This is a genomic window from Sphingomonas yabuuchiae (assembly GCF_014199595.1).
In the GTDB taxonomy this organism is placed as follows: Bacteria; Pseudomonadota; Alphaproteobacteria; order Sphingomonadales; family Sphingomonadaceae; genus Sphingomonas; species Sphingomonas yabuuchiae.
This window is the reverse complement of sequence record NZ_JACHNX010000021.1, coordinates 1-54,089: the sequence shown is the minus strand read 5'-3', so window position 1 is coordinate 54,089 and position 54,089 is coordinate 1. Positions and strand designations below refer to the sequence as shown.

The window sequence follows — 54,089 nt, the reverse complement described above, 5'->3', positions numbered from 1 at the left end:
CCTATTATTGGGTCCGGCCCAAGTGGGCATCGCCGCCGACCGAGCGCCACGGGAAGACCTGCCCTGTCTCGTCATCGCCGCTGGGGACCGACGTCGCGAAGGCCATCACGCACGCCGAGGCGCTGAACAAGGCGTTCAAGGAATGGCGGGAGGGCGCGCTGTCGAAGGTCGTTCCCGGCTCGGTCGCATGGCTGTTCGGCTGGTACCGGAAGATGGAGCGGTTCACCGCCCTCCGTCACAACACGCGCGCCGGCTATCAAATGTGCATGAACCAGATCGAAGATATTGCGATGAAGTCGGGGACGTTCGGCCAGCGCAAGGCGAGCGCGATCGACGCGACCGCCGCCGACACGCTCTATAAAAAGCTGCGCGAGAAGCACGGTGAGCGTCAGGGCTCCTATGCGATGCAGGTCTGTCGCCTCGTCTGGAACCAGGCGGCGCGCCATGGGAAGGCCACGGGCGTGAAAGAGAACCCGTTCGCGGGCATGGGCATCAAGTCCAGCAGCGGAGCGGGCCGGGGCAACCGCGCAGCGACGCGCGCCGAGTATGACGCTTATCGCGCCGCCGCGCGCGAGATGGGCAAGCAGAGCATGGCGACCGCCGCCGCGATCTGCTTCGAAGCGTGCCAGCGCGTCTATGATGCCTTCGGGTTTGAGGACCCTGACGGCCGGGTCAGCCGAGGCGTCCGGTGGGGCGGATATGTCCCCGGCGAGCGCATCGGCCTTATCCAGTCGAAGACCGGCAACGTGGTCGACATTCCGCTGGTCGATACGATCGACGGCGAGCGGCTCGACCTATACCCCGAGCTCGAGGCCGAAATCCGCCGGATCGACCGCCGTGATGCCGCCGACCTGATTATCCTCGATGAGCGCACCGGGCAGGCCTACACCAAGGATTACATGAATAAGCTCCACCGGCGCATCCGCGATAAAGCGGGGCTGCCCGGCGACTTGAAGTTCACCAGCTTTCGCCACGGCGGCATCACGGAGATCGGCGACAGCGGCACCGACGACGTGCGCGCAGTCTCCGGCCATACGACGCTGGAGGTCACGCGCATTTACAACAAGGCGAACCAAGAGAAGGCGAAGCGGATCGCTGCACGCCGCCGCGAGCATATCACGATCGTGACCGCTGGCGCCGCCGCAAGCATTGAAGGAGAGGACTGATCATGCCGCAGCGGATTCAGCTATCGCGCAAGAAGGGCTGGCGGATGCCAGCGAACGCGGTCAGCGTTGCCCGGCCGGGACCTTTCGGCAATCCGTACCCTGTCACCGATGATCGATCCGCAGACCGGGCGGTTTCGGCGTTCGTTGCCCACTTGGCGAATAGTCCTAGCCTTCAGGAGATGGTCGCGAAAAGGTTGCCCGGCAAGGATCTGGCGTGCTGGTGCGCGATCGGCCAGCCATGCCACGCAGACATTTTGCTGGCCGCTGCCAATCCCGGCTTTGAGCCACAGGCGTTCGACACCGCCGATTCGGAAGTGCCGTTCTAGCCAGCGGAACAGACCGCGAATGTCATAACGCTTGTCATAATGTGTGTAATAATGCCGCCGGTTGCGAGCTGGTCGCTCAAGCAAGAAATGGCGGAAAACCTACAGCGCCGGTGGCTCCCTGAGTAGGATTCGAACCTACGGCCGCTCGATTAACAGTCGAGAGCTCTACCGCTGAGCTATCAGGGAATGTTCCGGCGCTGTGGAGGGGTCCTATAAAGGGCCAGGAAAAACCCGCAACCCCTTTTTTGACGCTTTTGCGTAAGTCGCCCCGCCAAAGCTGTGGATAAATGCGGGTCGGGCCTTTGTTGGCTTCCATTCCTCCCCTGCAAGGGGAGGTGGCAGGCCGAAGGCCTGACGGAGGGGTGTCCCGCTCTCGATAGGGGTGACACCCCTCCACCATCCTCCGGATGGTCCCCCTCCCCTTGCAGGGGAGGAATAAGAGGTTATGCGGTGGCCTCCGTTAGGAGACGAACTGCTCCATCGTGATGCGGTCGTCGAGCGCATGTTCGGGATCGAACATCAGCGTCAGCTCGCGCGAACGGTCCATGCAGATATCCACCTGCGCCACGTCGCGGACCTCGCGCTGGTCTGCCACGGCCGAAACCGGTCGCTTGCCGGGGTCGAGGACCTTGATCGAGATGCGGGCCTTGTCGGGCAGGATCGCGCCACGCCAGCGCCGGGGGCGGAACGGGCTGATTGGGGTCAGCGCGATCAGCGCCGAGCCGAGCGGCAGGATGGGGCCCTGCGCCGAAAAATTATAGGCGGTAGATCCGGCCGGCGTGGCGGCCAGGATGCCGTCGCAGGCCAGCTCGGGCAGGACGATGCGTTCGTTGACCATCACCTCCAGCTTGGCGGTCTGCCGGGTTTCACGAAGGAGAGAAACTTCGTTGATCGCGGGCATGGTATGGACGCGGCCATCGATGCCGGTGGCGGTCATCTTCAGAGGGGTGACGCGGAACGGCTTGGCGCGGGCCAGCCGATCCTCCAGCCCATAGCCGCGCCATTCGTTCATCAGGAAGCCGACCGTGCCCAGGTTCATGCCGAACACCGGCACGGCCCCGCGCCGCCGCTCCAGCATGCGGTGCAGCGTCTGGAGCATGAAGCCGTCACCGCCCAGCGCGATGACATAATCCGCCTCGTCGAAATCGACCCAGTCGGCGCTTTGCAGCAGGTCTGCGGCGGCCGTCTGGGCGGGCGCGGTGGGCGAGGCGACGAGCGCCCGCCGGACGGGAAGGGTCATCCGCCGGTCACGCTCATATGGCGCGACACGGCCGGGGCCGATCCCGCCTCGATACGGAAATCATGCCGGGCGGGCTTGGCCGCCAGCCCCAGATCGATCGCCGTATCCAGCGCCTCGATGCCCCCGTTCCGCAGCGCGGCCTTCAAATCCACCTGATCCTCATGACCCAGGCACATATACAGCTTGCCCTCGGTCGTCAGCCTCACGCGGTTGCAGCCATCGCAAAAATTCGCGGTGAGGGGGGAGATCAGGCCGAGCCGCGTCTCGCTGCCCTCCACCTGCCAGTAACGGGCGGGGCCGCCCGTGCGATGCCCGGCCCGGACCAGCGGGAATTCCGCCGCCAGGCGATCGAACACGGCGGTCAGCGGCAGGAACCGGTCGACCCGGTCCTCATCGATCGCACCCAGCGGCATCGTCTCGATAAGGGACAGGTCCAATCGCTCCGAAACGCACCACGATAGCATCGAAGCAATCTCGTCTTCGTTCATCCCCTTGAGCGCGACCATGTTGATCTTGATCGCAAGTCCCGCGTCGCGCGCGGAGAGGATGCCATGGATCACCTGACCGACATCGCCGTGCCGGGTGATATAGCGAAAGCGTTCGGGATCTCGGCTGTCCAGGCTGACATTGATACGCTTCACGCCCGCATCGACCAGCGCGCCCGCATGGTCGGCCAGCCGGGTGCCGTTGGTGGTCATGGTCAGCTCGTCCAAGCCATGGCCGACATAGCCACCCAGCCGCTTGACCAGATCGACGACATCGCGGCGGACCAGCGGTTCGCCCCCCGACAGGCGGATACGGGTCACGCCGCGGGCGATGAACCGCTCGGCGATGATCGCGATCTCGTCCAGGCTGAGCAGCTTGGCACGCGGCAGGAAGGTCATCTGCTCGGCCATGCAATAGCGGCAGCGCAGATCGCAGCGGTCGGTGACGGAGATACGCAGGTAGCGGATCGTGCGGCCATGGCGGTCGACCAGCGACCCGTCGGCCGGGCGCCGATCCGTCACAGCGACGGCATCCGCATTATCGGACGAATTATTGGCACGTCCCATCGTCATGACGGTAGCCCCAAGGCGGGACGCGAACAAGATCGATTGCCGTTGGTGATCCCAGTGGCGGTGGATAGGGTGCGCCCATGACGCAGGATGAATTCGGTTTTAACGCCCACCGCAGGGGAACGGCGATCTTCGCGCTTTCGTTCCGCCATCCTGCGTTGCTGGACGAAGCGATCATCCGTGGCGGCTGGGCGATCTGGTCGATGGCGCCGCGCGACGGCGAGCATCCGCCCGGCGACATGCTGGTCAGCGCCTTCCTGGCCAGCGAGGCGCGCGTCGCGCTGATCGATGCGCGGGGCGAGGGCGATGCTGGACTTCGTGCCGCGCAGGCACTGGGTGCGGTGATCGCGGCGACGGGGGCGGCCATGCTGGTTTCGGTGCCCGATTCGGGCCCCGATACGCTCGATGCGTTCCTTGCGGCGGGGGCCACGCATATCCTGGCGCCCGATGCGGGCGAACCCATGGTCCATGCCGCCTTGCGGCTCGCCGAGCGTCATGCCCGCCGGACTCTCGACGTGCGTCGACGCCGCACCCATGCGGACGGCGAGGTGGGCGAAATCCATCGCTGGGTCGCCGATACGCTGGATCGGGGCGATCCCTGCGTCGCGATCGTCGTGTCGCTGTCGCGGCTGGACCTGATCAACGCCGCACATGGCCGACCGGCGGGCAATATGCTGCTGCGCGGGGTCGAGGCGCGAATGCAGGCGGTCGCGGCCGAGGCGTTCGGCGACCGGGCGATCGTCGCGCGGTCGGGCGGTGCGGAATTCGTCATGGCGGGCGTCGCCGATGGCCGACAGGCGCGGACCATTGCCGAAACGCTGGAGACGCTGCTCGCTCAGCCCGTACAGGCGGGCGCGGTGCCGATCCGTCTGGGCGTCCGGCTCGGTCTGTCCGAGGCGCGCGCCCATGAGGATCCCGCCAGCCTGCTCGCCCGTGCGGGGGAGGCGCTGGCCCAGGCGCAGGCGAGCGACGGCGCCATGCTGCGCTTCGCCCATCCCGGCGATGTGGCGCCGTTGGACGTCCTGGCGGCCGACCTCCACCACGCCATCGAGCGCGGCGAGATCGATATCGTCTTCCAGCCGCAGGTCGCCATTCGCACCGGGCGGATCACGGGGGTCGAGGCGCTGGCGCGCTGGCGGCATCCGACCCTGGGGCCGCTGGGCGCCGATCCGCTGTTTGCTGCTGCCGAGCGCGCCGATCTGGGCCTGGCGCTGTCCGACCATATCCAGCAGGTCGCCCTGCAACGCGCGGCGCGCTGGCCCGCGCGGCTGTCGCATCTGCGCCTGTCGATCAACGTGACCGCCGCCGATATCGGGCGGGCCGGTTTCGCCCGCATCTTCCTCGACCGCGTGGCGGCCAGCGGCTTTCCGATCGAGCGGCTGACCGTCGAGATCACCGAGACGGGCCTGATCCGCGAACTGGACCGCGCCGCGCAGGTGCTCGACACGCTGCGGGCGGAAGGCGTGCGGGTGGCGATCGACGATTTCGGCACCGGCTATTCCAGCCTGGCCTATCTCACCAGCCTGCCCATCGACTATCTGAAGATCGACCGTGCACTGGTGACCGAGGTCGATGGAACGCGGCGCGACCGGGTGGTCGTGCGCGGGATCATCCGTATCGCGGCGCAACTCGGCATGGGGATCATTGCCGAGGGGGTGGAGACCGAAGGGCAGGCCCAGTTGCTTGGACGACTGGGCTGCGACACCTATCAGGGTTTCCTGTGCGCCGCGCCGCTGGACGAAAAGGCGTTGCAGGCGATGGTTGAGGGAGAAATGGAATGCGCGGCCTGACGATCGCGGCGGCCTTTGCGCTGTCGCCCATGGCGGTTCATGCCGCCGCCCCAGTCGCCGATCCGACCGAAGCCGCGATCCGGTCGGTGATGCTGGAGAGTGCGCAAGGATGGAATGGCGGCGATCTCGACCGCTTCATGGCCATCTATGCACCCGATGCGGTGTTTGTCGGCAGCAAGGGGCTGATCCAGGGAAAGCCCGCTATCGCCGACAGTTATCGCAAGAGTTTCGCTGGTGGTGGGAATAGTCGCGGCCAGCTTCGCTTCGACTTTCTCCATCTGAAGCGGATCGGCGATCGCCGTATCCTCTTCGCCCGATGGAACCTGTCGGGCGGCGCGAAGGCCGAGAGCGGGATGACCACCCTGGTCTTCGAACGCCGCGCCGATGGCTGGAAAATCGTCTCCGATCATAGCAGCTGATCCTCATTCCTCCCCAAGCTATGCGTGGGGAGGGGGAGGGCTCACCCCGCCGCCTTTGCCAATCCCTTCGACAATTGCAGCGCGCCGTGCAGCCGCGCCTTGGCGTCCGGCCAGGCGCGGTTGAGCACCAGCTTGCCGTCCGGGCGCAGCTTGGCCAGTTCGCCCAGCCGCTCGACATAGGCGAACAGCCCGTCGACATTGGGCGGGCGGTTGTCGTGGAACGCGACCAGCACACCGCGCGGGCCGACATCCATCTTGGCGATGCACGCCGTCTTGGCGTTGAGCTTGATCTTGATGACCTGGATGAGGTTGTCGGTCGCCTCGGGCAAAGGCCCGAAACGGTCGATCATCTCGGCGGCGAATTCCTCGACTTCCCGGTTCTTTTCCAGATCATTCAGGCGACGATACAGCCCCATCCGCAGGTCGAGATCGGGGACGTAATCGTCGGGGATCAGGATCGGTGCGTCGACGGTGATCTGGGGCGAGAAGTCGCGCTTCTTCTCGAACGCGCCGCCCGCCTTGGCCTCCAGGATCGCCTCTTCCAGCATCGACTGGTAGAGTTCGTAGCCGACCTCCTTGATATGTCCCGACTGTTCGTCGCCGAGCAGATTGCCCGCGCCGCGAATATCCAGGTCATGGCTGGCCAGCTGGAAGCCCGCGCCCAGTGAATCGAGGTCGGACAGCACCTTCAGGCGCTTCTCCGCCGCTTCGGTCATCATCCGCTCTGGCGGCGTGACCATATAGGCATAGGCGCGCGTCTTCGACCGGCCGACGCGGCCGCGCAACTGATAGAGCTGGGCCAGGCCGAAGCGGTCGGCGCGGTTGACGATCATCGTGTTGGCGGACGGAATGTCGATGCCGCTCTCGATGATGGTGGTCGAGACCAGCACTTCGAACTTGCGGTCGTAGAAGGCGGACATGCGCTCCTCGACCTCGGTCGCCGACATCTGGCCGTGGGCGACGACATAGCGGACCTCCGGCACCTCCTTGCGTAGATATTCCTCGATATCCGGCAAGTCGGCGACGCGCGGGGTGACGAGGAAGCTCTGTCCGCCGCGATAATGTTCGCGCAGCAAGGCCTCGCGCAGCACGACCGGATCCCAGGGCATGACATAGGTGCGCACCGCCAGGCGATCGACCGGCGGCGTCTGAATGACCGACAGCTCACGCAGGCCCGACATCGCCATTTGCAGCGTGCGCGGGATCGGCGTCGCCGTCAGCGTCAGCATATGGACGTCGGCCTTCAGCGCCTTCAGCCGTTCCTTGTGGGTGACGCCGAACCGCTGTTCCTCATCGACGATGACGAGGCCCAGCCGCTTGAACTCGACATTCTTGGCGAGCAGCGCGTGGGTGCCGACGACGATATCGATATCGCCGCTCGCCGCGCCGTCCTTGGTCCGCTTGGCCTCGGTGGCGGTGACGAGGCGGGAGAGGCGGCCGATCTTGATCGGGAAGCCCTCGAAACGGGCGACGAAATTATTGTAATGCTGGCGGGCGAGCAGCGTGGTGGGGCAGACGATCGCCACCTGCATTCCCGCCATCGCCGCGACAAAGGCGGCGCGCAGCGCCACCTCGGTCTTGCCGAAGCCGACATCGCCGACGATCAGCCGGTCCATCGGCTTGCCGGCCGTCAGGTCGCCCAGCACATCGTCGATGGCGCGGTCCTGATCGTCGGTCTCCTCGTAAGGGAAACGGTCGACAAAGGCCGGATAGCCCGCGCTGTCGGGCTCGGCCACCTCGCCGGGGCGCAGCGCGCGTTCGGCGGCCACCGCGATCAGTTCACCCGCGATTTCGCGGATGCGCTCCTTCATCCGGGCCTTGCGCCGCTGCCACGCCTCGCCGCCCAGCCGGTCGAGCGTCGCGCCGTCCTCGCCCGAGCCGTAGCGGGTCAGGACTTCGAGATTCTCGACCGGCACGTAGAGCTTGTCGCCGCCCGCATAGGAGAGCGCGACGCAGTCATGCGGGCTCTTGCCCACGGGGATCGAGGTCAGCCCCTCATAACGGCCGATACCGTGGTCGGAGTGCACGACCAGGTCGCCGGGCGAGAGCGTCGCCAGTTCGGCCAGGAAGGCGTCAGCCGACTTGCGCCGCTTTTGCCGCCGGATCAGCCGGTCGCCCAGCATGTCCTGTTCGGTGAGCACCGCGATGCCCGGTGCGGTGAAACCATGGTCGAGCGGCAGGACGACCAGAGCGACGCCGAAGCTCTTGGAGGTATCGGCGATGCCCAGCGCTTCCTGCCAGGTTTCGGCCGCCTTGGCGCCCTTCAGCCCGTGATCCTTCAGCAGGCTCCCGAGCCGCTCGCGCGCGCCGATCGAATAGCTGGCGAGGACGGGCTTGCGGCCTTCTTTGCGGAGCGCCTCGACATGATCGACCACCGCCTCATAGATATTGGCGTGGGCGGCGCGTTCGGGCGCGAAATCGCGCGCGCCGTCGACTTCAAAATCCAGGACGGTGGCGCTTTGCGGCTCATGGAAGGGCGAGACGAGATGCGCGGTCGCGGTCTCCAGCGCTTCGCCCCATTCCTCGTCCGTCAGGTACAGCGCCTTGGCGGGCAGGGGGCGGAAGCTGCCCGGCTGCGCGGCCTCGGCGCGTTTGCGGTTCTCATAATAGTCCGCCACCGCCTCGAATCGCGCGGTCGCTGCCGCGGTTACGCCGCTGTCGCGCACCACCACCGCAGCCTCGCCGAGATGGTCGAACAGCGTCGACAGCTTCTCCTCGAACAGCGGCAGCCAATGCTCCATGCCCGCCATACGCCGCCCCTCGGACACCGCCTGATACAGCGGGTCGCCGGTCGCGGTCGCGCCGAAGGTTTCGCGATAGCGGGTGCGGAAGCGTTTGATCGACTCCTCGTCGAGCAGCGCCTCGGAGGCGGGGAGCAGGGTGAAGCCCTCGACCCGGCCCGTCGTCCGCTGGTCGGCGGGGTCGAAGGTGCGAACGCTCTCGATCTCGTCGCCGAAGAAATCGAGCCGCAACGCCTGTTCCTCGCCGCTGGGGAACAGATCGACCAGGCCGCCGCGCACCGCGAACTCGCCCTGGTCGTGCACCGTCTCGGTACGGACATAGCCGTTCGCCTGGAGCAGCGCGGACAGCTTCTCCAGCCCGATCCGCTCGCCCGGCGCGAGGCGCGCGACCAGCTGGCGGATGCGGAACGGGGTCAGCACACGCTGGGTCGCGGCATTGGCCGTGGTCAGGACCAGCTGCGGCGTCTTGGGCTTGGTTTGGAGCCGGTGGAGTCCCGCGATCCGCTCCGCCATGACGCGCAAGGTGGGCGAGGCGCGATCATAAGGCAGGCAGTCCCAGGCGGGGATCTGCAGGATTTCCAGCTCGGGCGCGAAATAGGTCGCGGTCGAGGCCAGTTCGCGCATCTGCGCTTCGTCGGCACAGATGAATACCGCGCGCGTGGTCGCGGCTCGTGCCAGATCGGCGAGCAGCACCGGCAGGAACCCCGCCGGAACGCCCGACAGGGTCAGCGGGCTCTTGGCGGTCAGGATCGTCTTGATATCGGGCATGGGGTTCCGAAGCTGGGGTCGTCGGGCAGGTGAACGGCTGAACTTGAATAAGTTACCGGGCGATCGGCACGAAATTCAGCGCGCGCATCCGCTGCATCACCGGGCCGTCCCATTGCGGCGGGCAGGGCTGCGTCCCGATCGCCCAGGCCATGATATCGACATCCTGCTCCTCCAGCAGCGCCTCGAACCAGTCGAGTTCCTCAAGGCTCAACGTCTCGTGATGCGCGTCGAAAAAGCCGCCGATCATCAGGTCGGCTTCCTTGGTGCCGCGATGCCATGCGCGGAAGCGGAGGCGCTTGATACGGGTTTCGTGGTCCATGGGGTTCCGATCCAACGAGATTAACGCCCACATGCTCTGGCGGCGTGCGGGGGCTTGAGGCTATACGCACCCATCTAGTCATGCGTCCCGATATCCTCAATCCGCTGTTCGCCGAGGTCACGTCGCTGAAAGGCGTCGGGCCCGGCCTTGCCAAGCCGCTCGAACGCCTGCGCATCGCGCGCGTGGTCGATGTCGCCTTTCATCTGCCGACCGGCCATATCGACCGCTTTCCGCGTGACGAACTGATGATGTCGGATGCGGGGAGGGTGATCGCCATCGCGCTGACCGTGAAGGAGCATCGCGCTTCGTCCTCACCGCGCGGGCCGACGCGCGTGCGGGCAGAGGATGCGGCGGGCAACAGCGTCGCGCTGGTCTATTTCGGTGGCAATTCGGGTTGGGTGAAGAAGCTGCTGCCGATCGGCGAGACGAAGGTCGTGTCGGGTCGCCTCGACCTCTATGGCCAGGATTTGCAGATCGTCCATCCCGATCTGGGCGACAGCGCGGAAGGCTTCCGCGAGCGCGAGGCCATTTATCCCTTGTCGGAAGGAATCACCTCGCGGCGGCTGGGGGCGCTGGCGGCGCAGGCGGTGGAACGGTCGCCCGAACTGCCCGAATGGATCGAGTCGGGCCTGAAGGCGCAGCGCGGCTGGCCCGACTGGAAGGATGCGCTGGCCCGCATCCATGCCGATCCGGCGGACGCGAAGGCACGCGAGCGGCTGGGCTATGACGAAGTGTTCGCCAACCAGCTGGCGATGACGCTGGTCCGCGCCGATACCCGCAAGCGGCGAGGGAGGGCCTTGAACGGCGACGGGCGCTTGAGGGACATGCTCAAGCTGCCCTACACGCTGACCGGCGCGCAGAGCCGGACGGTGCGCGAGATCGAGGGTGATCTGGCGCAGGACGCGCCGATGCTGCGCCTGCTCCAGGGTGACGTGGGGGCGGGCAAGACGCTGGTGGCGGCGATGGCGATGCTGATCGCGGTGGAGGCGGGGGCCCAGGCGGCGATGCTTGCGCCGACCGAAATCCTGGCGCGCCAGCATTATGAGACGCTGCGCAAGACGCTCGCCGGGCTGCCGCTCGAGATCGCGGTGCTGACCGGCCGCGACAAGGGCAAGGCGCGGGAGGCCACGCTGATGGCGCTGGCAGCGGGCGAGATCGACATATTGGTCGGCACCCATGCGATCTTTCAGGAGACCGTGACCTATCGCGACCTGGCGTTGGTCGTGGTGGACGAACAGCATCGCTTCGGCGTGGCGCAGCGGATGATGCTGTCCGCCAAGGGCAAGGCCCCGCCGCACCTGCTGGCGATGACCGCGACGCCGATCCCGCGCACCCTGACGCTCGCCAATTACGGCGAGATGGATGTCAGCCGGTTGGACGAGATGCCGCCGGGGCGCCAGCCCATCGAGACGCGCGTGGTGTCGGAGGACCGGCTTGACGAAGTGGTCAACGCGCTCGGTCGGCATCTGTCGGACGGGGGGCAGGCTTACTGGGTCTGTCCGCTGGTCGAGGAGAGCGAAAAGTCCGACCTCGCCGCCGCCGAAATGCGCGCCGAGACCCTGCGCGCGCGGTTCGGCGAACGGGTCGGCCTGGTTCACGGCAAGATGAAGCCTGCCGAGAAAGACGCGGTGATGGAGGCTTTTGCGGGCGGACGGCTGGGCGTGCTGGTCGCGACGACGGTGATCGAGGTGGGGGTCGACGTGCCTAACGCCACGCTGATCGTGATCGAGCATGCCGACCGCTTCGGCCTGGCGCAGTTGCATCAGTTGCGCGGGCGCGTCGGGCGGGGCGGGGGGCTGTCGCGGTGTCTGCTCCTGCGGGGCTCGCATTTGTCGGAAACGTCGCGGGCGCGGCTTGCCCTGATGCGCGAGACGAATGACGGGTTCCGTATCGCCGAAGAGGATCTGCGGTTGCGCGGGGCCGGCGAACTGCTCGGCACGCGGCAATCGGGGGAGATGGCGTTCCGGCTCGCGACGCCGGAGAATATGGCCGACCTGATGCAGTGCGCGCAGGACGACGCACGGTTGCTGATCGATCGTGACGGTGGGCTGGAGGCACCGCGCGGGCAGGCGGCGCGGACGGCCCTCTATCTGTTCGAGCGGGATGCAGGCGTCGCGCTCTTGCGTTCGGGCTGAACGAAGCGGCGTTCGCGGCGTTAGGCGCGGATGGCTGCTGTCTTTCCGCTCATCCTCGTCCTGATCGCCGGTCTCGGTCTGGCGATCCAGCCGCCGACCAATGCGGCACTCGCCAAGGCGTCGGGGTCGGTGGTGCTGGCGGCGCTGACCTCGTTCCTGATCGGGACGATCGTCCTGGCGGTCGCCTGGGCGGCAATGGACCGGACGAGTCCGACGGCGCTCAAGGGCGCGCCGGGCTGGGCGTGGTTGGGCGGCTTTTACGGCGCCGGGTTCGTGGCCGTGCTGGCCTATGCCGCGCCGCGATTGGGGATTTCCGTGGCGTTGACGGCGGCGATCGCCAGCCAGCTGGTGGCGGCGCTGATCGTCGACCATTTCGGGCTGTTCGGGGTGCGGGTCGAGCCGGTGACGATCGGGAAGGTCGTGGGGGTGGCGCTGGTGATTGCGGGCGCGGTCGTGGTGAAGCGGGGGTGAGGCGCGGCTCGTACCCCGGCGAAGGCCGGGGGCCAGTTGCTTTGCGGCTGATTGGTCGGCGAAGATGCCTCCCACGCACCGCTATCCCGCTTCGTCGACTTGGCAGAAACTGGGCTCCGGCCTTCGCCGGGGAACAGCCCTTATGAAGAGGAAGTAGCCCTCAACCCCGTTCAGCCTGAGCCCTTCGGCTGGCTGGCAAGCCAGCCGCTCAGGATAAACTTCGGCACATAGCGCCGAAGTCGAAGGCCACGGGAATTACCCCGCCGTCAGCAACCCGTGGTTCTTCTTGCCCGACGAAACCTTCACCGGCTCGCCCTGAACGGCGATGACGGCATTCTCGTCCGCCACCTTCTCGCCGTCGACGCGCGCGCCGCCGCCCGCGATCAGCCGCCGTGCCTCGCCCTTGGACTTGGCAAAGCCCAGCCCGATCAGCGCGTCGACGATGGAAACCGACCCGCCCTCGACCGCAAAGCTTGGCAACGCCGCACCCGCCGCACCTTCCTCGAAAGTCCGCCGCGCCGTCTCGGCCGCTTCGTCCGCCGCCGCGCGGCCACGGCACATGGCGGTGGCTTCGTTGGCGAGGATCTTCTTGGCCTCGTTGATCTCCGCGCCTTCCAGTGCCTCCAGCCGCGCGATCTCGTCCAGCGGCAGGTCGGTGAACAGGCGCAGGAAACGGCCGACGTCACGATCGTCGGTGTTGCGCCAGAACTGCCAGTAATCGAAATGCGGCAGCTGGTCCTCGTGCAGCCAGACCGCACCCGCCATCGTCTTGCCCATCTTGCCGCCGTCCGCCGTGGTGATCAGCGGGGTGGTCACGCCGAACACTTCCGTCCCGTCCATGCGGCGGGCTAGCTCGATGCCGTTGACGATATTGCCCCACTGGTCCGATCCGCCCATCTGCAACCGGCAGCCATGACGCTGCGCCAGTTCGCGGAAGTCATAGGCCTGGAGGATCATGTAGTTGAATTCGAGGAAGCTGAGCGACTGTTCGCGGTCGAGGCGCAGCTTCACCGAATCGAAGGACAGCATCCTGTTGACCGAGAAATGCTGACCCACTTCGCGCAGGAACGGGATATATTCCAGCTTGTCGAGCCAGTCGGCATTGTCGACCATCACCGCATCGGTCGGGCCGTCACCGAAGGTCAGGAAGCGTTCGAAGATGCGCTTGATCGAGGCGACATTGGCCTTGATCCCGTCCTCGCCGAGCAGCTTGCGCGCCTCGTCCTTGAAGCTGGGGTCGCCGATCTTGCCGGTGCCGCCGCCCATCAGGACGATCGGCTTGTGGCCGGTCTGCTGCATCCGGCGAAGGAGCATGATCTGCACCAGGCTGCCGACATGCAGCGAGGGCGCAGTCGGGTCGAAGCCGATATAGCCCGGCACCACGCCGCCTGCGGCCAGACGGTCCAGTGCGGCGCCGTCGGTCATCTGGTGGACGTAACCCCGTTCATCCAGGGTGCGAAGCAGATCGGAAGTGTATGCCATGATGACTGGCCGTTACACCGCCGATCCGCGTTCGTCACCCCAAAGGCATCAGGGGGTCAGCGACAGACGGTACGTCCGTTACGCTCGACATAGTTGCAGGGGCGATAACCCGAGCCGCGGCCGGTATAGTTGGTATAGTCGCCCTGCGAGCGTGGATCGACATAGCCGGGGGTGCGGCGCGCCCGGTCATATTCGCGCGCGACGCGGGCTTCGCGGCGAGCGCGCCAGTCGTTGCTACGCCAGCCCCGGTCGTCACGCCAGCCGCGCCGTTCGCCCCGCCAGTCGCGGCGATCCTCGCGCCAGTCGCGACGATCGCGCCGGTCCCGGTCATAGCGGGGCCCATCGTCACCGCGCCAGGATTGCGCTTCGGCACTCGCCACCGGCAGGACCGTCGTCGCCGCGACGCCCGTCACGGACAGGCCGATCGCCGCCAGAACATGGAACATCTTCTTCATACGCCAACTCCCAAGGGCAACGGCCCCGTGTTCGTTTTCAACCTATGACAGGTCGTGGCGTTCCGAATCCTGAACCACCCGTTAGGCAGCGTTCATAAAGCAGGCATGGGTCATGGCCTGGGCAGCTGGCTGAGCGGATCGACGGGGGTGCGGCCCCGGCGCAGCTCGAAATGCAGTTCGGGCCGGTCGGCAAAACCCGTTTGTCCGGACAGCGCCAGCGTCTGGCCACGCTTCACGCTCTGGCCGCGCTGGACTATCAGCTTCGAGGCATGGCCATAGACGCTGGTCCAGCCGTCGCCATGCTTGACGATGACCAGCCCGCCCAGCGCCGCGATCCCGTCACCGACATAGGCGACCACGCCGTCCGCCGTCGCCTTGATCGGCGTGCCCACCGGCGCCGCGATCTTGATGCCGTCGTTGCGCTCGCCGCTGGAGCCCGCGCCGAACCGCTTCACGACGCGGCCGTCGACCGGCCAGGCAAAGCCCGAGCGCAGCCGCGCGGGGGCCGCGACCACGGCGGTCGGGGGCAGGACGCGGCGCGGCGTCGCGCTGGGCTTGGCCGGTTCCTGGTTGCTGGCGAGCGCGGGCTCGCCGCCGGTCAGGATGTCGTCCACGTCGAGCTTGAAGGCGGCGGCGCGCTCGGCGGCGCTGCTGAGCGGCGTGGCGCCGGGAGCCGTGCCGGGGATTAGGATCCGCTGTCCGGCGCGCAGGACATAGGGTTCGCTGAGCGCATTGGCATCGACGATCCGCGACCATGAAACGCCATAGGCCCGAGCGATGGCGATGCCGCTCTCGCCCGAGCGGACCAGGTGATAGCGGCCGCCGGGAATGGTCAGGCGCTGGCCCGCGCGGATCATGAAGGGCGGGGTCAGCCCGTTGGCACGCGCGATGACTTCCGAACCGGCCCCTGCGCGATCCGCCACGGCGCGCAGCGTGTCGCCGGGCTTCACGACATAGACGCTCTCCGCGATTTCGCGCGCGTCGGGCGCGACGGGGCGCACTTCCCAGGAAGGGCGCGGGGCGGGCAGCGAGGATACGGGCGCGGTCGGTGTCGAAACGGGAACCGACCGCTGGGCGACCGGCGCCGCAACCGGCGGGCGCTGGGCAGGGCGCGCAGTGGTGACGGGCACCGAGCGACGGATGGTCGGCCGCGTCGAACTTGGCCGGGAGACAGGGTTGACGGGGGCAGGCCGCGTCACCGGGCTGGCCTGTGGCGGCGCGGTGACGACTGGAGCAGGAGGTGCGACCGGTTCGGCGGCGCGCATGGGAGGCTCCATATTGGGAATGCAGCCCGATACGAGCAGCCCCAGCCCCAAGATCCGCCCGATGGCAACCGATGTCCGACCCAACCCCACGTCCCCCAGAAAGCCGTTTCGTGATCCGCTTAGCGATAGGCTTCGTTAAGCATAACGAATGAGGGGTCATGCGTCAGGTCGAGTTGCAAAGGCGTTACCGCGATGTGATCGGCGGCGATGGCGTCGAGATCGCTGTCCACGCCCGGCCGATGCGGCAGGCGGCCCAGCGCCAGCCAGTAATAGTCATATCCGCGCGGATCGGCCCGCTTCTCGAACCGTGCCCGGCCATAGTCGCGCAGGCCCTGGCGCGCGATACGGATGCCCTTGACCGCGTCCGGCGCGACCGGCGGGAAGTTGACGTTGATCAGCGTGCGGGCTGCGAAGTCCAGGTCGAGCAACGGGCGCAGCACCCGCTCCCCCCAGGCTTCGGCGGTGGCGAAGGAGACCTGGTCGCCGACCCCTTGCGTCGGATAACGCTGGCTGAGCGCGATCGAGCGGATGCCCGCCATCGCCCCTTCCATCGCGGCCGATACCGTACCCGAATAGAAGACATCCTCGCCCAGATTGGCACCGCGATTGACGCCCGACAGGATCAGGTCGGGCTTGGCGTCCTTCATCACCTCGCCCAGCGCCATCAGCACCGAGTCGGTCGGCGTGCCCGTCACCGCAAAGCGCCGCTCACCAAATTGCCGCAGCCGCATCGGCCGGGTCAGGGTCAGCGAACGGCTGGTCCCCGACTGATCCTCGGCGGGCGCCACGATCCAGACATCGTCCGACAGCGTCGCCGCGATCCGCTCCAGGGCGGCTAGCCCCGGCGCATGATAGCCATCGTCATTGGTGAGCAGGATGCGCATCAGCGCGGCTCCAGCACCGCTTGCCCGCCCAGATAGGGGCGCAGGACCTCGGGCACGACGACCGAGCCGTCGGCCTGCTGGTAATTCTCGATGACGGCGACCAGCGTACGGCCGACCGCCAGCCCCGAGCCGTTGAGCGTATGGACGAAGCGGGTGCCCTTGCCTTCGGTGGGGCGATAGCGTGCCATCATCCGCCGCGCCTGGAAATCGGTGCAGGTCGAACAGGACGAAATCTCGCGATAGCGCGCCTGTCCGGGCAACCAGACCTCCAGATCATAGGTGCGCGCCGCCGAGAAGCCCATGTCGCCGGTGCACAACAGCATCCGGCGATAGGGCAGGCCCAGCGCCTCCAGCACGCCCTCGGCACAGGCGGTCATCCGCTCATGCTCGGCATCCGACTGGTCGGGGGTGGTGATCGACACCATCTCGACCTTGTCGAACTGGTGCTGGCGGATCAGGCCGCGCGTGTCGCGCCCGGCCGCACCCGCTTCCGAACGGAAACAGGGGGTCAGCGCGGTGAAGCGCAGCGGCAGTTCCGCCTCGCTCAGGATCGCCTCGCGCACGATGTTGGTCAGCGAGACTTCCGCCGTCGGGATCAGCCAGCGGCCATCGGTGGTGCGGAACAGGTCCTCGGCGAATTTGGGCAACTGGCCGGTCCCGAAGGCGGCCTCGTCGCGGACCAGCAACGGCGGCTGGACCAGCTCGAAGCCGTTTTCCTCGGTCATCCGGTCGAGCATGAACTGGCCGAGTGCGCGCGACAGCCGCGCCATGGGGCCGCGCAGCAGCGTGAAGCGCGCGCCCGACAGCGCCACGCCGGTCTCGAAATCCATGCCCAGCGCAGGCGCGATCGCGTCATGCTCGCGCGCTTCGAAGGCGAAGGTCGCGGGGCTCCCTTTCTGATGGACGAGCGCATTGTCATTCTCGTCCGCTCCTTCCGGCACATCGGCGGCGGGCAGGTTGGGAATGGCGGCGAGCGCGGTGTTCAGCTCGGCCTCGACGCTGCGCTCCTGCTCCTCCAGCTCCGGGAGCTTGGCCTTCAGCGCGGCGACCTCGTCCATCAAGGCTTGGGCGCGCGCCTCGTCCTTGGCCGCCTTGGCCTGGCCGATCTGCTTGGACAGGTCGTTGCGGCGGGTCTGCGCGTCTTGCGCCTCGGCGATGACGGCGCGGCGGCGCTCGTCGATCGCGATCAGCGTATCGGCCTGGGGTTCCGCACCCCGCTTGGCGAGGGCGGCGTCGAAGGCGGCGGGGTCGTCCCGGATCAGGCGAATGTCGTGCATGGGGCGGAGGCTATGGCGTTCGCTCCGCCGTCACGCAACCCGTGGCGAAGCGTCCGCGTTATCCCTGGGCTCATAGAAGGAGAAACGCGATGCAGGTGCCGCATAACAGCTTCGTGCTGGTCGTCGATGGCCGCAAGAGCCTGTTCTTTCGAAACGAGGGGGATGCCGACTATCCCAATCTGATCGTAGAGCACGCGGTCGAACACCCCAATCCGGCGGATCGCGACCAGAAGACGGACAGTGCCGGGGCGGCGTCCTCCACCCAAAGCGGCGCGGGTGCGCCGCCGATCGCACAGGGCGGATCGAACCAGGCGGGTGGCGGCGGCCAGGGTGCGCAGTTCGCCGCGTCGCGCGGCACGATGGGCGAGACCGACTTCCATCAGCAGGAGGAGGATCGCTTCGCGGCCGAGACCGCCGAGATGCTCAAGCGCCGTGCACTCGCCAACGAGTTCGAGTCGCTGATCGTCGTTGCCCCGCCCAAGACGCTGGGTGAGTTGCGCAAACATTATCACAAGGCGGTCGAGGACCGGCTGGTCGGCGAACTGGCCAAGGATCTGACCGGGCATCCAGTGCCCGAGATCGAGGCCGCGCTGCAAAAGGCGTAACCGCCACCGGGCGGCGGCGGGTCAGGCCGTTTTCGGCTTGGCCAGTCGCCGCCGGATGACCAGCGCCGCCGCCGCGCTGCCGAACAGCAGGACCATCGGCGGGGCGGGCACTGGCGTCGGGGGCGGCGTGTCACCGCCCGAGGATGAGGCACTGCTGGCCGAAGAAGCGCTCGACGCCGACGACGCGCTGGAGGCCGAGCTGGCCGACGAGCCGTTGGACGACCAGCCGCTGCTGCTCGACGCATAGCCGCTCGACGAAGCCGAGGAGGCGGACGATGCCGACGACGCCGAAGAGGTGCTGGACGCACTCGACGAGCTGACATTGCCCGAGGACGAACTCGTCGACGAAACATTGCCCGACGAAGTGGAGGAGCCGCCGGTCGAAGAGGTGGACGAGACGTTGCCCGAGGAGGTCGACGAACCGCCGGTCGAGGATGTCGACGATACGTTACCCGAAGAGGTAGAGGAGCCGCCGGTCGAGGAGGTGCTCGACACATTGCCCGACGATGATGTGCTGGACACGTTGCCGCTGGACGAGGTGCTGCTGACGCCGCCGGTGGAGGTGGACGATCCGCCCGAACCCCCGGAGGCCGACGAGGTGGACGAACCACCCGATCCGCCGGACCCGCCCGATGCCGACGAGGTCGATCCGCCGCTGCTGGTCGACGAAATCACGATGCTTCCGCTCGATCCGCCGCCGCCGCCGAAGCCGCCGCCGAACCCGAAACCGCCGCCAAGGCCACCGCCCCAGCCGCCGCCGAAACCGCCACCCCAGCCGCCGATGACCGCAGGGACATAGCCGCCGCCCGGCGCGACCGACGGTGCGGTGGCGGGCAGGGGGACGGGAACCGGCGGTTCCTGCGTCATGACGGTCACGACCGTCGGAGATGGCGTCGTGGTGGTCGTGGTCGTGCGTGTGACGGCATGCCGCCGCGCGGGCAGCCGGCGATGATGCACGATGCGCTTCTTGACCTTGGTCTGCTTGACCAGCGCCGGGCGCTCGGGACGATCGACCATGTGGACGGCTCCGCCGCCGATCACGGCGCCGCCAGCGACACAGGCCGTCAGTTTTGCCAAGGCCATTCGCACAGACATCGTCACATCCTCAAACGGTTCAGGCCCGCAAACGACACGGGACCGGACCAAGGCTTCAAACCGGGTGATGGTTCCGGCATCGCCACCCGATCGCCCCAAAGGCAAGTTTTTCCAGCGTTTCTGTCATCACAGTGACCAACAATGGCTTCAGGTCAAACCCATTATTGGCCGTCCGCGTCTAGCTTTGGGATTCGCGAACCGTCGCGGACCATATTTTAGGGACATGGACGGCCCGGCGACAGTCAAGATTCGATGATCGGGTCTGTAAACTGACCATAATGGCACCAATTCGTCCATGCCCGGTTAACATCGCAACTTTATTATAGAAATTGGCAAGACGATGAAACGCCGGTCGCTTGCGGCAGACGGTGGCACCGATTATAGGCCCTCTCGACCATCAGGGGGCGGCCCCGAGGACACGGTGCCGAACGTCGCACCGACGGGCCCTTTGGGAGAGTGGTATGGCGACGGTGTTTAATCGCGTGACGGAATCCACCGGCCCGGATGCGGCCAACGATATCGACGAGAATTATCGTCCCTCGGCGGACGAACCTTTCATGAACCTGAAGCAGCAGGCCTATTTCCGCCGCAAGCTGATCGCCTGGAAGGAAGCGATCCAGCGCGAGGCGCAGGGTACGCTGTCCCAGCTTCAGATCGACTCGTTGCGCGAACCCGATCTGACCGATCGCGCGTCGAGCGAAACCGACTGGTCGATCGAGCTTCGCACCCGCGACCGCCAGCGCAAGCTGATCTCCAAGATCGACGCCGCGCTGCGTCGGATCGAGGAGGGCGAATATGGCTATTGCGAAGTCACCGGCGAACCGATCAGCCTCGGTCGGCTGGAGGCGCGGCCGATCGCGACCATGACGGTCGAGGCGCAGGAGCGTCACGAGCGGAACGAGAAGGTCTCGCGCGACGATTGATGCACCGGCCCGGTGCTCCGGTCAAAGCGGATCGGGGCGCCGGTACGGGGTTCGGCTTGCGAAATGCGGGCGCGAACGTCAAAGACCTGTCCTGTTCGTCAACAGATGTCTGGAACCGCTTTCATTAAGGGGTTGGCAACGTGATGATGCGTATCGCATGGTCGCGCGAGTGGTAACGGGAAAGCGGGGACGATCATCATGGACATGACGAACCGTGCGCCCGCAAATGGGTCTGAAATGGCGGAAGACGAACTGGAACGCAGCGACCGGGCCGGACGGCGCGACAGCCTGTTGCTGATGGCGCAGATGACGCTGGGTGACGAAACCTCGCCCCGTGACGTGCGGGTCCGCAATATTTCCGAAGGCGGCCTGATGGCCGAACTGCCCATTTCGGTCGAAATCGGCACGGCCGTGTCGCTCAATTTGCGGGGTGTCGGCGCGGTGTCGGGGCGGATCGCCTGGTGCACCCAGGGGCGGGTGGGCGTTGCCTTCGACCGCCAGATTGATCCGACGCTGGTTCGCAAGCCGGTCGGCGGTGGTGCATCGACACCGGAATATGCCAAGCCTGCGACGGGCCTGAAGACCAAGCCGTTCCACCACTGATTCGGAAATACTATCGGGGATAGGTATCGGGCGGCGTATGCCCCCGACATGGGCCGCGGCGGGTCGGCTGACCCGCGCGGCCGCGTCCAGGCTATAGGCCTTGGATCTCTTCTTTCAGTCTTAGCTTCTGCTTCTTGAGATCCGCCAAAATCAGCGCGTCTGGCACGGGACGCTGTGATTCGGCGCTGATTCGCCGGTCGAGCGTGGCGTGCTTGGTCTCCAGGGCCGTTTGATGCGCCGTATGCATGGGCTTCAACCTCCTGTCATTGCTTGGGGGACTGAGTAAAACACCAAAATCATCGTCTGTCCTCATCCATTTTCGTCAGAATCGACCGGATGAGGTATTTGGCACGATGACGTGATGCCGCCTCTCGCCGCGCGCCTTCGGGCTTGCTAGAGGGGCGGGACCGGTGTCGGGCTTCCTTCCGTACCGGTCGCAAAGGGGGAGCAGGATGGACGTCACGCTGGCACGCGCGCGGATCGACATGTTGCGAACCGAGCATCGCGACCTGGACGACGCGATCGCGGCGCTACTGCAATCCACGACCCCCGACCAGTTGCAGATCGCGCGGCTGAAGAAGCGCAAATTGCGGCTGCGCGACGAACTCGCCGAGTTGGAAGACCGGCTGATCCCCGATATCATCGCCTGACGATCCCGGCGGCCGGACCGCTTCGTATCGGGACAGCCCGCGCCGAACCTCGTCTTGTTCCGGGCGCGAATGTCGTGCGAGCCAGAGGCCATGGCTTCCATCGCGTCCCAATCCCCCTTCCATGCCAAGCTGATCGACGGCCTGTATGTCGAGGCCATGGCCCTGGCCGAGGCGGCGCGTGGCTATTTCGACGGGATCGGCCGTGACCAGCGCGATGGGCTGGATCCGGTGGTGCGGGTCGCCTTTTCCTGCGAGTCGCTGAAGGTGACGACGCGGCTGATGCACGTCATCGCATGGGTGCTGACCCAGCGCGCGGTCGAAGCCGGTGAAATGGACTGGGCGGAGGCGCGGCAGCCGGTTCGGCGCCTGGGGGCTTCGCCGGATACCGACGAAGCGCAGCTTGCCGCCTTGCCCGAACCGGCGCGGCGGCTGACCCAGGCGAGCCTGGACCTGCACCGCCGGGTCGAGCGGCTCGATGCCATGGCCGGTGAAGACGCCCAGGCCGCCAGCCCCGTGCAGGCTTTGCATGCGAGGTTGGGTAGGGCGTTCTAGTCGGGCACCATTCCTTCCCCCACAGGGGGGAGGGGACCTTGCGCAGCATGGTAGAGGGGTGTCACCGCTGGCGAGGACACCCCGCCTTCGCCAGGAGTGCCCCCCTCCGTCTGGGCTATGCCCCGACGCCTCCCCTTGCGGGGGAGGAATAAGAGGCAAGTGACAATCTCTGCCGCGCCGCCTCATATTGACGGCGAAGCTCCGCGACCCGCTCGGCCGCCGGTATGATACGGTCGACCGCGCCGATGCCTTGTCCCGCGCCCCAGATGTCACGCCAGGCCTTGGCCGCTTGGCCGCCGCCGAAGTTCATCGTCGACACATCGCCTTCGGGTAGATTGTCCGGGTCGAGGCCCGCCGCGACGATCGAGGCGCGCAGGTAATTGCCATGCACACCGGTAAACAGGCTGGAATAGACGATGTCGCTCGCGCGCCCTTCGACCACCGCCTGCTTATAGGCCTCCGCCGCATTGGCCTCGGCTGTGGCGATGAAGGGCGAGCCGATATAGGCGAAGTCCGCTCCCATGGCCTGCGCCGCCAGGATCGCGTCGCCGGTCGCGATCGATCCTGCCAGCGCCAGCGGGCCGTTAAACCAGCTGCGGATTTCCTGCACCAGTGCAAAGGGCGAAAGCCGCCCGGCATGGCCGCCCGCTCCCGCCGCCACCGCGATCAGCCCGTCCGCGCCTTTTTCCACCGCCTTGCGCGCGAAGCGGTCGTCGATCACGTCATGCAGCGTGATCCCGCCCCAATTGTGGACGCCCGCATTCACATCCTCCCGCGCGCCCAGCGAGGTGATGACGATCGGCACCTTCCACTTGGCGCAGACCGTCAGGTCGGCCTCCAGCCGGTCGTTGGAGCGATGCACGATCTGATTGACCGCGAAGGGTGCGGCGGGCCGATCGGGATTTGCCCGGTCATGCGCCGCCAGTTCCTCGGTGATCCGGTGAAGCCATTCGTCGAGCAGGCTGGCGGGCCGTGCATTCAGCGCCGGAAACGAGCCGACGATCCCCGCCTTGCACTGGGCGATGACCAGATCCGGGTTGGAGATGATGAACAGTGGCGACCCGATCACAGGCAGCGCCAGCCGGTTCAGGGGCGAACGACTCAGGGCAGGGGGCAGGCTCATGGCTTTACGATAACGTAAGCGTAAGGCCTGTCCAGATGGACAAGGTCTGTGCAATATTATTACATGACCGTCATTTGCTTTGGGGCGGACAGGGCTTAGAGATTTGCGCATTCCCATTGAAAGGCCCTGCTTGCGATGAAGTCCGCCCTATCGGTCCTGTTGGCCCTGACCGTTTCCACCCCGGCGCTGGCGGCGGGTCAGCTGCCCCAGACCGTCGCGCCGGTCCTATACGACATCACCGTCCGTCCCGATGCGAAGGCGCTGACCTTCAGTGGCGAGGAAACCGTCGATGTCGATGTGAGACAGGCCACCGCCACCATCGTGCTGAACGCCGCCGAGCTGACCGTGACGCGCGCGACCTTCGACGGCAAGCCGGTGCCCTTCGTGGCTGACAAGGCCGCCCAGACTCTGACCCTCACCCTGCCGCAGGCGGCGAGCGTCGGGCGGCACAAGGTCGGCTTTGCGTGGACGGGGACGATCAACCGTTCGGCCAATGGCCTGTTCGCGATCGACTATAGCAATGCCGATGGCTCGGCCGACCGGATGCTGGCGACCCAGTTCGAGGCGCCCGACGCGCGCCGTTTCGCGCCGATGTGGGATGAGCCCGCCTTCAAGGCGAAGTTCCGCCTGACCGCCACCGCGCCCAAGGGGCAGCGCGCGATCAGCAACATGCCCGCCGAGACCGTGACGACGCAAGCCGACGGCAGCCAGCTCTATCGCTTCGGCGAGACGCCGGTGATGTCCAGCTATCTGCTGTTCTTCGGCTCGGGCAATCTGGACCGCAAGACGGTGGACGCGAATGGCGTCCAGATCGGCGTGGTCAGCCGCAAGGGCGTGGTCGACCAGGGCGACTATTCGCTCGGCGCGGCGACCAAGCTGCTGAGCTATTATAATGATTATTTCGGCACGCCCTATCCGTTGCCCAAGATGGACATGGTTGCGGGTCCGGGCTCCAGCCAGTTCTTCGGCGCGATGGAGAATTGGGGCGCGATCTTCTATTTCGAGAACGAGCTGCTCTTCAATCCGCAGGTCATGAGCGAGAGCAACCGCCAGCGCATCCACACCGTCGTCGCGCATGAAATGGCGCATCAGTGGTTCGGCGACCTCGTCACCATGCGCTGGTGGGACGATCTGTGGCTGAACGAAGGGTTTGCCTCGTGGATGGAGGGCAAGGCCAGCAACGACCTGAACCCGGCCTGGGAAGCGGCGGCGGCCAGCGTGTCGGGCGAACGTGAGTCGGCGATGGGCATCGACGCGACCAGCGCCACCCACCCGATCATCCGCAAGGTCGAGACGGTCGACCAGATCGGTGAGTCCTTCGACGGCATCACCTATCTGAAGGGACAGGCGGTCATCGGGATGCTCGAATCGACGCTGGGCGCCGATACGTTCCGCAAGGGCATCCGCGCCTATATGGCAAAGTACAAGTATCAGAATACGGTGACCGACCAGCTCTGGGAGGAACTGTCCAAGGCATCGGGCACCAATGTCGCGACCATCGCGCATGACTTCACGTTGCAGGGCGGCGTGCCGCTGATCACGCTGCAGGGCACACGCTGCGAGGGCGGCAAGACCGTCGCGACGCTGACCCAGGGCCGGTTCGGTCTGGATGAGGCGTCGAAGGCGGCCCAGACCTGGCATGTGCCGATCCGCGTGGCGACCATCGGCGGGGCCGAGACGACGGCCATCGTCACCGGCGCGGCACCCGCCCCGGTGACGGTTGGCGGTTGCGGCACGCTGGTTCTGAACCAGGGCAAGGGCTCCTATACGCGTGTCATGTATGACGATGCGGGCCATGCCGCGATCGTGCGGGATTATGCCAAGCTGACCCTGAACGATCGCCTCGGGACGCTGGGCGACGATTATGCGCTGGCGGCGGGCGGTTATCAGAATCTGAGCCGCTGGTTCGACCTGATGGCGCAGGTAAAGCCCGAGGCCGATCCGCTGGAATGGCAGGCGGTCGCCGGAGAACTGGCGCGGCTGAACGGCCTTTACGAGGGCACGCCGCTCGAAACGCCGCTGCGTGCGCGGACGGCGGCGATCCTGTCGCCGGTGCTGGCGCGGATCGGGTTCGAGCCCAAGCCGGAGGACGGTGCGCTCGTCTCCAACTTGCGCGAGACGCTGATCGGGCAGCTGGGCACCAGCGGCGATGCGATGGTCGCGGCGCGTGCACGGGGCTATGTCACCGCGCTCGCTAGGAACCCCAACGCCATTCCGGGCGCCATCCGCCAGCCGATCCTGGCGACCTATGCCACCCGCGCGACGGCGGACGAATGGGACCGGCTGTACGAACTGGCCAAGGCCGAGCGCAATCCAGTGGTCAAGAACCGCTATGTCTCGCTGCTGGGCTATGCCGAGGACGATGCCGCGGCACGCCGGGCGCTGAGCGTATTGAAGGACAACACCTTCACCCCGCCGCAGCGTGCCGCGCTGCTCCGCTCGATCGCGGGGGCGCATCCCGACATGGCGTTCGACTGGGCGGTTCAGAACAAGCCGCTGGTCGACAGCTTCCTGGAGGAGAGCAACCGGGCGACCTTCATCGTCGGGCTCGGCGCGGGGTCGAACGATCCCGCCATGCCCGGCAAGATCGAGGCCTGGGCCAATGCCAACCTGCCCGAGGGCTCGCGCGGCGGGGCCAAACGGTCGATCTCGCAGATCGCGGTGCGCAAGGCGGTCGCGGATCGCCTGAAGCCCGCCGTCCAGACCTGGCTGGCGCGCTGATATGGGGGCTGGCGGGGGTGGCTCCCCGCCAGCCCAGCCTGATCGAAATCGAAGGCCAACGAATAACCTAAACCCCTCTGCTCCCCGGCGAAGGCCGGGGCCCAGTCTCTTCGAGGCGGAGGGGGAAATGAAAACGGCGAGTGGGAGGCCAAGGCGATCCGTGCCCATTTGCCTCCCACGCAAATTCATCGCACCATCGCGCCGAAGTGGAAACTGGACCCCGGCCTTCGCCGGGGAACAGTCTGGATTAGGGCCATAAGTATAGCCTTCGAGCACATTTGGGCTGGACGGCGCGTACGATAATCACCCGACGCATCTTCAACCTCTTGCTTCCCATACCGAAACACGAAACGATGACAGCTCCGTCACCTATTCGTGAGCCCTTCGTGATCCGCAACAGCCTCGCCCTCCTCCTCGCCGCCACTGCCATGACCGCGCCGCTCGCCGCGCAGGAAGAGGGGGAGAAGAAGGCTCCGCATCACGAAGCCGCCAAGGCCGAGGCGGAGGCCGCCTGGGCGCGCGCGCCGCTGGAGGAAACCGAGGTCCGCCATCGCGACAGCGTGACGATTAATGGCCGCGCTTATCCCTATGTCGCTTCGGCGGGCACGCTGACCGTGCGGGATATCGAGGGCAAGCCGACCGCCTCGATGTTCTACACCGCCTATACGCTTGACGGCACCAAGCCCGGCACCAAGCGGCCGGTGACCTTCCTGTATAATGGCGGGCCGGGATCGCCGTCCTTCTGGCTGCGCATGGGCTCGTTCGCGCCAATCCGCATCCGCACCACCAGCCCGGAGTTCGTGCGGCCCGCGCCCTATGATGTCGGACCGAACCCGGACTCGCTGCTCGACAAGACAGACCTGGTGTTCCTGGATGCGATCGGCACCGGCTATTCGCGACCGCTGGGCGATATGAAGCCCGCGCAATTTTACGGCGTCGACGAGGATGTCGACGTCTTTGCGGGCGCGATCCAGCGTTATGTCACCAAATATGGCCGCTGGATGAGCCCGAAATTCCTGCTCGGCGAAAGCTATGGCACGCTGCGCTCGGGGGCGCTGGCCTATCAGTTGCAGGAAAAGGGCATGGCGCTGAACGGCGTCGTGTTGCTCAGCTCGATCATGAATTACGGCTATCGCCAGCCGGGGCTGGACCAGGTCTATCTCAATTACCTGCCCAGCTATGCCGCGACCGCCTGGTATCACAATCGCCTGGCCGATCGCCCTGCTGATGTCGCGACCGTGGTGGCGCAAGCGCGCGCCTTTGCGGTCGGCCCCTATATGTCAGCGCTTGCCAAGGGGCAGAGCATCTCGCCGCAGGAGCGCGACCAGATCGCCGAGCAGATGAGCCGCCTGATCGGCATCTCGCCCGACTATATCAAGCGCGCGAACCTGCGCATCGACCTGCCGCGTTTCCAGAAGGAATTGCTGCGCGGCTCGGCGCGCACGGTCGGTCGGTTCGACTCGCGTTACCTCGGCATCGACACCGACGCGGCGGGCGAGCGGCCGGAGACGGACGCCTCTTCGGACGCAATCTCAGGAGCTTATATCGCATCCTTCCAGGACTATCTTCAGTCGACCCTGGGTTACAAAACCGATCTGCCCTATCGCCTGTCGGCGCGCGACGCGGCGGGCTGGACTTGGAACTGGAAGCACAAGTCGCCCGACGGGTCGCAGAACAACCCGAACACCGCGATCGACCTGGGCGCCGCGATGCGGGCGAACCCGTATCTGAAGGTGCTGTCGATGAACGGCTATTACGATATGGCGACCCCGTTCTTCGGCACCGAGAACGATCTGGGCCATATGATGCTGGAGCCCGCGCAACAGGCCAATCTGCGCTTCACCTATTATCCGGCCGGGCACATGACCTATCTCAACCCGGACGCACTGCGGAGCATGAAGGCAGACTTGGCGCGCTGGTATGACGAAGCGGTGAGCGATGCGAAGTCGTCCACCCCGCCGGTGCCGCCTTCGGGGCAGGGGGCGCGGCAATCGCGATAAGCTTTGCCCTCCATGGCGACCGGTTCTGGCTGCGCGGGATACGTCACTCGATATAGAGGTCGACCATCACGCGCGTCCGGCTCTTATCGGTCAAGAGCGTTACCATGCCGCCGTGGTCAAACTCCTTTGGCTCGGCAACGTAGATGTGGGAAATCGGAAAGTCCGGGCCGATCGCGGGACCACAGCAATAATTATGGCTCGTTTCAGGTCCCGTGGTTTCCAGGCATGGCCCCCCGACGCCCGGTCCTGCGGAGGAGCAGGAGCGGGTCGTATGGAAGCGATATCCGCGCAAAAGCGCGCTGATGTCGGAACTGGCCGCGCGGAAGGTGCATCGTTCCAGCACATCGGAGAAGCCGAAGCTGGCGCATGCAATGTCAGTAACCGAGGCTGGCAAGGTTGCGATGTTCAGCATGGTCGACACATGTCGCCGCTCCATCGCGCGCCACCCCGCGACGCCAGCTATGACGATCAGCGCAACGAAGCATATCGCCGCGACGGTCGTTTTCGGCGGTGAGACGTTCATGCCATCAAAATGACGCGACGCGGTGAGCCTGTCATCGTCCGGCAAGCAAATCGCACATCGGAGTCCAATTGGAGTCGATATATCTTGTCAATTACTGGAAAATGGTGGACGCACTTGGGCTCGAACCAAGGACCCGCTGATTAAGAGTCAGCTGCTCTACCAACTGAGCTATGCGTCCGATGCCGGTCTGCGGCATGGCGGGGAGCGTGTCCCCGTCTGGTGGGGCGCTATTAGCCGGGCATGTCCGACCTGCCAAGGGGGTTTTTGACATTTTTTTGGCAGTCGGGGCCGCGTGTGCAGCCCCGACTGTGTAAATCCCTCAATAACCGACCGTAAAGCGCTGGCGGATGTGGCGGGGCTGCTCGATTTCGTCGGCCAGCGCGATGGCATAGTCCTCGAACGAGATGCTGCTGCCCTGCTCGTTCGACAGAAGCGTGTCGGTGCCGAGCCGAAATTGGCTGGTCCGCTCGCCGGGGACGAACATCGCGGAGGGGGAGAGGAAGGTCCATTCCAGGTCCTGGACGCCGCGCAGCAGGTCGAGGAATTCGGCGCCGGCGCTCGCCTCTGCCTTGTACGCGTCCGGGAAATCCGGCTGGTCGATCAGGCGCTGGCCGGGTGCGATCTCCAGGCTGCCCGCGCCCCCGACGACGAGGTAACGCTTCACGCCCGACGCGCGGACGGTGCCGATCAGACCGGCCGCGTCAGTGGTTGCGAAGTGGACCGAACTAACGACCGCGTCATGCCCGCGCAGCGTCTCGGCCAGCGAATCCGGTGCGCTCACATCTCCCGAAACCGGGGCGACGCCGGGCAGGGCGGCGATCCGATCGGCATTGCGCGCGATGGCGGTCACGGCATGGCCGCGATCCGACAATTCCCTCAGGATGCGTGAGCCTGCGTTACCCGAGGCACCGATCAGGGCGATCTTCATGGTCTTTCCTTTCCACGGTCCACTTTATAGACCGTGGAGCTATGCAGAGCGCCGCCGCACCACAAGACGTCATTTTACAGGGACCAGGTCACATGAATGTGACCACGGCGTTGAGCGGGGAGGGTGGATGCCCGATCCGCGACGTGCTCGACAGGATCGGCGATCAGTGGAGCCTGCTGGTCCTCGCCGCGCTGGAGCCGGAAACGTTGCGGTTCAACGTCTTATTGCGGCGGATCGGCGATGTATCGAAACAGATGCTGTCCCGCACGCTGCGGCGGCTCGAGGAGGACGGGTTCGTCGAGCGGACGGTCTATGCGGAGGTGCCGCCACGGGTGGAGTATAGCCTGACCGATCTGGGCCGGTCGTTCCTGGTGCCGATGCGGGCGCTGATCGGCTGGGCGGACACGCATCAGCCACAAGTGGAGGCGGCCCGCGCGGCCTATCGCGCGCGGGCCTGACCCCATTCTTTTATCAGGCGATGTGAACCGCCTTGGTGATCATGTGGTTGGCGATGCCCTCGGGCCCGTCTTCCGAGCCATAGCCGCTTTCCTTGACCCCGCCAAAGGGCGCATCGCCCCAGCTGAGGCGGACGGTATTGATCGCGACCATGCCCGCCTCGATCTCGTCGGCGAGTTGGTTCTGGCGGCGGCCATTCTCGGTGAAGCAATATGCCCCCAGGCCGAAGGGCAGGCGGTTGGCCTCGGCGATCGCGTCCTCGGTGGTGGCGAAGGGGCGGATCAGCGCGATCGGGCCGAACGGCTCTTCGTTCATCGCCTGCGCATCAAGCGAGACATCGGCCAGCACGGTGGGGGAGAAGAAGAAGCCGTCCCCGCTTTTGACTTCGCCACCGGTCAGCTTGCGCGCGCCGTTCCGCACGGCGTCATCGATCATCGCGCCGATCGCTTGCGGACGGCGGGGATTGGCCATCGGCCCCATCTGCGTATCATTCGATAGCCCGTCCCCGATCTTCAGGGCGGCGGCGCGTTCGGCAAAGCCCTTGGCGAAGCGCTCGTAAATCCCCTCCTGCACATGGAAGCGGGTGGGGGCGACGCAGACCTGGCCCGCATTGCGGAACTTGTGGGTGACCAGCAGGTCGAGCGTCTTGTCGAGATCGCAATCGTCGAAGACCAGCACCGGGCCATGACCGCCCAGCTCCATGGTCGACTTCATCACCGTATCGGCGGCGAGCTTCAGCAGATGCTTGCCGACCGGCACCGACCCGGTGAAGCTGAGCTTGCGGGTGACCGGCGAGGCGAGCAGGTGGCGCGACACCGCATCGGGTACGCCGAAGACCAGCTGCGCGACATCGCCGGGCAGGCCCGCATCCTGAAAGCAGCGCATGATCGCGATGGCGCTGGCGGGGGTTTCCTCGCTCGGCTTCAGGATGACCGAGCAACCCGCCGCAATGGCGGGCGAAATCTTGCGCACCGGGTTCATCACGGGGAAGTTCCAGGCACAGAAGGCCGCGACCGGACCGACCGGCTGGTGCAGCACCAGCGAGCGGGTGCCGGTGGGACGCGGCAGGACGCGCCCATAGATGCGCACCGCTTCCCCTGCATGGAAATCGAGCAGGGCGGCGGTCGCGGCGACTTCGCCGCGCGCCTCGACGATCGGTTTGCCTTCCTCCAGCGTCGCGAGTCGCGCCAGCTCCTCGGCGCGCTCGCGGACCAGGGCGGCAGTGCGGTGGAGAACGGCGGCCCGCTCCTGCGGCGCGACTTTACGCCACTGCTCGAACCCGCGCGCGGCGGCCTCCAGCGCGCGTTCCATGTCGGCGGCGGTCGCCAGCGGCAGCTCGCCCAGTGACTGGCCGGTTGCCGGGTTCAATACCGCCTGGGTATCGCGCCCCTCCGGCCCCAGCCACTCGCCGCCGATATAAAGGCCGGTTTTTACATCAACTTGCTGGGCGGTCATATGGGTCCTTTCGGAAAGGGTAAGGGGGTCGAATGCGGGCCGGAGATCGGCCTTGTGCCCCGCCGATACAAGGCCGAACGGGGTCGAACCGAGCTTCTGTCCGGATCGAGGGAGCAAAAGCAGGGCTTTGTGCGTCCCAAGCTTTACGGCATTTCCTATCGGGGGGATCGAGATAGGTTACGCGCCGAAACGAAAGGGACGGATCCAGATGCGAGCACCATTTCCGGCCATGATGGCCGCATTGATGATCGGTACGGTCGGTCTGTCCGGCTGTTCGGGCGGGGGCAACGGCAAGGGCTCGGTCGAGCTGCTGAACGTCAGCTACGATCCGACGCGTGAGCTGTATAAGGATGTCAACGCCGCCTTCGCCAAGGATTATCAGGCCAAGACCGGCAAGACCGTGTCGTTCCGCATGAGCCATGGCGGGTCGGGCAAGCAGTCGCGCTCGGTGATCGACGGGCTGTCCGCCGATGTGGTGACGCTGGCGCTGGCCTATGACATCGACGCGATCGCCGAGCGGGCCAAGCTGCTGCCCGCCAACTGGCAGAGCCGTCTGCCCGACAATAGCGCGCCCTATACCTCGACGATCGTGTTCCTGGTCCACAAAGGTAACCCGAAGGGCATTCGCGACTGGGCCGATCTGGTAAAGCCGGGCGTGCAGGTCATCACGCCGAGCCCGAAGACGAGCGGCGGCGCGCGGTGGAACTTCCTGGCGGCCTGGGCCTATGGCAAGAAGGCGGGTGGTTCGGACGCGGCGGCGCAGAAATATGTCGCCGACCTCTATGCCCATGTGCCCGTGCTGGACTCAGGCGCGCGCGGGGCGACGACGACCTTTGTCGAGCGGGGGCTGGGCGATGTGCTGATCGCCTGGGAAAATGAGGCTTTGCTGTCCGAAAAGGAACTGGGCGCGGGCAAGTTCGACATCGTGGTGCCCTCCATCTCGATCCTGGCCGAACCGCCGGTCGCGGTGGTCGATGCCAATGCCAAGGCGCATGGTACCGAACAGGTCGCGACCGAGTATCTGAAGTTCCTCTACACGCCGCAAGGCCAAGAGATCGCCGCGCGTAACTTCTATCGCCCGCGCGATCTGGCGGTGCTGGCCAAGCATGCCGCGACCTTCCCGAAACTGGATATGGTGACGATCCAGGACTTCGGCGGCTGGGCAGCGGCGCAGAAGCGGTTCTTCGCGGATGGTGGGGTATTCGACGCCATTTATGGCGGCCAGGCCAAGCGGCGCTGATCGCGGTGTTGCGGACGAAGCGCCGCTCGGCGCTGCCGGGCTTCGGCCTGACCATGGGCATGACCATCTTCTGGTTGGGGCTGGTGGTGCTCGTCCCGTTGTCGGCGCTCGTCATCCGGGCGGCGGGCATGGGCTGGGAAGGCTTTGCCGAAGTCGGGTTGTCGCCGCGCGCGCTGGCCGCCTATCGGTTGAGTTTCGGCGCGGCGCTGGCGGCGGCGGCGATCAATGCGGTGTTCGGGCTGCTGATCGCCTGGATCCTTGTCCGCTATGAGTTTCCGGGCAAGAAGCTGATCGACGCGGCGGTGGACCTGCCCTTCGCGTTGCCGACGGCGGTGGCGGGCATCGCGCTGGTGTCGCTCTATTCGGAAAATGGCTGGGTCGGGTCGCTGCTCGCGCCGCTTGGAATCAAGGTCGCCTATACGCCCTTGGGCGTGACGATTGCCCTTGTTTTCATTGGTTTGCCATTCATTGTTCGCTCCGTTCAACCGGTGCTCGCCGATCTGGGTCGCGACGTGGAGGAGGCCGCCGCGACGCTTGGCGCCTCTCGCGTGCAGACCTTTGGCCGGGTGATCCTGCCCGCCATTGCCCCTGCTTTGCTGACCGGCTTCGCACTCGCCTTTGCGCGGGGGGTGGGGGAATATGGATCGATCATCTTCATCGCGGGCAACATGCCCTTCAAGTCGGAGATCGCGCCGCTGCTGATCATCACCCAATTGGAGCAGTTCGACTATAATGGTGCGACGGCGATCGCCTGCGTGATGCTGGTCCTGTCCTTCGCGATGCTGTTGTTCGTCAATCTGCTCCAGGCGTGGCGCGCCAAGCGGGGAACGCGATGAGCAACTCCAACCCTACGACCATCGAAAGCCCCTGGGCGCGGCGGGCGCTGATCGGTGTCGGTTTTCTGTTTCTGGCATTGTTCCTGTTCCTGCCTCTGGTCATGGTCTTCGCTGGCGCTCTTGCGAAGGGCTGGAGCGTTTTCTTCGAAACGTTGGTCGACCCGGATGCGCTGGCGGCGATCCGCCTGACCCTGCTGGTGGCGGCCATCTCGGTGCCGATCAACGCGGTGTTCGGGGTGGCGGCGTCCTGGGCCATCGCCAAGTTCGATTTCCGTGGAAAAAGCCTGCTCATCTCCCTGATCGATCTGCCTTTTTCGGTGTCGCCGGTGGTGTCCGGCCTCATCTTCGTCCTGCTGTTCGGGGCGCAAGGATGGCTGGGGCCGTGGCTGACCGAGCATGGGATGCGGATCATCTTCGCGGTGCCCGGCATCGTGCTGGCGACGGTGTTCGTGACCTTCCCCTTCGTGGCGCGCGAACTGATCCCGCTGATGGCCGAGCAGGGCCGCGACGACGAGGAAGCGGCGCGCTCTCTGGGCGCGAATGGGTGGCAGATTTTCTGGCATGTCACGCTCCCCAATATCCGCTGGGGGCTGCTTTACGGGGTGCTGCTCTGCAACGCCCGAGCGATGGGCGAGTTCGGCGCGGTGTCGGTCGTGTCGGGGCATATCCGGGGGCTGACCAACACCATGCCGCTGCACGTCGAAATCCTGTACAATGAATATGACTTTGTCGGCGCGTTTGCGGTGGCGTCTCTGCTCGCCTCGCTCGCGCTGGTGACCTTGGGAGTGAAGACCGTGCTGGAATGGCGTTTCGGCATCCACCGGGCGGGAGCCGCGCATTGAGCATCGTCGTCGACAATATCTCCCGCCGTTTTGGCGGGTTCACCGCGCTGGATCGTGTCACCCTGGAGACCAAGCCCGGTGAGTTCCTGGCGCTGCTCGGCCCCTCGGGGTCGGGCAAGACCACGCTGTTACGGACCATCGCCGGGCTGGACTTTGCGGATGAGGGGCATGTCCTCTTCGACGGGCAGGACATGACGGGGACGCCCGCCGCCGAGCGCCGCATCGGCTTCGTGTTCCAGAATTACGCGCTGTTCCGCCACATGACCGTCGCCGACAACATCGCTTTCGGCCTGACGGTCCGTAAACGGCGTGACCGGCCCGCCAAGGCCGCGATTGCCGCGAAGGTCGCGGAGCTGTTGGAACTGATCCAGCTGCCGCAACTGGGCGACCGTTACCCCGCGCAGCTGTCGGGTGGGCAGCGTCAGCGCGTGGCGCTGGCCCGCGCGCTTGCCATCGAGCCGCGCCTGTTGCTGCTCGATGAGCCGTTCGGCGCGCTCGACGCGCAGGTGCGCAAGGATTTGCGCGGCTGGCTCCGGCGCATCCATGACGAGACGGGGCTGACCTCGATCTTCGTGACGCATGACCAGGAAGAGGCGCTGGAGATTGCCGACCGCATCGTCGTGATGCGAGGCGGCGTGATCGAGCAGATCGGCACGCCCGCCGAGGTGCAGAGCGCACCTGCCACCGCCTTCGTGTCGTCCTTTATCGGCGAAACCAACCGGTTGCCCGTGACGCGCCGCGACGGCGCGGCGATCATCGGCGACGGGCTGGCGACCGTGCCCGACGAAGCGCGCGGGCAGGGCGGGGGCGAAATCCATATCCGCCCGCACGATGTCGAGCTGGCGCAGTCGGGCGCTGCCGACGCACTGCCCGTCACCGTATTGGCGAGCCGCCCCATCGGTCGGTCCCGCCGGATCACGGCCGAGCTTGCCGGTATCGCCGAGCCTCTCACCTTCGACTTGCCCGTCGCGGAGGAGGCAGCCGCAGGACAGTCCCTGTCGATCCGCCCGGTCCGCTACCGCATTTTCTGATTCCTTTTCGCGTTCGATCCCCTGACCTTTTGCGGGCATTGGCCGTTTCGGCATTTGCCAGTGCCGGGTCGTCGGGGCATGACGCGGACGTCAACAGGGGAGATCGTCGTTGAAGGTCGGACAGGAATGCTGGCGGATCGAGCAGGCCGATCGCATGGCAGTCATCGTCGATGCGGAGGAATATTTCCGGATGGCCCGCCGCGCGATGCTGAATGCGCGGCGGCAGATCCTGCTGATCGGCTGGGACTTCGACGCGCGCATCGTCCTGGATCATGACGAGGCACCCGGCGAGACGGTCGGCGACTTCATCTACTCGCTTGTCCAGCGCCAGCCCGAGCTGGAGATTTTCCTGCTCCGCTGGGACACCGGCGCGATCAAGTCACTGTTCCGGGGGAAGACCTTCTTCACCGTCCTGAAGTGGATGGCGCACAAGCTCATCCATACCAAGCTGGACGGCCATCACCCGATCGCTGCCTCGCATCACCAGAAGATCGTCATCATCGACGACCAGCTCGCCTTTTGCGGCGGCATCGACATGACCAGCGAGCGCTGGGATACGCGGGAGCATCGCGATGACGATCCCGGTCGCAAGCGGCCCGGCGGCCAGCCTTACAAGCCCTGGCACGACGCGATCAGCGCGGTAGAGGGCCCGGTGACGCACGCGCTGGGCGAGCTGTTCCGTGAGCGCTGGCATGCGGCGGGCGGCAAGCCGATGGGGCCTGCCGTTCCGGGCGCAAGCTGCTGGCCGGAAGGGTTGGAGCCCGACTTCACCAACCAGCCGGTGGCCATCGCCCGCACCATGCCCGAGATGGACGACCAAAAGCCGGTCCATGAGAACGAGGCGCTGTTCCTCGCCCAGATCGCACGGGCCGAGCGCTACGTGTATATCGAGAGCCAGTATTTCGCCTCCCGCCGGGTCGCCGAGGCGATTGCCCGGCGATTGGATGAAGAGAATGGCCCGGAATTCGTCATCATCAACCCGCTGACCGCGCAAGGCTGGCTGGAGCCCATCGCGATGGACACCGCCCGCGCCCGGCTGGTCGAGGCGTTGCGGCGGCGCGACCGGCATGGGCGATTGCGGCTTTATCACCCCTTCACCGCAGGGGGCGAAGCGATCTATTGCCATGCCAAGATACTGATCTCCGACGACCAGGTCTTCCGGTTGGGTTCGTCCAACCTGAACAATCGATCCATGCGGCTGGATACCGAATGCGACCTGGCGATCGCGGTCGAGGCGGACAGCCCCGCCGGACGGCGGATCGCGGCGATCCGGGACGATCTGCTGGGCGAGCATCTGGGCATCGCGCCCAAGCTGGTGGGCGATACCATTGCCCGCACCGGTTCGTTGATCGCCGCGGTCGAGGCGCTGCGTGGGAAGGGGGGGCGGAGCCTGCGCCCCTATGAGGTGCCGGACCTGTCGAGCGTCGAGGAATGGTTGGCGGACAATGAAGTGCTCGACCCCGAAGGGCCGGACGAGATGTTCGAGGCGTTCAGCCAGCGCAAAGGGTTGTTCCGGCGGCTGCGGCGGCACTGATGGGGGAGGTCGTCAACTTCCGTCAGGCGCGCAAAGGACTGGTCCGCAAGGCCGCCGAGCAGCAGGCGGCGGAGAACCGGGCGCGGTTCGGGCGGTCGAAGGCCGAGAAACAGCGGGATGCGGTGGAGCAGGAGCGGGTTCGTAAAGAGCTGGACGGCGCCAAGCGGGAGGATTGATCTGCCGAACACCCTCACCCTTCCGGCGCTTCGCGCCTCCCTCCCTCTCCCATCGGGAGAGGGAAGGAGCCCGCCCGCCTAAGCGGGTGGGAAGGGTGAGGGCGGCGTTGCGATCTCAGCGCGGCGTCGCGAACCAGATGGTGTGGGTCGCACCCTTGCCATTCTCGCGGGCGCGGACCTTGACCTCATCGACCAGGAAGCCCGCGCGCGACAGCCGCCGGGTAAAGACCGGGTCCGGGGCGGCCGACCAGATGGCCAGCACGCCGCCGGGACGCAGCGCCATACGCGCCTCGTCCAGTCCCCGGTTCGAATAGAGCCCGTCATTGGCCGGGCGGGTCAGCCCGTCGGGGCCATTGTCGACGTCGAGCAGGATCGCGTCATAGGTGCCGCGCCCCGCATAGATCGCATTGCCGACATCGCCCATCGCCAGCGTTACGCGCGGATCGTCAAGGCACCCGGCGGTCAGCTCGACCATCGGCCCGCGTGCCCATTCGATGATGCCGGGGACCAGCTCGGCTACCGTTACCCGCGCATCGCGGCCCAGCCGGGCCAGTACGGCGCGCAAGGTAAAGCCCATGCCATAGCCGCCGATCAGCAGATGCGGCGCGCTGCGCCCGCCCAGCCGGTCGCAGGTCATCGTGCCTAGCGCCACTTCCGAGCCGCTCATGCGCGTGCTCATCAGCTCGTTGCGGTCGAGCACGATCATGAAGTCCTTGCCCCGGCGGAACAGCCGCAGGGGCTCGCCGCCGGGCACCTCGGCGATGCCCAGCAGCTCGCGCGGGGTCATTTGCCCTGGCGCGCCTTGCGTGCGGCGTAGCGTGCGTCGCGTGCGGCCTTCAGCTCGGCGGCGGTGGGGACCACCGGCGGCCGTGCGGCGGCAGCAGCGGCCTCTGCGGCGGCCTCGGCCTCGGCCTTCGCCTTGGCGCGGGCTTCCTCACGGGCGGCCTTTTCCTGCTCAATCGCGGCCTTGTGCGCGGCACGGCGTTCGGCCTCTGCGGCTTCCTTGGCCGCGCGGGCGGCGGCGCGGGCTGCGACGACCTCGGGGTCGGGCGCAGCCTTGTTGCGCAGCTTTTCCAGCGCGGCGGCCTTTGCGTCGCGCGAAGCCGATGCGCGATCGGCGAAACCGGGAACCTTATATCCTGCCATCAATCCTTCATCCCGCTGGAGGGCCATGGAAGCCCAATGCACAACGGCCCCGCATCGCTGCAGGGCCGTTGGAGAAACTGGTGGACGCACTTGGGCTCGAACCAAGGACCCGCTGATTAAGAGTCAGCTGCTCTACCAACTGAGCTATGCGTCCGTTCGTCACGCTCGTCAGGCCGTCCGGCGGCCCGCCTCGTGATCGGGAGGCGCGCCTTTAGCAGGCCTCCGCTACTTTGCAAATGCTTTTTGCCGATTTTTTGCCTTACCAGCGCGCCGGGCGACGATTTTCGCGGTCGATCGCCATCAGGATGCCCAGGCACAAGAGCACCGTCATCTGCGAGGATCCGCCATAGCTGACCAGCGGCAGGGGGATGCCGACCACGGGCGCCAGGCCCATGACCATCATCAGATTGACCATCACATAGATGAAGATCGTCGTGGACAGCCCCGCCGCCGCCAGCCGGGCAAAGCGCGTCTGCGCCGCCTGCGCGACGTTCAGGCCCCAGCGGATGACGAGGATGAAGGCCAGAATCAGGAAGCAGCCGCCGACCAGCCCCCATTCCTCGGCCATGGTCGCGAAGACGAAGTCGGTATGCCCCTCGGGCAGATAGTCGAGATGGCTCTGGGTGCCGTTCAGGAACCCCTTGCCCCAGATGCCGCCCGATCCGATCGCGATCTTGGACTGGCTGATATGATAGCCGGTACCCAGCGGATCGCTTTCCGGGTTCATGAAGATCAGCACGCGGTTGCGCTGATAATCGTGCAGCAGGAAGTTCACCGCCAGCGGCGCCGCGACCGCCAGTGCCATCGCTCCACCGATGAACAGGCGCAAGGGTACGCCCGCCAGGAACATGACCGTGGCACCACCCGCACAGATCATCAGCGCGGTGCCGAGGTCGGGCTGCTTCATGACGAGCGCGGCGGGCACGGCGACCATCGCCGCAACGGGCCATATGCCGGAGAAACGCCGTGTCTCGGCGGGGGGCATCAATTCGTAAAAGCGCGCCGCGCCCAGCACGATGAACAGCTTCATCAGCTCGGACGGCTGGAGGCGGATGAAGCCCACGTCCAGCCATCGTTGACTGCCCCCGCGCACCGCACCGAGCAGTTCGACCAGCACCAGGGCGACCACCAGTACCAGATAGCCCGGCATCGCGATCCGTCGCCACAGGTCGAGCGGCAGGCGCGACAGCACCAGCGATCCGGCCAGCAGGACGAAGAAGCGCACCCCCTGCGGCTTGGCCCAAGGGGTCAGCGAGCCGCCCGCTGCCGAATAGAGGACGACCAGCCCGAAACAGCCGATGGCGGTGACCAGCAGGATGACCCGCCAGGGCAGCTGCGCGATCGGTTCGGGGATGATGCGGGGGCCGCTCATGGATTGGGGTCGCCTGCGTCTTCGGGATCGGTTTCGCGCGTCGCCATCGCCTCGGCCTGGGCATCGGAGACGTTGGTCGCGGCCTCGACGGCGGGGGCGTCGGTCGCGGCGCCCGCATCGGTCTTGGTCGCGGCGGCAGCGGGCTGAGGGGCATGCGCCGCGCGGTAGGCGGCTTCCTCGGCGCGCATCCGGGTGGCGATGTCGCCGCCCCAGGTCAGCTCGCCTTCCGCCAGCGAGGCCAATGCCCGGTCGCGGTCGAACAGATAGGTCATGATGTCGCGCCCGATCAACGGCGCATCGAGATTGCGCACGGTATGGCCGTTATGCTCCAGCACGACGGCGGCGGCGTAGCGTGGATTGTCGGCGGGCGCGAAGCAGACGAGCAGCGCGTGATCGCGCAGCTTGAAGGGCAGTTGCCCGTTCTTCAGCACGCCCATGCGCCGCTCGGCCATGGTGATGCGGCGGACCTGCGCGGTGCCGGTCTTGGCCGCCAGGCTGACGCCGGGCACCAGCATCCGCGCCGCGCCGCCGGTGCCGCCCTGGTTGACCACGCCGAACATGGCGTCGCGCACGATCGCCAGATGCTCGGAAGCGACGGGCAGCGCAGGGGCGTCGAGATGAACCTGATGCGCGAGCATGCTGGGCTGGAGATGCCGCCCGGACGCCAGCCGCGCCGCCATCACCGCCAGTTGGAGCGGATTGGCCAGCACATAGCCCTGACCGATCGAGGCGTTCAGGCCGTCGGCGACGGTCCATTTCGTCTTGTATTTCTTTAGCTTCCAGGCCGCATCGGGCACCGTGCCGTAACGTTGCGTGCTAAGCGGCAGGTCGAATTTCTGGCCCAGCCCGACCATCCGCGCGATCGGTGCGATCCGGTCATAACCCATGCGCCGGATCATCTCGTAGAAATAGATGTCGCAGCTCTGCTCGATCGCGCCCTTCAGGTTCAGCGCGCCGTGCCCGCCCCGCTTGTGGCAGTGGAAGACGCCGGTGCCGACCCGCATCGCACCGGTGCAGAGCACCCGGTCGTTCGCCCCGACGCCCGCTTCCAGCAGCGCCAGGCCGTTCATCGGCTTGACCGTCGAGCCGGGCGGATACAGCCCCTGCGTGACCTTGTTCATCAAGGGCACATGGTCGTTTTCCGACAGCATCGACCATTCGAGATGGCTGATGCCGTCCGAAAAGCTGTTGGGGTCGTAGGCGGGCATCGACACCATCGCCAGCGTCTCACCGGTGCGGCAGTCGAGCACCACCGCCGACCCCGAATTGGTGCCCAGGCGACGGGCGGCATATTCCTGAAGCCCCGCATCAATGGTCAGGCGGATATTGCGGCCGGGCGTGTCGGGCCGGGTGGCAAGCTCGGCCACCACCTTGCCGCGTGCGGTGACCTCGACCCGCTTGGCGCCGGGCTTGCCGCGCAGATACGGCTCCAGCATCTTTTCCAGCCCGTCCTTACCCAGCTTGAAGCCAGGGGTGACGAGCAACTGGTCATGCGTCGCCTTGAATTGCTCGGCCGTCGGCGTGCCGACATAGCCGGTCAGATGCGCGACGGCGGGGCCAGCCGGATAGAAGCGGGCAAAGCCGCGCGTCGGCTGCACGCCGGGCAGTTCGGGCAGGCGGACGCTGACCGCCGCGAAGCGTTCCCAGTCCAGCCGCTCGGCGACCTGCACCGGCTGGAACCCGGCGGCATGTTCCAGGTCGAGGCGGATGCGGTTCATCGCCTCGTCGTCCAGCTTCAGGATCCGGCGGAGCAGTTCCAGCACCCGGTCCTTGTCCTCCAGCCGGTCGGGAATGATGTCGACGCGGAAGTCGGTCCGGTTGTTGGCGATGGGCATGCCATGCCGGTCGATCAGCCAGCCGCGACGCGGCGGGATCATCGTTGTGTTGACGCGGTTGCTCTCGGAGAGAAGGTTGTACTTTTCGTTCTGCGCGATCGACAGCCACGCCATCCGCCCGGCGAGCATCAGGCCGACGCCCGCCTGCGCCGTGCCCAGCACGAAGGCGCGACGCGAAAAGCTATAGGCCTGCGCGGCCTCGGTCATGATCCGGCCGGGGCGATCCATGCTCAGGCCCCTACCTCATTCCGGCCGCGTTTGCGATCGATCCACGCGACCAGGCGCGTCGCCATCGGGAACAGCAGGATGGTGATGGCGATCTGGATGAGCAGCGGCGCATCGACCTGCGCGCCGACCGGCACCGCCAGGAAGCGCCCGGCGATCAGGCAGAAGGCGATGGCGCCGCTGGCGATCAGCCAGTCCTGCCAGAAGTCGCGGAATACCAGCCGATGCTCGAACAGATCAATCGCCAGCGACGTCAGCGACCAGAGTAGAACGGCGGAGCCGAGCGGCTGCCCCGATACCAGGTCGTCGAACAGCCCAAGCGGCGCGGCCGCCCACAGGCGCAGCGCAAAACGCGCGACCAGCCGCCAGGCGAGCAGCATCAGCAAGCCCATTGGCGGCTGCAACGGCACGATCGCCACCACCGGCACGATGGCGGTCAGCGAACCGGCCATCACGGTCAGCCACGGCAGCGCACGGGCGCGGGCGGGGGGCAGTCCGGGGTCGAAAGGGTTATAGGCGTCGAGGGTCACGGCCGGGGTGCCGGCGCTGATGGCGGCATCGGCATGAAGGCGCGCTGAACGATCGCGAAATCCAGCGTGTCGGGATGAATGAAGGGACGCGCCACCGCGACGTCGCCGCCATCGGTGCGGACGCGTGCCACCGGGATGTTCGGGGCATAGAGCCCGCCGGTGCCGGAGGTCACGAACAGGTCGCCCTTGCCCAGCCGGACATTGGTCGCCACCGACCGGACGTCGAGCGTGCCGTCCCCACGCCCGACGGCGATGGCGGGCATGCCGTCCCGGGTACGCCGCACAGGCACGATGCTCTCGGGATCGGTCAGCAGCAGGACGCGCGCGGCGGCAGGTCCCGACTCGGTCACGCGCCCGATCAGTCCTTCCGGCCCGCGGACCGCCATGCCGAGCTCCACACCCTGCCAGCGGCCTGCGTTAAGCAGCGCGAAGCGGCGGCCGCTGGCGCCCGTCGAACTGACCAGCCGTGCCGTCACGACGGTATCGGGCGTACGGTCGCGCACCGCCAGCAGACGCCGCAGGCGGCGATTGTCATGGGCGATGGTCCGCGCCGTCAGCAGGATCTTACGCGACTGCTCCAGTTCGGCGCGCAGCCGGTCGTTTTCGGAATGGACGAAGAAATAATGGCCGATCGTGTCGGGCACGCTGCTCACCGCGTCCCCGATCGCGACGAACGTGCCCGAGATGGGCGCGGTCACGCTGCCCAGCGTCATGCGCAGGGCGGCAAAGGCGGGCGGGTTGAAGGTCGATGCGACAAGCAGCACCGCACCCACCACCGCACCCGCCACCGCGAGCACATAGGCCAGGAAAGCTCCATATTGCCGCCGTCGCGAGAAACCGGTGCGACGGTCGCGGGCGGGCGCCATGCGCCGGTCCCCTTATGCTGGAGGTTAGCCGTTCAGCAGGACGCCGCGATACATCGGGTCTTCCAGCGCGCGGCCGGTGCCCAGGGCGACGCAGGTCAGCGGGTCTTCCGCCACCGTCACCGGCAGGCCGGTCTCGTCCCGCAGCACCTCGTCCAGCCCTTCGAGCAGCGCGCCGCCGCCGGTCAGGACGATGCCCTGGTCGACGATGTCGGCGGCCAGTTCGGGCGCAGTGTTTTCCAGGGCGACACGGACGCCCTCGACGATGGTCGCGACCGGCTCGGACAGCGCTTCGGCGATCTGGCCCTGGTTGATCTGGATTTCCTTAGGCACCCCGTTGACGAGGTCGCGGCCCTTGATCTGGATCGTCACACCGATGCCGTCGGCCGGAGGACGCGCGATGCCGACTTCCTGCTTGATCCGCTCGGCAGTGGCTTCGCCGATCAGCAGGTTATGGTTGCGGCGGACATAGGATACGATGGACTCGTCCATCTTGTCGCCGCCGACGCGCACGCTGGTGGTATAGGCCAGGCCGCGCAGCGACAGGACGGCGACTTCGGTCGTGCCGCCGCCGATATCGACGACCATCGAGCCGATCGGCTCGGTCACGGGCATGTCGGCACCGATCGCGGCGGCCATCGGCTCCTCGATCAGGAAGACCTGGCTCGCACCCGCATTCGAGGCGGCGTCGCGGATCGCGCGGCGCTCGACCTTGGTCGAACCCGACGGCACGCAGATCACGATCTCGGGCCAGCGCGCGAACTTGCGGGGGCCGTGCACCTTCAGGATGAAGTGCTTGATCATCTGTTCGGCGACGTCGATGTCCGCGATCACGCCGTCGCGAAGCGGGCGGATCGCCTCGATATTGCCCGGGGTCTTGCCCATCATCAGCTTGGCGTCGTCACCGACCGCCTTCACGCGCTTGATACCGTTGATCGTCTCAACCGCGACGACGGACGGCTCGTTCAGCACGATGCCGCGTCCGCGGACATAGACCACGGTGTTCGCGGTGCCGAGGTCGATCGCCATGTCTTGCGACATGAATTTCAGGAAGCGGGGGAGAGGCATCGAGGCTTTCGTTCCGTCTGGTGGACCGGGTGGGCGCATTTCATATCCCGAACCGCCGCCAAGAGCCGTTACAGGCACCTGCACCGTCATTTGCGGGGTCGCGGGATGCCGTCGCTTGGGCTAGGGTTTGCCGCATGTCAATACGGCGTCTGCCTCCCCATCTCGTCAATCGTATCGCGGCCGGTGAAGTGGTGGAAAGGCCCGCCAGTGCGTTGAAGGAATTGGTCGAAAATTCAATCGATGCGGGGTCCAGCCGGATCGCGGTGACGATCGGGCAAGGGGGCATTGGCCGGATCGAGGTGGCCGATGACGGGTGCGGCATGTCGGCCGAGGATATGGCGCTGGCGCTGGAGAGGCACTGTACGTCCAAGCTGCCGGACGAAGCGATCGAATCGGTCCTGACGCTGGGGTTTCGCGGCGAAGCGCTGCCCTCGATCGCCAGCGTCGCACGGGTCACGATCGAAAGCCGACCGCCGGGCCGTGACGGGTGGAGCCGGGTGGTCGACAATGGCGAGGTGCTGCGCGACGGCCCCGCCGCCGTGCCGCCGGGGACCCGGATCGTGGTGGAGGACCTGTTCGCGCGGGTCCCGGCGCGGCGCAAGTTCCTGCGCTCGCCGCGTTCAGAATATGCCGCCTGCCTCGACATGGTGCGCCGCCTGGCGATGGCGCGGCCCGATATCGCCTTCACGCTGGAGCATGACGGGCGGCGCGTGCTGACCGTGCCGGGCGGCGAGGAACGACCGGGCCGCGTGGCTGGCCTGACCGACCGAGCGCTGGCGGAGAATTCGGTCGCGATCGACTGGGTGCGCGACACCGTGTCGCTGGGCGGGGTCGCTGGGCTGCCGACGTTCAACCGGGGTATCGCCGACCATCAATATCTGTTCGTCAATGGCCGGCCGGTCCGCGATCGCCTATTAATGGGCGCGATCCGAGGGGCTTATGCGGAGATGCTGCCACGGGATCGTCATGCGGTCGTGGCGCTCTTCCTCGACATGCCGCCTTCGGAAGTCGATGTGAACGTCCATCCGGCCAAGACAGAAGTGCGCTTTCGCGACCCCGCGCTGATCCGCGGCATGATCGTGTCGGGATTGCGTCGCGCGCTGGACGAAGCGGGGCATCGCAGCGTGCAGCGTCCGCCGGACTCGGCACTGGCCATGTGGCAGGCAGAGAGTGTCGCTGCGCCCGTGGCCGCCGCCCCGGTCGCCGATGACTGGGCATCGTCTGCGCCCGAGACGCGGGTAATGGAGCGCCAGTCGCTTTTCGCGCCGCGTCCCGGCTTTTCGGCGCCCCCGCCGCTCGCCCGTGCCGAAGCGGCTTTCGCTTCCCCGCCGGAGGTTCGCCAATATCCGATGGGCGTCGCGCGGGGGCAGGTCGCCAAGACCTATATCGTCGCGGAGGCGGAGGACGGCTTGGTCCTGGTCGATCAGCATGCCGCGCATGAACGGCTGGTGCTGGAGCGGATGCGTGCCGCGCTGACCGGCGGCCGGGTGGCGTCGCAGGCCATGCTCATCCCCGAAGTGGTCGAACTGGACGAACCCGCCTGCGACCGGCTGGAAGCGCGCGCCGAGGAACTGGCTGAATTCGGTCTCGACCTCGAACGCTTCGGTCCGACCGCGATGCTGGTCCGCTCGACGCCAGCACTCTTGGGGCAGAGCGATCCCAAGGGGCTGGTCACCGACCTGGCCGATGAACTCGCCGCCTTCAACCAGGCGCTATCCCTGCGCGAGCGGCTGGATCATGTCGCCGCGACCATGGCCTGTCACGGCTCGGTGCGCGCAGGCCGCATCCTGTCGGTCGCCGAGATGAATGCGCTGCTGCGCGAAATGGAAGTCACGCCGCATTCCGGCCAGTGCAACCATGGCCGCCCGACCTGGGTAAAATTGCAGCATGGCGATATAGAGAAGCTGTTCGGGCGGAAGTAAGACCGGCGAACGGCCTCTGTGCGACGCTGCCGGACGTCACGCCTATCCCGATGGATGGCATCATGGCCGTGACGCTTCTGGTCATGGTCTCCGCCTGCTCACCAGATTTGGACGTGATGGTATCTTTCTGTTTCGGCATTGGGTCGAGGATTTGAAGCGGTCGAACCGTCAGGGAAGCCGCCACGCCGGAGGGCATTCGTTGAAATCACCCCAGAAATAATATCGATCCCGTCGCCGATCATAGGAAGCCAAGCTCCACTGCGGCGGATCGGGCCATCCGAACCAGTCTCGGTCGATCAGATACAAGGTCTCGTCGCCATGATCCGCGACAAAGCCTGTCCCGGTCTTGTTCGCCCAGTCGAAATCATCGCCCAGCAGGGCGCATGGTGGCCAATCCTCCACGGCAGCGAACCGCCATAGCAGGGGCCAATCGGCACGCAGGCGGAATCCCGCCCTTCTTCGCCAGATATGGACGAAGGGGAGTGCCCAGCGATCGGTCTTCGATATCATGAAGCCTTCCTGCCATGGCGCGCCGTTTCAAAATCGTCCTGATCCAGTTTACACACCTCTTGTTCTGGCGATGAACCGAGCCCATTGGGCGATGAGTTGAGATTTTTTACGTTTCAGCGTTCACCGTAACGAAACTTTTGCACTTCGCGGTGTATTTACTGGTCCATTGGACAGACAGGCAGTTTTACCATGAAACATATCATGCCGCTCATTTTCGCTTTGATCCCGCTGGCCGCCGTGGTCAGCGCCTGCGTGGCCTGTCCGTAACGTCGTTCTGCGCGGCCAGCGTGCCGTGCACCATGGTGTCGTCCCCAAGACGCAAAAAAGGGCCGCCCGGACATGCCGGACGGCCCTTCTTTTTTCGGCGGAAGGCCGAAGCGCTGGGGATTAGCCCTGCGCTTCTTCCTGCTCCGGCTGAACCTCGGCGGTGGCGCCCGGCTCAGCGTTGGGATCGTAATCCTCGGTGAAGCCGGCTTCGTCACGCTCGAACATCGAGGCCATGACGTCGACGCCCTGCGCCTGCATCTCGGCTTCTTCCGGCGAGCGGGCGACGTTGACCTTGACGGTCACGGCCACTTCCGGGTGAAGCGCGACGCGCACGTCGTACAGGCCGATCGCCTTGATCGGACGGTCGAGCACGATCTGGCTCTTGTTCACCTTGTGGCCGTCGGCGACCAGCGCCTCGACCAGGTCACGCACCGCGACCGAGCCGTACAGCTGGCCGACGTTCGACGCCTGACGGATCAGGGTGACGGTGGCGTTCTCGAAGGTCTTCGATTCGACCTCAGCCTCGGCGCGACGGTTCGCGTTCTCGGCTTCGATGCGGGCGCGGTTGGCCTCGAACACCTTCTTGTTGGCTTCGTTGGCGCGCAGCGCCTTCTTGCGCGGCAGCAGGAAGTTACGGGCATAGCCGTCCTTCACCGAAACCACGTCGCCGATGGCGCCGAGCTTCTCGACGCGCTCAAGCAGAATAACGTTCATCTGTAAGACCCCTTACTTCACGACGTAGGGCAGGAGGCCCAGATGACGCGCGCGCTTGATCGCCTGGGCGAGTTCGCGCTGCTTCTTGGCCGACACGCTGGTGATGCGCGACGGCACGATCTTGCCGCGCTCGGACACGAAGCCCTGCAGCAGACGGACGTCCTTATAGTCGATCCGGGGCGCGTCCTTCGCGGAGAAGGGGCAGCTCTTGCGGCGACGGAAAAACGGGCGGGCCATTATGCGGCTTCCTCTTCACGATCACGACGGGGGCGGTCAGCGCGGTCGGGGCGTTCGCCACGATCGGCACGACGCTCGCGGTCGCGCTCCTGCTTGCGCATCATCACCGACGGACCTTCTTCATGGCCGTCAACCTTGACGGTCATGTAGCGGATCACGTCTTCGTTGATCTGGGTCTGGCGCTCCAGCTCGGCGACGACACCGGCGGGGGCGTCGATTTCGAGCATGACGTAATGCGCCTTGCGGTTCTTGGCGATCTTGTACGCCAGCGAACGCAGGCCCCAGGTCTCGGTCTTCACGACCTTGCCCTGATTGTCCTCGACGATCTTCGTGGCGGCTTCCGCCAGCGCGTCCACCTGCGCCTGTGCCAGATCCTGGCGCGCAAGGAACACGTGCTCGTAAAGAGCCATGCAGCTTACCTTATGTTGGCCGATCGCTGATGCCCACCCCATGTGGGACACCCCTCCGGCTGTCTTCCATACTTCAATACCGTCACGCCAAAATGGCATGAGGGCGGGTGAAGCAGGTGCTTCCCGCCCAATGGTGCGCTGGCTCATAGCGATTTGGCGGCAAAAGGCAAGCGGCGAAGGGCCCCGGACTTGCCAGCGGCGGGCGACCTTTCTACCGCGCGGGCCATCCTATTACTGTTTCATGGCAGAACCAACATGCGTGCATTCATCTTTCCGGGCCAGGGCAGCCAGGCCGTCGGCATGGGCAAGGCGCTGGCCGAGGCGAGCCCCGTCGCTCGCGAGGTGTTCCAGGAGGTCGACGAGGCACTGGGCCAGCATCTCTATCGCCTGATGGTCGAGGGACCCGCCGATGAGCTGACCCTGACCGAGAATGCGCAACCCGCGATCATGGCGAACGCCATCGCGACCCTGCGCGTGCTGGAGAAGGAAGGCGGCGTGCGGCTGTCCGAGAAGGCCGACTTCGTCGCGGGCCACTCGCTCGGTGAATATACTGCGCTGTGCGCGGCCGATGCGATCGACGTGCCGACGACGGCGCGCTTGTTAAAGCTGCGCGGCCGGGCGATGCAGGCGGCGGTGCCGGTGGGTGAGGGCGCGATGGCCGCGCTGCTCGGCGCGGATCTGGAAAAGGCCAAGACGATTGCCGGTGCGGCGGTCGATGCGATCCTGGCCGAGGGCGGCGAGGAACTGGTCTGCACGGTCGCCAATGACAATGATCCGAGCCAGGTCGTGATCTCCGGCCACCGAGCGGCGATCGAGAAGGCGGTGGCGCTGGCCAAAGATCTGGGTGCCAAGCGCGCGGTCCTGCTGCCGGTGTCGGCGCCGTTCCACTGCCCGCTGATGCAGCCCGCCGCCGATGCGATGGACGCCGCGCTGGCCGAGGCGACGATCCGCGCGCCGCTGGTGCCGGTCTATGCCAATGTCGAGGCGGCCCCCGTCGCCGATCCCGGCGCGATCCGCGCGCTGCTGGTCGCGCAGGTGACGGGCATGGTCCGCTGGCGCGAATCGGTTCTGGCGATGCAGGATGCGGGCGTGACGCAGTGCGTCGAGTTCGGCGGCAAGGTGCTCGGCCCCATGGTCAAGCGTATCGCCCCCGACGTCGATGCGGTCAGCGTCGTGACCATGGACGATATCGAGGGGCTGCTGGCGAAGCTTTGATTTGGTTCACGCGAAGGCGCGAGGACGCGAAGATGACAGACATTGAAACTATAGCGTTTGATGTGATCGATCTTTCCTTGCGCCTTCATCGTGAACTGGGGCCTGGATTGCTAGAGAGTGTGTACGAGACGATCCTAGCAGCCAAGTTGGGCAGCATGGGATATCATGTCGCACGGCAGCGAGCCGTCAATTTCACTTTTGATGGGCTGCAGTTTGACGGAGCCTTTCGCATCGACCTGTTGATCGAAGAGAGGCTGCTCGTTGAGATCAAATCTGTTGAGCGGTTGAACGCCGCTCATGCAAAACAACTGCTCACCTATCTGCGCCTGACTAAGCAGCCACTTGGGCTGCTTATCAATTTCGGCGGTGCAACCTTGAAGGAAGGACTCCGCCGCATCGTCAACGACTACACGCCCATCGCGTCTTCGCGGCTTCGCGTGAACCAAAGAATCGGAGAATAAGCATGTTCGACCTGACAGGAATGACCGCCCTCGTGACCGGTGCATCGGGTGGTCTTGGCTCGGCGGTGGCCAGGGCGCTGGCGGCGCAGGGGGCGAAGCTGGCGCTGTCCGGCTCCAATATCGACAAGCTGGAGGCGTTTCGTAGCCAGCTGGGCGGCGATCATGTCGCGGTGCCGTGCAACCTGTCCGACCCCGCCGCGGTCGATGCGCTCATCCCGCAGGCGGTCGAGGCGCTGGGCGGCAAGCTCGACATCCTGGTCAACAACGCAGGCGTCACCCGCGACAACCTGACCATGCGGATGAAGGACGAGGAGTGGGACCAGGTCATCAGCGTCAACCTGGAGGCGACCTTCCGCCTAATCCGCGCCGCCGCCAAGCCGATGATGAAGGCGCGCTTCGGCCGCATCATCTCGATCACCTCGATCGTCGGCGCGACCGGCAATCCCGGCCAGGCCAATTATGCCGCGTCCAAGGCGGGCATCGTCGGCATGTCGAAGGCGGTGGCGCAGGAACTGGCCAGCCGCAACGTCACCGTCAACTGCGTCGCCCCCGGCTTCATGCGCTCGGCGATGACCGACGTGCTGCCCGAGGCGCAGAAGGCCGCGCTGCTCGGCAAGATCCCGGCGGGCGATCTGGGCAAGGGCGAGGATATCGGTGCCGCCGTCGTCTATCTGGCGTCGAAGGAAGCGGGCTATGTCACCGGCCAGACGCTGCACGTGAACGGCGGCATGGCGATGCTGTAAAAGGCATATTTGCCACGAATGACCTTATCCTGGCCCAAGTCCGTCGCTGGACGGGCTTGCCAGACTAGGGCGCGCGTTCTACGTGCGTTCAGGAAGTATCAACCCCCGATGAATTACGAGAAGGGATTACCATGAGCGAGACCGCCGACCGCGTGAAGAAGATCGTCGTCGAGCATCTCGGCGTCGAAGCCGACAAGGTGACCGAGGACGCGAGCTTCATCGACGACCTCGGTGCCGACAGCCTCGACATCGTCGAGCTCGTCATGGCGTTCGAGGAAGAGTTCGGTGTCGAAATCCCGGACGATGCCGCCGAGAAGATCACGACCGTCAAGGACGCGATCACCTATATCGACGAGAACAAGGCCTAATACCGGGGCCTCGGCCCGCATGATCTGCGGGCCGAACGGGTCGCAAGACCAGGTTTCAAGCGGCTCCCCGACCCCGACTAGCGGGCGGGGAGCCGTTTTCGTTTGGGAATGGAGTGGAATATGCGGCGCGTCGTCGTAACCGGACTGGGTCTTGTCACGCCTCTGGGCGCGGACGTGGAAACCGCCTGGGCCAATCTGATCGCTGGCAAGTCCGGCGCCGGTCCGATCACGCGGTTCGATACCACGGGCCAGAAATGCACCATCGCGTGCGAGGTGAAGCCCAAGGACCATGAATATGGCTTCGACCCCGACAAGCGCGTCGACCACAAGGTCCAGCGCCAGGTCGATCCTTTCATCGTCTATGGCATCGACGCCGCCGGTCAGGCGCTGGAAGATGCCGGTCTGACCGAGATGGACGAAGAGATGCGTCTGCGCGCGGGCGTGTCGATCGGCTCGGGCATCGGCGGTCTGCCGGGCATCGAGATCGAATCGGTCAACCTGCACGAGCGCGGCCCCGGCCGGGTCAGCCCGCACTTCGTCCATGGCCGCCTGATCAATCTGATTTCCGGCCAGGTCAGCATCAAATACGGCCTAATGGGCCCGAACCATGCGGTCGTCACCGCCTGCTCGACCGGCGCGCATTCGATCGGCGATGCGGCGCGCATGATCCGCGACGACGATGCCGACATCATGCTGGCGGGCGGTGCGGAAAGCACGATCAACCCGCTCGGCGTCGCTGGCTTCGCCCAGGCACGCGCGCTCAACATGAGCATGAACGACCGTCCGACCGAAGCCAGCCGCCCCTATGACAAGGGCCGCGACGGCTTCGTGATGGGCGAGGGCGCGGGCGTCGTCGTGCTCGAGGAATATGAGCACGCCAAGGCGCGTGGGGCGAAAATCTATGCCGAGGTCGTCGGTTACGGTCTGTCGGGCGATGCCTATCACGTCACCGCGCCGCATCCCGAGGGCAAGGGCGCCGAGAATGCGATGCGCATGGCGCTGCGCAAGGCGGGCATGGAGCCGTCGGACATCGATTACATCAACGCGCATGGCACCTCGACCATGGCCGACACGATCGAACTGGCCGCGGCCAAGCGCGTGTTTGGCGACGACCTGTCGGGGGCGTCCATGTCGAGCACCAAGTCGGCGATCGGCCATCTGCTGGGCGGGGCCGGAGCGGTCGAGAGCATCTTCTGCATCCTCGCGCTGCGCGACCAGATCGTGCCGCCGACGCTGAACCTCGACAATCCGGATGAGGGCACCGAGGGCGTCGATCTTGTGCCGCACACGGCCAAGAAGCGCGAAGTGAAGGCGGTGCTGAACAATTCGTTCGGCTTCGGCGGCACCAATGCTTCGCTGGTGATGAAGGCGATCTAATTCGCCCGAACCCCAACTTCCGTTCAGCCTGAGCCCTTCGGCTGGCTGGCACGCCAGCCGCTCAGGATAGACTTCGGTGCATAGCGCCGAAGTCGAAGGCCACGGGATGCGGGGCGAGTTCGCGTGCACTTCGACTTCGCGCAGTGCGAACAGAGCGCGGGCTTATCTAAGAAAACCCCGGCCGCCGTCGGGTCCGCTTGCAAAACGGTCAAGCCCGCGCCATCGGGCGGCCAGCAAAGCGGACCCGGATCGGTGCCGGGGTTGTTCCATGTTCGGGGCACTGCGCCCTCGTCAAAAACCGGGTGAAATATGCGCAAGGTCGGCTGTATCGGGTTGCTGCTGGGGCTGATCGGCATCGCCGTGTTCGCATGGGTCGTACATGACTGGGCGGGCAGCGGTCCGGCGGACAAGCCGCTCGCGGTCGTCGTGCCCGAGGGGGCGAGCCTGGCGCGTGCCGCCAATGAACTGCAAAAGGCAGGTGCGATCCGTTCGGCCAGTCGCTTTCGCCTGTACGCACGGGTCTTCGGTGATGGCGGGGCGATCAAGGCGGGCGAATATGCCATCCCCGAACATGCCAGCGCGCATGATGTCCTGACCCTGCTCCAGGAGGGCAAGGTCCGCCAGCGGCTGGTGCCGGTGCCCGAGGGTTATCCCTCGGTCCTCGTCCATGACGCCTTGATGCGGGCCGATGGCCTGACCGGCGATGTGCCCGTTCCCGCCGAGGGTTCGGTCCTGCCCGACAGCTATGCCTATCAGAAGGGCGATACCCGTGCCGCGATCGTCGCGCGGATGCAGAAGGCGATGAAGACCTATCTGGCCCAGGCCTGGGCCGACCGGAAGCCGGGCATCGCGGTCAAGTCGCCGCAGGAAGCGATCATCCTCGCCTCGATCGTTGAGAAGGAAACCGGCAAGCCGTCCGAACGGCGGACGGTCGCGGCGGTCTATGGCAATCGTCTGCGCATCGGCATGCCGCTTCAGGCCGATCCGACCGTGATCTATCCGATTACCAAGGGACGTCCGCTCGGCCGCCGGATCCTACGGTCCGAGCTTCACGCCAAGAACGGCTACAACACCTATGCCAGCCCCGGCCTGCCGGTCGGGCCGATCGCCAATCCGGGGCGGGCCTCGATCGACGCGGTGCTGAACCCGGCGGACAGCAAGGCGCTGTATTTCGTGGCGGACGGATCGGGCGGCCATGTGTTCGCCGACACGCTGGCCGAGCATAATGCCAATGTGCAGAAATGGTACGCGATCCGCCGCCAGCGCGGCGAGATGTGACGATCAGCGCGCCTCTTGCCTGAGGCGCTGGGAAAGTTTGCGTTGTGACGACGACGCATAGGCGCGGCAAGCGCCCGGCGTCGTCAGGAACCGGCTGGTCCCGCCGTCCTGATCGGCATGGGCGGTGATCAGAATGTCGCAGGGCAGGGCGCGCATCGCCGCCTGACCGCGTGCGAAGGCCGCCACCACCGCCTTGTTCGTCGGGGCGGAGAAGCGATAATCGTCGGTCGATACCGGGTTCAGGCTGGCGGCGAAGACGATCGCCTTGCACCGCCGGCCTTCGCAGGCGCGCCAACTCCAACTCGTGCTGCCCATGGTATGGCCCGGCGTCGCCCGCGCGGTGACGATCGTGTTGCCCAGGGTCAGTCGTGCACAGCGACATCGCAGTTGAAGGGTCAGCGACATCGTAGATGACGTGTGGGGGGAAGCGGAGGCCGGGCGTAGCCCGGACGTAGCTTCCCC

Annotated in this window: 57 protein-coding genes and 3 tRNA genes; 30 read left to right on the top strand and 30 right to left on the bottom strand. The window is 66.2% G+C overall.

Features of this window, described 5'->3' with window-relative positions:
• Positions 1 to 4: 4 nt before the first annotated feature.
• Positions 5 to 226, bottom strand: a complete 222-nt coding sequence (locus GGQ89_RS17115; protein WP_184106564.1) for a hypothetical protein — start codon at positions 224 to 226, stop codon at positions 5 to 7.
• 40 nt (positions 227 to 266) lie between these two features.
• Here GGQ89_RS17115 and GGQ89_RS17110 point away from each other — a divergent pair, with 40 nt between their 5' ends.
• Together GGQ89_RS17110 and GGQ89_RS17105 are read left to right on the top strand one after the other, a co-directional pair.
• Positions 267 to 1,166: a site-specific integrase gene (locus GGQ89_RS17110; protein WP_184106563.1), complete on the top strand. Its 900-nt coding sequence runs from the start codon at positions 267 to 269 to the stop codon at positions 1,164 to 1,166.
• 2 nt (positions 1,167 to 1,168) lie between these two features.
• Positions 1,169 to 1,492 (top strand): DUF4326 domain-containing protein, encoded by a 324-nt coding sequence (locus GGQ89_RS17105; protein WP_184106562.1) that lies wholly within the window; start codon positions 1,169 to 1,171, stop codon positions 1,490 to 1,492.
• 111 nt (positions 1,493 to 1,603) lie between these two features.
• Here GGQ89_RS17105 and GGQ89_RS17100 read toward each other — a convergent pair.
• The 3 genes from GGQ89_RS17100 to moaA all read right to left on the bottom strand — a co-directional run bounded on the left by GGQ89_RS17100 (position 1,604) and on the right by moaA (position 3,784).
• Positions 1,604 to 1,678 (bottom strand) — tRNA-Asn (locus GGQ89_RS17100).
• 274 nt (positions 1,679 to 1,952) lie between these two features.
• The gene (locus GGQ89_RS17095) at positions 1,953 to 2,732 is read right to left on the bottom strand and encodes an NAD kinase (protein WP_056437748.1); all 780 of its coding nucleotides are present in this window, start codon (positions 2,730 to 2,732) and stop codon (positions 1,953 to 1,955) included.
• A complete protein-coding gene (gene moaA / locus GGQ89_RS17090) occupies positions 2,729 to 3,784 on the bottom strand; it encodes a GTP 3',8-cyclase MoaA (protein WP_380773062.1) in 1,056 nt (351 codons plus the stop codon). Before moaA ends, GGQ89_RS17095 begins: the two co-directional genes overlap by 4 nt.
• Before the next feature lie 83 nt (positions 3,785 to 3,867).
• On the opposite strand from moaA, the gene GGQ89_RS17085 reads away from it, so the two are divergent.
• Positions 3,868 to 5,577 (top strand): putative bifunctional diguanylate cyclase/phosphodiesterase, encoded by a 1,710-nt coding sequence (locus tag GGQ89_RS17085; protein ID WP_184106561.1) that lies wholly within the window; start codon positions 3,868 to 3,870, stop codon positions 5,575 to 5,577.
• Complete coding sequence (locus GGQ89_RS17080; protein WP_184106560.1) at positions 5,565 to 5,996, top strand: YybH family protein; 432 nt, start codon at positions 5,565 to 5,567, stop codon at positions 5,994 to 5,996. The genes GGQ89_RS17085 and GGQ89_RS17080 overlap by 13 nt, the downstream gene beginning before the upstream one ends.
• Before the next feature lie 41 nt (positions 5,997 to 6,037).
• Here GGQ89_RS17080 and mfd read toward each other — a convergent pair whose 3' ends face one another.
• A complete protein-coding gene (gene mfd / locus GGQ89_RS17075) occupies positions 6,038 to 9,505 on the bottom strand; it encodes a transcription-repair coupling factor (RefSeq protein ID WP_184106559.1) in 3,468 nt (1,155 codons plus the stop codon).
• A gap of 52 nt (positions 9,506 to 9,557) precedes the next feature.
• Positions 9,558 to 9,824: an FAD assembly factor SdhE gene (locus tag GGQ89_RS17070; RefSeq protein ID WP_007404480.1), complete on the bottom strand. Its 267-nt coding sequence runs from the start codon at positions 9,822 to 9,824 to the stop codon at positions 9,558 to 9,560.
• Positions 9,825 to 9,904: 80 nt separating this feature from the next.
• Between GGQ89_RS17070 and recG the strand changes: the two genes are divergently transcribed.
• Both recG and GGQ89_RS17060 read left to right on the top strand, forming a co-directional pair.
• Positions 9,905 to 11,959: an ATP-dependent DNA helicase RecG gene (recG, locus tag GGQ89_RS17065; protein WP_184106558.1), complete on the top strand. Its 2,055-nt coding sequence runs from the start codon at positions 9,905 to 9,907 to the stop codon at positions 11,957 to 11,959.
• A gap of 30 nt (positions 11,960 to 11,989) precedes the next feature.
• Entirely contained in the window at positions 11,990 to 12,430 is a 441-nt protein-coding gene (locus GGQ89_RS17060; protein WP_076716600.1) for a DMT family transporter, read from the top strand.
• 255 nt (positions 12,431 to 12,685) lie between these two features.
• Here the strand turns inward: GGQ89_RS17060 and tyrS are convergent, their stop codons facing one another.
• The 5 genes from tyrS to serS form a co-directional block, all read right to left on the bottom strand.
• On the bottom strand, positions 12,686 to 13,912 hold the full coding sequence (gene tyrS / locus GGQ89_RS17055) for a tyrosine--tRNA ligase (protein WP_221239002.1): 1,227 nt from the start codon (positions 13,910 to 13,912) through the stop codon (positions 12,686 to 12,688).
• Between the two features lie 56 nt (positions 13,913 to 13,968).
• The gene (locus tag GGQ89_RS17050; protein ID WP_076716597.1) at positions 13,969 to 14,367 is read right to left on the bottom strand and encodes a hypothetical protein; all 399 of its coding nucleotides are present in this window, start codon (positions 14,365 to 14,367) and stop codon (positions 13,969 to 13,971) included.
• 110 nt (positions 14,368 to 14,477) lie between these two features.
• Entirely contained in the window at positions 14,478 to 15,632 is a 1,155-nt protein-coding gene (locus tag GGQ89_RS17045) for a peptidoglycan DD-metalloendopeptidase family protein (protein WP_240456326.1), read from the bottom strand.
• 119 nt (positions 15,633 to 15,751) lie between these two features.
• A complete protein-coding gene (surE, locus tag GGQ89_RS17040) occupies positions 15,752 to 16,516 on the bottom strand; it encodes a 5'/3'-nucleotidase SurE (protein ID WP_184106557.1) in 765 nt (254 codons plus the stop codon).
• Positions 16,516 to 17,793 (bottom strand): serine--tRNA ligase, encoded by a 1,278-nt coding sequence (serS, locus tag GGQ89_RS17035; RefSeq protein WP_184106556.1) that lies wholly within the window; start codon positions 17,791 to 17,793, stop codon positions 16,516 to 16,518. Before serS ends, surE begins: the two co-directional genes overlap by 1 nt.
• 89 nt (positions 17,794 to 17,882) lie before the next feature.
• Here serS and GGQ89_RS17030 point away from each other — a divergent pair, with 89 nt between their 5' ends.
• From GGQ89_RS17030 to GGQ89_RS17005, 6 genes are all read left to right on the top strand, one after another.
• Positions 17,883 to 18,398 carry a host attachment family protein gene (locus GGQ89_RS17030; protein WP_076716593.1) on the top strand — a complete coding sequence of 172 codons (516 nt, stop codon included), beginning with the start codon at positions 17,883 to 17,885 and terminating at the stop codon, positions 18,396 to 18,398.
• A 37-nt stretch (positions 18,399 to 18,435) separates the two neighbouring features.
• Positions 18,436 to 18,645: a hypothetical protein gene (locus tag GGQ89_RS17025; protein ID WP_184106555.1), complete on the top strand. Its 210-nt coding sequence runs from the start codon at positions 18,436 to 18,438 to the stop codon at positions 18,643 to 18,645.
• 48 nt (positions 18,646 to 18,693) lie between these two features.
• Positions 18,694 to 19,197: a hypothetical protein gene (locus tag GGQ89_RS17020; RefSeq protein ID WP_184106554.1), complete on the top strand. Its 504-nt coding sequence runs from the start codon at positions 18,694 to 18,696 to the stop codon at positions 19,195 to 19,197.
• 125 nt (positions 19,198 to 19,322) lie between these two features.
• A complete protein-coding gene (locus GGQ89_RS17015) occupies positions 19,323 to 19,628 on the top strand; it encodes a hypothetical protein (protein WP_184106553.1) in 306 nt (101 codons plus the stop codon).
• Between the two features lie 326 nt (positions 19,629 to 19,954).
• Complete coding sequence (gene dksA / locus GGQ89_RS17010; RefSeq protein ID WP_058744014.1) at positions 19,955 to 20,416, top strand: RNA polymerase-binding protein DksA; 462 nt, start codon at positions 19,955 to 19,957, stop codon at positions 20,414 to 20,416.
• Between the two features lie 237 nt (positions 20,417 to 20,653).
• Positions 20,654 to 21,019, top strand: a complete 366-nt coding sequence (locus tag GGQ89_RS17005; protein WP_244955810.1) for a PilZ domain-containing protein — start codon at positions 20,654 to 20,656, stop codon at positions 21,017 to 21,019.
• Positions 21,020 to 21,110: 91 nt separating this feature from the next.
• Here GGQ89_RS17005 and GGQ89_RS17000 read toward each other — a convergent pair whose 3' ends face one another.
• Entirely contained in the window at positions 21,111 to 21,266 is a 156-nt protein-coding gene (locus GGQ89_RS17000) for a YdcH family protein (protein ID WP_076716590.1), read from the bottom strand.
• A gap of 205 nt (positions 21,267 to 21,471) precedes the next feature.
• Here GGQ89_RS17000 and GGQ89_RS16995 point away from each other — a divergent pair, with 205 nt between their 5' ends.
• Together GGQ89_RS16995 and GGQ89_RS16990 are read left to right on the top strand one after the other, a co-directional pair.
• Positions 21,472 to 21,669 (top strand): YdcH family protein, encoded by a 198-nt coding sequence (locus GGQ89_RS16995; RefSeq protein WP_056437698.1) that lies wholly within the window; start codon positions 21,472 to 21,474, stop codon positions 21,667 to 21,669.
• Positions 21,670 to 21,759: 90 nt separating this feature from the next.
• The gene (locus tag GGQ89_RS16990) at positions 21,760 to 22,221 is read left to right on the top strand and encodes a DUF1465 family protein (protein WP_184106552.1); all 462 of its coding nucleotides are present in this window, start codon (positions 21,760 to 21,762) and stop codon (positions 22,219 to 22,221) included.
• 115 nt (positions 22,222 to 22,336) lie between these two features.
• Here the strand turns inward: GGQ89_RS16990 and GGQ89_RS16985 are convergent, their stop codons facing one another.
• Positions 22,337 to 23,344: an NAD(P)H-dependent flavin oxidoreductase gene (locus tag GGQ89_RS16985; RefSeq protein ID WP_184106551.1), complete on the bottom strand. Its 1,008-nt coding sequence runs from the start codon at positions 23,342 to 23,344 to the stop codon at positions 22,337 to 22,339.
• A gap of 135 nt (positions 23,345 to 23,479) precedes the next feature.
• On the opposite strand from GGQ89_RS16985, the gene GGQ89_RS16980 reads away from it, so the two are divergent.
• Both GGQ89_RS16980 and GGQ89_RS16975 read left to right on the top strand, forming a co-directional pair.
• Positions 23,480 to 26,065 (top strand): M1 family metallopeptidase, encoded by a 2,586-nt coding sequence (locus GGQ89_RS16980; protein WP_184106550.1) that lies wholly within the window; start codon positions 23,480 to 23,482, stop codon positions 26,063 to 26,065.
• A gap of 353 nt (positions 26,066 to 26,418) precedes the next feature.
• Positions 26,419 to 28,065 carry a S10 family peptidase gene (locus tag GGQ89_RS16975; protein ID WP_244955809.1) on the top strand — a complete coding sequence of 549 codons (1,647 nt, stop codon included), beginning with the start codon at positions 26,419 to 26,421 and terminating at the stop codon, positions 28,063 to 28,065.
• 43 nt (positions 28,066 to 28,108) lie between these two features.
• On the opposite strand, the gene GGQ89_RS16970 is transcribed toward GGQ89_RS16975, so the two are convergent.
• The 3 genes from GGQ89_RS16970 to GGQ89_RS16960 form a co-directional block, all read right to left on the bottom strand.
• A complete protein-coding gene (locus tag GGQ89_RS16970) occupies positions 28,109 to 28,633 on the bottom strand; it encodes a hypothetical protein (protein ID WP_184106548.1) in 525 nt (174 codons plus the stop codon).
• Between the two features lie 57 nt (positions 28,634 to 28,690).
• Positions 28,691 to 28,766, bottom strand: a tRNA-Lys gene (locus tag GGQ89_RS16965).
• Between the two features lie 141 nt (positions 28,767 to 28,907).
• Positions 28,908 to 29,516 (bottom strand): NAD(P)-dependent oxidoreductase, encoded by a 609-nt coding sequence (locus GGQ89_RS16960; RefSeq protein WP_184106547.1) that lies wholly within the window; start codon positions 29,514 to 29,516, stop codon positions 28,908 to 28,910.
• Between the two features lie 92 nt (positions 29,517 to 29,608).
• On the opposite strand from GGQ89_RS16960, the gene GGQ89_RS16955 reads away from it, so the two are divergent.
• On the top strand, positions 29,609 to 29,974 hold the full coding sequence (locus GGQ89_RS16955; protein ID WP_184106546.1) for a winged helix-turn-helix transcriptional regulator: 366 nt from the start codon (positions 29,609 to 29,611) through the stop codon (positions 29,972 to 29,974).
• 13 nt (positions 29,975 to 29,987) lie between these two features.
• Here GGQ89_RS16955 and GGQ89_RS16950 read toward each other — a convergent pair whose 3' ends face one another.
• A complete protein-coding gene (locus tag GGQ89_RS16950; protein WP_184106545.1) occupies positions 29,988 to 31,427 on the bottom strand; it encodes an NAD-dependent succinate-semialdehyde dehydrogenase in 1,440 nt (479 codons plus the stop codon).
• Between the two features lie 232 nt (positions 31,428 to 31,659).
• Between GGQ89_RS16950 and GGQ89_RS16945 the strand changes: the two genes are divergently transcribed.
• From GGQ89_RS16945 to GGQ89_RS16920, 6 genes are all read left to right on the top strand, one after another.
• Positions 31,660 to 32,667 (top strand): sulfate ABC transporter substrate-binding protein, encoded by a 1,008-nt coding sequence (locus tag GGQ89_RS16945; protein WP_280529187.1) that lies wholly within the window; start codon positions 31,660 to 31,662, stop codon positions 32,665 to 32,667.
• Positions 32,668 to 32,672: 5 nt separating this feature from the next.
• Positions 32,673 to 33,503 (top strand): sulfate ABC transporter permease subunit CysT, encoded by an 831-nt coding sequence (cysT, locus tag GGQ89_RS16940; protein ID WP_184106544.1) that lies wholly within the window; start codon positions 32,673 to 32,675, stop codon positions 33,501 to 33,503.
• Positions 33,500 to 34,345: a sulfate ABC transporter permease subunit CysW gene (gene cysW, locus GGQ89_RS16935; RefSeq protein WP_184106543.1), complete on the top strand. Its 846-nt coding sequence runs from the start codon at positions 33,500 to 33,502 to the stop codon at positions 34,343 to 34,345. The genes cysT and cysW overlap by 4 nt, the downstream gene beginning before the upstream one ends.
• Positions 34,342 to 35,376, top strand: a complete 1,035-nt coding sequence (locus GGQ89_RS16930; protein WP_184106542.1) for a sulfate/molybdate ABC transporter ATP-binding protein — start codon at positions 34,342 to 34,344, stop codon at positions 35,374 to 35,376. The genes cysW and GGQ89_RS16930 overlap by 4 nt, the downstream gene beginning before the upstream one ends.
• Before the next feature lie 154 nt (positions 35,377 to 35,530).
• Positions 35,531 to 36,910: a phospholipase D-like domain-containing protein gene (locus tag GGQ89_RS16925; protein WP_184106567.1), complete on the top strand. Its 1,380-nt coding sequence runs from the start codon at positions 35,531 to 35,533 to the stop codon at positions 36,908 to 36,910.
• The gene (locus GGQ89_RS16920; protein ID WP_184106541.1) at positions 36,910 to 37,086 is read left to right on the top strand and encodes a DUF4169 family protein; all 177 of its coding nucleotides are present in this window, start codon (positions 36,910 to 36,912) and stop codon (positions 37,084 to 37,086) included. The genes GGQ89_RS16925 and GGQ89_RS16920 overlap by 1 nt, the downstream gene beginning before the upstream one ends.
• Positions 37,087 to 37,201: 115 nt before the next feature.
• Here the strand turns inward: GGQ89_RS16920 and GGQ89_RS16915 are convergent, their stop codons facing one another.
• The 8 genes from GGQ89_RS16915 to GGQ89_RS16880 form a co-directional block, all read right to left on the bottom strand.
• Entirely contained in the window at positions 37,202 to 37,873 is a 672-nt protein-coding gene (locus GGQ89_RS16915) for a spermidine synthase (protein WP_056437671.1), read from the bottom strand.
• Complete coding sequence (locus GGQ89_RS16910) at positions 37,870 to 38,232, bottom strand: DUF6481 family protein (protein WP_056438408.1); 363 nt, start codon at positions 38,230 to 38,232, stop codon at positions 37,870 to 37,872. The genes GGQ89_RS16915 and GGQ89_RS16910 overlap by 4 nt, the downstream gene beginning before the upstream one ends.
• Positions 38,233 to 38,310: 78 nt before the next feature.
• Positions 38,311 to 38,386, bottom strand: a tRNA-Lys gene (locus GGQ89_RS16905).
• Positions 38,387 to 38,491: 105 nt separating this feature from the next.
• A complete protein-coding gene (gene rodA, locus GGQ89_RS16900; protein ID WP_184106540.1) occupies positions 38,492 to 39,604 on the bottom strand; it encodes a rod shape-determining protein RodA in 1,113 nt (370 codons plus the stop codon).
• Positions 39,601 to 41,667 carry a penicillin-binding protein 2 gene (mrdA, locus tag GGQ89_RS16895; protein ID WP_184106539.1) on the bottom strand — a complete coding sequence of 689 codons (2,067 nt, stop codon included), beginning with the start codon at positions 41,665 to 41,667 and terminating at the stop codon, positions 39,601 to 39,603. Before mrdA ends, rodA begins: the two co-directional genes overlap by 4 nt.
• Positions 41,668 to 41,669: 2 nt before the next feature.
• Positions 41,670 to 42,194: a rod shape-determining protein MreD gene (locus GGQ89_RS16890; protein WP_184106538.1), complete on the bottom strand. Its 525-nt coding sequence runs from the start codon at positions 42,192 to 42,194 to the stop codon at positions 41,670 to 41,672.
• Positions 42,191 to 43,060 carry a rod shape-determining protein MreC gene (locus GGQ89_RS16885; protein WP_184106537.1) on the bottom strand — a complete coding sequence of 290 codons (870 nt, stop codon included), beginning with the start codon at positions 43,058 to 43,060 and terminating at the stop codon, positions 42,191 to 42,193. The genes GGQ89_RS16890 and GGQ89_RS16885 overlap by 4 nt, the downstream gene beginning before the upstream one ends.
• Before the next feature lie 24 nt (positions 43,061 to 43,084).
• Complete coding sequence (locus GGQ89_RS16880; RefSeq protein WP_042482832.1) at positions 43,085 to 44,125, bottom strand: rod shape-determining protein; 1,041 nt, start codon at positions 44,123 to 44,125, stop codon at positions 43,085 to 43,087.
• A 134-nt stretch (positions 44,126 to 44,259) separates the two neighbouring features.
• On the opposite strand from GGQ89_RS16880, the gene mutL reads away from it, so the two are divergent.
• Positions 44,260 to 46,047: a DNA mismatch repair endonuclease MutL gene (mutL, locus tag GGQ89_RS16875; protein ID WP_184106536.1), complete on the top strand. Its 1,788-nt coding sequence runs from the start codon at positions 44,260 to 44,262 to the stop codon at positions 46,045 to 46,047.
• A gap of 168 nt (positions 46,048 to 46,215) precedes the next feature.
• Here mutL and GGQ89_RS16870 read toward each other — a convergent pair whose 3' ends face one another.
• The 4 genes from GGQ89_RS16870 to rpsF form a co-directional block, all read right to left on the bottom strand.
• Positions 46,216 to 46,557: a hypothetical protein gene (locus GGQ89_RS16870; protein ID WP_184106535.1), complete on the bottom strand. Its 342-nt coding sequence runs from the start codon at positions 46,555 to 46,557 to the stop codon at positions 46,216 to 46,218.
• Positions 46,558 to 46,944: 387 nt separating this feature from the next.
• Positions 46,945 to 47,538, bottom strand: coding sequence for a 50S ribosomal protein L9 (gene rplI, locus GGQ89_RS16865; protein ID WP_056437565.1), 594 nt, complete (start codon positions 47,536 to 47,538; stop codon positions 46,945 to 46,947).
• A gap of 12 nt (positions 47,539 to 47,550) precedes the next feature.
• Entirely contained in the window at positions 47,551 to 47,775 is a 225-nt protein-coding gene (gene rpsR / locus GGQ89_RS16860; RefSeq protein ID WP_007403456.1) for a 30S ribosomal protein S18, read from the bottom strand.
• On the bottom strand, positions 47,775 to 48,185 hold the full coding sequence (gene rpsF, locus GGQ89_RS16855; protein ID WP_037567458.1) for a 30S ribosomal protein S6: 411 nt from the start codon (positions 48,183 to 48,185) through the stop codon (positions 47,775 to 47,777). Before rpsF ends, rpsR begins: the two co-directional genes overlap by 1 nt.
• A 255-nt stretch (positions 48,186 to 48,440) precedes the next feature.
• Here rpsF and fabD point away from each other — a divergent pair, with 255 nt between their 5' ends.
• The 6 genes from fabD to mltG all read left to right on the top strand — a co-directional run bounded on the left by fabD (position 48,441) and on the right by mltG (position 53,627).
• Positions 48,441 to 49,400, top strand: a complete 960-nt coding sequence (gene fabD / locus GGQ89_RS16850; RefSeq protein WP_184106534.1) for an ACP S-malonyltransferase — start codon at positions 48,441 to 48,443, stop codon at positions 49,398 to 49,400.
• A 32-nt stretch (positions 49,401 to 49,432) separates the two neighbouring features.
• Positions 49,433 to 49,861 (top strand): GxxExxY protein, encoded by a 429-nt coding sequence (locus tag GGQ89_RS16845; RefSeq protein WP_184106533.1) that lies wholly within the window; start codon positions 49,433 to 49,435, stop codon positions 49,859 to 49,861.
• 2 nt (positions 49,862 to 49,863) lie between these two features.
• Positions 49,864 to 50,604: a 3-oxoacyl-[acyl-carrier-protein] reductase gene (gene fabG / locus GGQ89_RS16840; protein ID WP_184106532.1), complete on the top strand. Its 741-nt coding sequence runs from the start codon at positions 49,864 to 49,866 to the stop codon at positions 50,602 to 50,604.
• A gap of 131 nt (positions 50,605 to 50,735) precedes the next feature.
• On the top strand, positions 50,736 to 50,972 hold the full coding sequence (locus GGQ89_RS16835) for an acyl carrier protein (RefSeq protein WP_007403554.1): 237 nt from the start codon (positions 50,736 to 50,738) through the stop codon (positions 50,970 to 50,972).
• A 120-nt stretch (positions 50,973 to 51,092) separates the two neighbouring features.
• Positions 51,093 to 52,349 (top strand): beta-ketoacyl-ACP synthase II, encoded by a 1,257-nt coding sequence (gene fabF, locus GGQ89_RS16830; protein WP_056438398.1) that lies wholly within the window; start codon positions 51,093 to 51,095, stop codon positions 52,347 to 52,349.
• Positions 52,350 to 52,658: 309 nt separating this feature from the next.
• The gene (mltG, locus tag GGQ89_RS16825) at positions 52,659 to 53,627 is read left to right on the top strand and encodes an endolytic transglycosylase MltG (RefSeq protein WP_184106531.1); all 969 of its coding nucleotides are present in this window, start codon (positions 52,659 to 52,661) and stop codon (positions 53,625 to 53,627) included.
• Positions 53,628 to 53,630: 3 nt separating this feature from the next.
• On the opposite strand, the gene GGQ89_RS16820 is transcribed toward mltG, so the two are convergent.
• A complete protein-coding gene (locus GGQ89_RS16820) occupies positions 53,631 to 54,032 on the bottom strand; it encodes an MBL fold metallo-hydrolase (RefSeq protein ID WP_240456325.1) in 402 nt (133 codons plus the stop codon).
• Positions 54,033 to 54,089: the final 57 nt, after the last annotated feature.

Bases quoted from the DNA above. Each gene is read 5' to 3' on its own strand.
- GGQ89_RS16880 (WP_042482832.1), bottom strand. From the start codon at position 44,125: ATGCCTCTCCCCCGCTTCCTGAAATTCATGTCGCAAGACATGGCGATC.
- GGQ89_RS16945 (WP_280529187.1), top strand. From the start codon at position 31,660: ATGGCCGCATTGATGATCGGTACGGTCGGTCTGTCCGGCTGTTCGGGC.
- GGQ89_RS16960 (WP_184106547.1), bottom strand. From the start codon at position 29,516: ATGAAGATCGCCCTGATCGGTGCCTCGGGTAACGCAGGCTCACGCATC.
- GGQ89_RS17015 (WP_184106553.1), top strand. From the start codon at position 19,323: ATGCCGCCGCGCGGGCAGCCGGCGATGATGCACGATGCGCTTCTTGAC.
- GGQ89_RS17110 (WP_184106563.1), top strand. From the start codon at position 267: ATGAACCAGATCGAAGATATTGCGATGAAGTCGGGGACGTTCGGCCAG.
- GGQ89_RS17050 (WP_076716597.1), bottom strand. From the start codon at position 14,367: ATGAAGAAGATGTTCCATGTTCTGGCGGCGATCGGCCTGTCCGTGACG.
- GGQ89_RS17060 (WP_076716600.1), top strand. From the start codon at position 11,990: ATGGCTGCTGTCTTTCCGCTCATCCTCGTCCTGATCGCCGGTCTCGGT.
- GGQ89_RS16985 (WP_184106551.1), bottom strand. From the start codon at position 23,344: ATGAGCCTGCCCCCTGCCCTGAGTCGTTCGCCCCTGAACCGGCTGGCG.
- GGQ89_RS16975 (WP_244955809.1), top strand. From the start codon at position 26,419: ATGACAGCTCCGTCACCTATTCGTGAGCCCTTCGTGATCCGCAACAGC.
- GGQ89_RS16925 (WP_184106567.1), top strand. From the start codon at position 35,531: ATGGCAGTCATCGTCGATGCGGAGGAATATTTCCGGATGGCCCGCCGC.
- rplI (WP_056437565.1), bottom strand. From the start codon at position 47,538: ATGAACGTTATTCTGCTTGAGCGCGTCGAGAAGCTCGGCGCCATCGGC.
- GGQ89_RS16820 (WP_240456325.1), bottom strand. From the start codon at position 54,032: ATGTCGCTGACCCTTCAACTGCGATGTCGCTGTGCACGACTGACCCTG.
- GGQ89_RS17095 (WP_056437748.1), bottom strand. From the start codon at position 2,732: ATGACCCTTCCCGTCCGGCGGGCGCTCGTCGCCTCGCCCACCGCGCCC.
- mltG (WP_184106531.1), top strand. From the start codon at position 52,659: ATGCGCAAGGTCGGCTGTATCGGGTTGCTGCTGGGGCTGATCGGCATC.
- tyrS (WP_221239002.1), bottom strand. From the start codon at position 13,912: ATGGCATACACTTCCGATCTGCTTCGCACCCTGGATGAACGGGGTTAC.
- GGQ89_RS17005 (WP_244955810.1), top strand. From the start codon at position 20,654: ATGGCGGAAGACGAACTGGAACGCAGCGACCGGGCCGGACGGCGCGAC.
- moaA (WP_380773062.1), bottom strand. From the start codon at position 3,784: ATGGGACGTGCCAATAATTCGTCCGATAATGCGGATGCCGTCGCTGTG.
- GGQ89_RS16950 (WP_184106545.1), bottom strand. From the start codon at position 31,427: ATGACCGCCCAGCAAGTTGATGTAAAAACCGGCCTTTATATCGGCGGC.
- surE (WP_184106557.1), bottom strand. From the start codon at position 16,516: ATGCGCATCCTGCTCACCAATGACGATGGCTATCATGCGCCGGGGCTA.
- cysW (WP_184106543.1), top strand. From the start codon at position 33,500: ATGAGCAACTCCAACCCTACGACCATCGAAAGCCCCTGGGCGCGGCGG.
- rpsR (WP_007403456.1), bottom strand. From the start codon at position 47,775: ATGGCCCGCCCGTTTTTCCGTCGCCGCAAGAGCTGCCCCTTCTCCGCG.
- GGQ89_RS16990 (WP_184106552.1), top strand. From the start codon at position 21,760: ATGGCTTCCATCGCGTCCCAATCCCCCTTCCATGCCAAGCTGATCGAC.
- GGQ89_RS17070 (WP_007404480.1), bottom strand. From the start codon at position 9,824: ATGGACCACGAAACCCGTATCAAGCGCCTCCGCTTCCGCGCATGGCAT.
- GGQ89_RS17080 (WP_184106560.1), top strand. From the start codon at position 5,565: ATGCGCGGCCTGACGATCGCGGCGGCCTTTGCGCTGTCGCCCATGGCG.
- GGQ89_RS16885 (WP_184106537.1), bottom strand. From the start codon at position 43,060: ATGGCGCCCGCCCGCGACCGTCGCACCGGTTTCTCGCGACGGCGGCAA.
- GGQ89_RS17000 (WP_076716590.1), bottom strand. From the start codon at position 21,266: ATGCATACGGCGCATCAAACGGCCCTGGAGACCAAGCACGCCACGCTC.
- GGQ89_RS16955 (WP_184106546.1), top strand. From the start codon at position 29,609: ATGAATGTGACCACGGCGTTGAGCGGGGAGGGTGGATGCCCGATCCGC.
- GGQ89_RS16870 (WP_184106535.1), bottom strand. From the start codon at position 46,557: ATGATATCGAAGACCGATCGCTGGGCACTCCCCTTCGTCCATATCTGG.
- fabD (WP_184106534.1), top strand. From the start codon at position 48,441: ATGCGTGCATTCATCTTTCCGGGCCAGGGCAGCCAGGCCGTCGGCATG.
- mutL (WP_184106536.1), top strand. From the start codon at position 44,260: ATGTCAATACGGCGTCTGCCTCCCCATCTCGTCAATCGTATCGCGGCC.
- GGQ89_RS17085 (WP_184106561.1), top strand. From the start codon at position 3,868: ATGACGCAGGATGAATTCGGTTTTAACGCCCACCGCAGGGGAACGGCG.
- dksA (WP_058744014.1), top strand. From the start codon at position 19,955: ATGGCGACGGTGTTTAATCGCGTGACGGAATCCACCGGCCCGGATGCG.
- mfd (WP_184106559.1), bottom strand. From the start codon at position 9,505: ATGCCCGATATCAAGACGATCCTGACCGCCAAGAGCCCGCTGACCCTG.
- GGQ89_RS16910 (WP_056438408.1), bottom strand. From the start codon at position 38,232: ATGGCAGGATATAAGGTTCCCGGTTTCGCCGATCGCGCATCGGCTTCG.
- GGQ89_RS16995 (WP_056437698.1), top strand. From the start codon at position 21,472: ATGGACGTCACGCTGGCACGCGCGCGGATCGACATGTTGCGAACCGAG.
- fabG (WP_184106532.1), top strand. From the start codon at position 49,864: ATGTTCGACCTGACAGGAATGACCGCCCTCGTGACCGGTGCATCGGGT.
- fabF (WP_056438398.1), top strand. From the start codon at position 51,093: ATGCGGCGCGTCGTCGTAACCGGACTGGGTCTTGTCACGCCTCTGGGC.
- serS (WP_184106556.1), bottom strand. From the start codon at position 17,793: ATGCACGACATTCGCCTGATCCGGGACGACCCCGCCGCCTTCGACGCC.
- GGQ89_RS16915 (WP_056437671.1), bottom strand. From the start codon at position 37,873: ATGACCCCGCGCGAGCTGCTGGGCATCGCCGAGGTGCCCGGCGGCGAG.
- rpsF (WP_037567458.1), bottom strand. From the start codon at position 48,185: ATGGCTCTTTACGAGCACGTGTTCCTTGCGCGCCAGGATCTGGCACAG.
- GGQ89_RS16845 (WP_184106533.1), top strand. From the start codon at position 49,433: ATGACAGACATTGAAACTATAGCGTTTGATGTGATCGATCTTTCCTTG.
- GGQ89_RS17030 (WP_076716593.1), top strand. From the start codon at position 17,883: ATGCAGGTGCCGCATAACAGCTTCGTGCTGGTCGTCGATGGCCGCAAG.
- recG (WP_184106558.1), top strand. From the start codon at position 9,905: ATGCGTCCCGATATCCTCAATCCGCTGTTCGCCGAGGTCACGTCGCTG.
- GGQ89_RS16835 (WP_007403554.1), top strand. From the start codon at position 50,736: ATGAGCGAGACCGCCGACCGCGTGAAGAAGATCGTCGTCGAGCATCTC.
- GGQ89_RS16920 (WP_184106541.1), top strand. From the start codon at position 36,910: ATGGGGGAGGTCGTCAACTTCCGTCAGGCGCGCAAAGGACTGGTCCGC.
- mrdA (WP_184106539.1), bottom strand. From the start codon at position 41,667: ATGGATCGCCCCGGCCGGATCATGACCGAGGCCGCGCAGGCCTATAGC.
- GGQ89_RS17105 (WP_184106562.1), top strand. From the start codon at position 1,169: ATGCCGCAGCGGATTCAGCTATCGCGCAAGAAGGGCTGGCGGATGCCA.
- GGQ89_RS16980 (WP_184106550.1), top strand. From the start codon at position 23,480: ATGAAGTCCGCCCTATCGGTCCTGTTGGCCCTGACCGTTTCCACCCCG.
- rodA (WP_184106540.1), bottom strand. From the start codon at position 39,604: ATGAGCGGCCCCCGCATCATCCCCGAACCGATCGCGCAGCTGCCCTGG.
- GGQ89_RS17045 (WP_240456326.1), bottom strand. From the start codon at position 15,632: ATGCGCGCCGCCGAACCGGTCGCACCTCCTGCTCCAGTCGTCACCGCG.